Origin of the sequence: Pseudomonas sp. GXZC (assembly GCF_026967615.1) — a bacterium.
GTDB classification, from domain to species: domain Bacteria; phylum Pseudomonadota; class Gammaproteobacteria; order Pseudomonadales; family Pseudomonadaceae; genus Aquipseudomonas; species Aquipseudomonas azotoformans_A.
This window is the reverse complement of sequence record NZ_CP114115.1, coordinates 2,566,956-2,623,397: the sequence shown is the minus strand read 5'-3', so window position 1 is coordinate 2,623,397 and position 56,442 is coordinate 2,566,956. Positions and strand designations below refer to the sequence as shown.

The window sequence follows — 56,442 nt, the reverse complement described above, 5'->3', positions numbered from 1 at the left end:
GCACAGCCGGCACGGGTGTGGGTATGCAGCACGCACTGGGCGTCTTCGCGGGCGCCATGAATTGCGCTGTGAATCACGAAGCCCGCCGGGTTGACCGCATAAGCCGAGGGCTCCACGGCGTGACCGTCCAGGCCGATCTTCACCAGGCTCGATGCAGTGATTTCGTCAAACATCAGCCCGTAGGGATTGATCAGGAAGTGATGCTCGGGCCCCGGGATGCGCACCGAAATATGCGTGAAAATCAGATCGCTCATGCGGTAATGCGCAATCAATCGGTAGCAGGCGGCGAGCTGTTCACGCAGCTGCTGTTCGGTGGAGTGAGTCATTTTTATTCTCCAGGCACGGGGTTGATGAAGGCGACGCTAATCCAGTCGCCAGTAAAAAAACAAGTTGATTTTTTACTGGCGCTCGCCTCCTATAGAAAAATAACAATAACAGCGCCTGGAGTATCTGCACCATGTCGCACCCGACCTTTCCCCATCTGTTCGAACCGCTGGAACTGCGTGGCAAACGCCTGAAAAACCGCATCATGTCCAGCGGGCATGACACCTCTATGCCCACCGATAACCGGGTCAATGCGCAGTTGATCGCCTATCACCGCGCACGTGCCGAGGGCGGCGTGGGGCTGATCGTGCTACAGGTGACCGGGGTGCATGACAGTGCGCGGTATACCTCCCATGTGCTGATGGCGACCGACGACAGCTGCATTGACGGCTACCGCGAACTGGCCGAGACCTGCCATGCCCACGGCACTGTGGTGTTGTCGCAGATCTTCCATCCGGGGCGCGAAATCATGGAGTCTGCCGATGGTCTGCTCGCCGTGGCGTATTCGGCGTCGGGCGTGCCCAATGAACGCTTTCGCGTGATGCCACGAGCGCTGGACAAGGCGATGATCAACGAGATTGTCGCGGGTTATGCATCGGCAGCGAGGCGCTTGAATGAGGCCGGGATCGATGGGGTTGAGGTGGTCGCCAGCCATGGGTATCTGCCGGCGCAGTTTCTTAATCCTCGGGTAAACCGGCGTACCGATGATTACAACGGTTCTCTTGAGCATCGACTGAAGTTCTTGAGGGAAATCATCGAAGCCGTCAGGGCCGCCACCGACGAACAGTTCATCATCGGGCTGCGCATTTCTGCCGACGAACGCGATGCCGAAGGGCTCACTGAAAACGAGTCCCTGGAAGCCGTTCAACACCTGCAAACCCAGCTGGATTACGTGCATATCGTCGCAGGTACATCAGCGTCACTCGGCGGCGCGATCCATATCGTGCCACCCATGGCGATTGCCGCTGCGTACCTCGCCAGCGAGGCGGCGACGTTCAAGGCCAGTCTGTCGATTCCGCTGTTCGTCACCGGGCGTATCAACCAGCCCCAGGAAGCCGAGCTGATATTGGCGCGGGGCCAGGCCGATGTCTGCGGCATGACGCGTGCGTTGATCTGCGATCCACTGATGCCGGCCAAGACCCTTGAGGGCCGTGCCGAAGATGTACGAGCGTGCATCGCCTGCAATCAAGCCTGCATCGGCCATTTTCACAAGGGGCTGCCGATCTCCTGTATCCAGCATCCCGAGACCGGCCGCGAGCTGGTGTTTGGTGAGTTGCAACAGGCATCGAAGCACAAGCGCATCGTGGTGGTGGGCGGTGGCCCGGCGGGCATGAAAGCAGCGGCAGTCGCCGCGCAACGCGGGCATGCGGTAACGTTGTACGAAGCCAGCGGTCAACTCGGCGGGCAAGTGTTGCTGGCCCAACTGCTGCCACGGCGCAGCGAATTCGGCGGGGCCAGTACCAACCTGCAACGTGAAATGGAACTGGCGGGGGTACGCGTGGTGCGCCATACCCGTGTCGACCGTGCGCTGGTGGAACAGGAACAACCCGATCACGTGATTATCGCCACCGGTGCCGAGCCTTATTGGCCGGCCTTCGAACGCGGCGGCGAACTGCAAGTGGTGGACGCATGGCAGGTGCTGCGCGAGCAGGTCACGTTGGGCCGCTCAGTGGTGGTCGTCGACTGGCGTTGCGACTGGATCGGACCCGGCATTGCCGAGCGCCTGGTGCGCGCCGGCCATCAGGTGCAATTGGCGGTCAATGGCACGCACTGTGGGGAAAACCTGCCGCTGTATGTCCGTGATCAAATGGCCGGAGAACTGCATCGGCTGGGCATCCCGATCATCCCTTACGCCCGCCTATACGGCTGCGATGACACCACGGTCTACCTGCAACACACCGCCAGCGGCGAGCCAGTGCTGCTGGAGAATATCGACACCCTGGTGTTGTGCCAGGGCCACCAGCCGGTGGACACTCTGGGCGCGGAGCTGCAAGGCTTGGTGCCCTTTGATTGCATCGGCGACTGCCTGGCCCCGCGCACCGCCGAAGAGGCGATCTACGAAGGACTCAAGGTAGCGTGGAACCTGTGACAGACAATCCCCAGCAACTGTTTCTCGGCACGCGCATTCGTGGGCTGCGCAAGGCCCGTGGCCTGACCCTTACAGCCCTGGCGCAGGCCAGCGAATTGACGGCCGGTTACCTCAGCCAGTTGGAGCGTAACCTGGCGTATCCATCGATTCCGGCACTGTTCAATATTGCCCGAAGCCTGGGCGTGACTATCCAGTGGTTTTTCGCCAGCGAAACCGTAGCCGCTGTCGAGGACGAAGGCTATGTGGTGCGCAAAGGCAACCGCCAAAGCATTCACTACGAAGACGGCATCGTCGACCAATTGCTGACGCCGTTGCCCAACCACCAACTGGAAATGCTGCAATCAAGCTTCCCGCCCGGCACCTATAGCCAGCAGAGCTACAGCCATGAAGGCGAAGAAGCGGGATACGTACTGAGCGGCCGGTTCGAGTTGTGGGTAGGAGAGCGACACTTTCTGCTGGAAGCCGGTGACAGTTTCAGCTTCGCCAGCCATGAGCCCCATCGCTACGGCAACCCTGGCAAGGTGGAAACCCTTGTGATTTGGGTGATTACACCGCCGACGTTTTAGGCCACCCATACAAATGGAGACGTTTCCTACGGGAACTGGCGACAGTGGCAAGGCGGCCATCAATGGTGAGGGGCCCTTTCACTTGCTATAAAAATGGCTACTTCTCTGCGAGGGTGTCGCCATGTCGTTATTGCATTTGTTGTTCGGGAAGCCGACCCAGGATGAGCGGGAGCGTGCGAAAGAAGTCAAGTCCCGCAAAACCTGGAAAGTCGTGTACGGAGGCATCGGCCTGGATGCCGCCGAAGTGCTGGAGTCGCCGGGTTACAAGGACGCCATAGACCAGATACGTAAAATGGAGGCTGATCATTCATGGGTTTGCTGATCATCGTCCCCTTGCTGGTCAGCGGATACATGGTCTGCATCAGGCACCCCTTTTTCTACGTACGCCTGCACCGTTTCCAAGGACAACTGCTCTATTTGCAGGTGGCCAGGATGGGAATGGCTTGCCTGATCGTTTCGACCCTCCTGAGTGCGGCCATTCTGGCAATGTCAAAACAAGCGCTCCCGATTCTGGGTCATGTGGTTGCTACAGACTACAGCAACTACTTGGGCACGCTATTGGTGCAGCTTGATATTGCCAGCGAAAAAAACGGCACGCTGTGGGTTTTCCTGATGCAGGTTGGCCTGACGGCCCTGGTAATTCCTTTCTTCTGGTCAGCGTTCTATGTGGGCGCGAAGAAGAAAATATTGCAACTGGAAACAGACGTCCAGCTCCACTCGCTGCTGGCGCTGGGTGTCCTTGAGGGCACGCCTTTCAGAATCTTGCTGAGAGAGTCCATCGTGCAGTGCAGGCCGTGCATGTTCAGCTTGAACGATCGCAAGGTCTATGTCGGAATCGTACTGTTCGCAGGCACACCGACCGAGTCCGAAGGTGTCGATCATGCCTTCACGCTGATCCCCATACTCAGCGGTTACCGAGACAAGGACACACTGGAGGTCACGCTGAATACTCACTACTCAAATGCAGCCAACCCGCCCCCCATCACACTGATCCAGGAAAATGTCGTCTCCGCCACACAGTTCGACTTCACTCTCTGGAACGCGGTCCATACCCGCAAAACCCGCAAGACGCGACAGGGCCAGTTCCATCAACACCGCCCCGCGCGCCCGGTGCACGCTGAAAGCCTCTGCGCCTGAGGCTCCAACGTCAGTCAAACTTCCAGTTCAACCCAACACGCAGCATCTGCCCATCGTTCTTGAACTTGGAGTCATACCCAGTCCCTGCTCCACCGCTGCCCGGAATCACAGCGACGTATTGAGCCTAAGGGCCCGGAATGAAGCTATTGGCCAAGAAAGCGGTAATCGGCGCTGTAGGGTTCCAGGTGCAATTCACCAACCTGAGCACAACTGCCGCTGAATACGCCGCCCAAGGTATGCAGACGCTCCACCGCAACCACCTGTGCCAGCCCGCCGTCGCCCTGATGGCTCACCACTTCAAGGCGCAGCAGCGAAATATCCTGGGCACTCGACCCAGGTGCCTGGGCAATGACCTTGCCGACCACTGCGCTGCGATCATCCAGTTGCCAGGTGGGCCCGGCAAAGTGTCGGCCAACGGTCTTGCCATTGATCATCAGCGTGGCAAGCGGCTCACGAAACTGCCAGGCAAGTTGACCCTTGTTATCGCGGGCACAGGTGTAGATCTGCACGCCGGCAGCCCGCACGGTCATCAGCACTTGCTTGGCCGGGCCATTGGCCGGTTCCGGCAAGTCCTGTGCCTGTGCCCGCTGCGCGTCGACCGCACAGATCACCAGCACAATCAGGCCGATCACTTGCACGACCAGCAGCGCCAGGCGATTACGGCGGGTGATGGCATCAGGATCGGTGTCACTCATTTTTCGCCTGCCAGAAGAAGGGTCAAGAAACGTCTGCTCAATCATGTTGAAGTCCGTCGGTAGCGGCTGGTTATCAGCGTCTGCAGGATGAACAACCGACCCGAACGGTTTATTCCCGACTATTTTCCAAGCCGGGCAAAAACCTCGCCTACCAGACTTCGATCTCCAACTCCGCGAGCTGACTGGCCGGTGTCGGCACGGCCTTGCCGCTGTGCATCACACCCTGGCGTGGCGGCTCGCGCTTGAGGTTTGGCACCGGTATCCGCCCGCCTCCGCGTACCGTTTGAGCACCGACCATCGCGAACTGGCCATTGGCGAAGTTCAGCCCCACGCCATTCTGGCGCTGGAAGTAGATCCACCAGCGCTCCTCCTCAAATTTCATGAACGCGAACCCGCGTGGATACGCAGCTTCGCCATAGTCGTCAAAGGTCATCGCGGTGGCCAAACCCAGGCCATGACCATCGGCACGACTGAGGTATTCCTTGCTCAAGTAGTCGCTGCCACCCTGTACGTGAAACACCCGATACGTGAGCTCATCAAGCTGGTCGATCAAGATCGAACAACCACTGAAGTCCGGCGTGAACACATAGCCAGTCGCGCCTGGATTGACCGGAATATCACAGTAATCACCCTGAGGAACCCAATGCCCCATCAGCGGCCGTTCGATCTTGCCGAAATCACCCGGTTTATCCAGGGTGGCCAGTCGGTACCCACCGGCTTTATGACTATTGACGTCAAACACGTTGATCCCCTTCACCAGGCTTGGAGGAATGCGTTTGGCGGTCATGAAGTTCTGTTGCAGGAAGGTCTTGGTGGACGACAACGCGGTCATGCACGTGTTGGTCATAGGTGCTCCGGATAGAAGGAAGGTGCAGACGTCTCGCCAGTCCCTGCAAACGCCGTTCGAATCACGGGAAATCATCAGAAGAACACCCTCCCCGGACGCTTTATTCCATGATTTCGTTTAATCGGAATTGGTCTTTTCCATGCAGATAATTGTCTTCTTCCTACGCCCTATCAGCCGGTAGCCTTCGGCCCTGCGATGCCTTGCGCACGCACAAACACCGGCTGTTGCGACAGCATCGGTGCCTGCCCCCAGTGCTCGATAGATGGCGCCCACGTGAAAAAACTTTCGATAGTCCTCTTGCTCGCAGGCTTGCTCCAGTTGCCGCATGCCCTGGCGGCGCCAGCCACTATTGGCGTGATCGCCTATGCGGAAAAACCGCTGAAGCTGATACGCGCTACCAGCCTCTACACCGTGGGCGTCGGCACCCGGCTGCAAGGGGGCGATATCCTGCAGACCGGTGCGGCTGGCGTGCAGATCGAAGGTATTGCGTCGACGACCCTGGCATTGGGTCCCGATACCCGCATCCTGATCGCCACCAGCCGCACCGCCGCCCAAATCAATCTGCTCAATGGATGGCTGAAGCTGCAACCAGTGGCGGGCAACACCCACGCCAACCTGGCGGTGACCACCGGCGCACTGGCGTTCACCGCCACCCAAAGTTCGAGCGTGATTCACGTGAGCCCACGTCAGACCGAGATATTTATCGAGGACGGCAGCCAAGTGGTCAATGAACTCGACACCCACGGCAAAGACGAGCACAGCGTCACCCTGGGCCATGAAGACTTTGCGCAGCGCACCACCGGCAGCGCTCTCAAGATCGTGCCGCGCCCCGAGCAGGCATTTATCGACGCCCTGCCCCGCCAATTCCTCGACCCGCTGGTGCCCTTGGGCAAGAAAATCCCTGCCGCATCCGAGCCGAAAAAGGAACGTGACGTCACCTACGACGACATTGCCCCCTGGGTTGTCAGCCCGCTCAACCTCAGCCAGCAGATGCTCGCCAGCCGCTTTGCGCCGCGCCTTAACGACCCGACGTTCCGCCAGGCGGTGAAGGTCAACCGTGGCGGAGTGCTGGAGTGGGAACTGGAGCTGTTGCGTTTGGAGCGCCGCAAGAATGCGCACTGATCCCCACCACGTCGGTCCCCGAAGGTCTTTATGAAACTGTCGCTTGCGGTCAAATTCAACGTGGTGTTCCTGGCGGTGTTTATCGTCGGTTTTATCGCCACCAGCCTCTCAACCCACTACATGCTGCAACAGAGTGCGCGCCGGGAAACCCTGGAAACCGCACGCATGCTGATGCGCTCGGCCTCTGCCGCCAGCACCTACACGGCCGAGCAGATTGTGCCGCTGCTGGAGAACCGCCTGAAGTTCCAGTTCCTGCCGCAATCGGTGCCGGACTTCGCCGCCATTTCGCACCTGCAAGAACTGCTCAAGTCTTATCCGGACTATGCCTACAAAGAGGCCACGCTCAACCCCACCAACCCGCGCGACCTGGCCAACGACTGGGAAAAAACCCTGATCAGCACCCTGCGCAGCCAGCCGCAGACCGACGAGATGGTGGGTGAGCGCGCCGATGACAAAGGCACATCGCTGTACATCGCGCGACCGATCCAGATCAAGGACGCTGCCTGCCTGGCCTGCCACAGCACGCCAGATGCGGCGCCAAAAACCATGGTCGACATCTACGGAGCGGTAAACGGCTTCGGCTGGAAACTCAATGACACCATCGGCGCGCAACTGGTCTCAGTGCCACTGGACTTGCCGATGCAACGCGCCACGAGCCTGCTGCACAGCTACATGCTGTCAATGCTGGGGATCTTCGCCGTATTGTTCGTGGCCTTGAACGTGGCGGTGCACCTGTTTGTCACCCGGCGCCTGCGGCAGATGTCGGTGCTGGCTGACCGTGTCAGCCTGGGCGAAACCGATGTGCCGCCGATGGACGTCAGCGGCAGCGACGAGTTGGCACGCCTGGGTCAGTCCTTCGGCCGCATGCGTACCAGCTTGGTCAGCGCCATGAAGATGCTTGAGGAATAGGGCCGCGATCATGCTTGAACAACTCGGCAAATACCGCATCGACAGCGTGCTCGGAAAAGGCGCCATGGGCACGGTGTACAAGGCGTTCGACCCGAACATCGCCCGCACCGTGGCGCTCAAGACTATCCGCAAGGAGCTGTTCGGCGATAGCCAGCACGCCGAGCTGGTCAGCCGCTTCAAGAATGAAGCCCAGGCCGCTGGCCGGCTGATGCATCCCAATATCGTCGCGGTCTACGACTACGGCGAGGACGAGGGCTCGGCGTACATCGCCATGGAGTTCGTCGAAGGCACACCGCTCAACACCCTGCTCGCCGCCCAGACACCCCGTGACCTCAGCCACAGCCTCGGCTGGATGCGCCAGTTGCTGTTGGCCCTGGAGTACGCGCACTCCAAGGGTGTGGTGCACCGCGATATCAAGCCGGCCAACCTGCTGATCACCGCCGACAACCACGTCAAGGTCACCGACTTCGGCGTCGCACGCCTGGACTCCTCCACGCTCACCCAGACCGGCTCGATGATCGGCACCCCCAGCTACATGTCGCCGGAACAGTTTTGCGGCGAATTGATCGACGGTCGCTCCGACGTGTTTTCCGCTGGGATCGTGCTGTACCAACTGCTCACTGGCGAGCGACCGTTTTCCGGCTCGGCCACCATGGTTATGCAGCAGATTCTCAACCAGACGCCGGTAGCACCGTCGAGCTTGAACCTGGCCCTCGACCCGGCGTTGGACAGTGTGATCGTCCGCGCCCTGGCCAAGCGCCCGGCCGACCGCTATCCCTCGGCGCACGCCTTTCTGGATGACCTTGAAGCGCTGCTCGGAACCACCACCGGCAGTTGGACCAGCGCCGATATCGACGATGATCGCACCGTGCTGATGCTTCCCAACCAACCCTTGAGCAGCGGCGTGACACCGTTAGCGACCGAAGCCGTGGAAACCCTCACGCCGTGGAAGTTGGCCGTGATGCCTGAGCTGGAGTCGCTGCTGTCCCACCAGATCGGCCCGCTTGCACGCTTCCTGGTGCGCAAGAGCCTCAATGGCGCCGATGACTTCGAGGGTATCTGCGCCGCGTTATTGCCACATATTCCGTCGGAACGCGGCCGTGAGCAGTTCACCAGCGCCAGCCAGTCGCTGTTCCAACGCCTCAACCCGCCGACTGCCGCGCCCGAGGTCGTGACTGAACCCACCGCGATTGTTCCGACCACCGAGGTGATCCATACGCCAGTCGACCCCGACTTCGCACACATGGCCGAACGCCGGCTGGCGGTGCTGATTGGTCCCATCGCCCGCATCGTGGTCAGTCGCGCCTTGCGTGCAACCTCACTGCGCCAACCCTTTTTGCAACGGTTGGCCGAGTCTATCGAGAGCGAGGCCCAGCGCCTGGCGTTCCTCAACAGCTTTGAGCGCCTGCCATGACCGACTCCCCCCTCAGCGCCTGCGGGCCCCATCGCCTGGCCTGCGCGGTCGCCTATGGGGCCAGCGATGTCGGCACGGTGCGCCAGAGCAACGAAGATAACTTTCTGGTGGAGCCCAGCCTCGGGCTGTTTGCCGTGGCCGACGGCATGGGCGGCCATGAAGCCGGCGCCCTGGCCAGTGCCGAAGCCCTGATCAGTTTGCGCCAGGCGCTCAACGCCCACCGTGTCGACCCACTGAACGACGGCAGCGACCCGGACGCCACCTGGTCGGACCCGGACATGCAAGCCGCCAGTCGCCTGCACAACGCCATCGATCAGGTGAACCAGTGCGTCTACCAGCAAAACGTGGCACGCCAGATGAGCGAAGGCAGCGGCATGGGCACGACCCTTACAGGGGTATGGCGCCCGCATGCCGATGGGCCACTCTTGGTGTTTCATGTGGGTGACAGTCGTTTGTACCGCTACCGCGACGGCGAACTGAGCCTGCTGACCCGCGACCAGACCTGGTATCAGCAAGCCCTTGAGGCCGGCAAAGTCGACCGTTTACCGGCACGCAACCTGCTGTTGCAAGCCATCGGTCCGGGGCCGCGGGTAGAACCGCAAGTACGCGTGCAACCCGTGAAGCGCAACGACCTGCTGATGCTCTGCAGTGACGGCCTGCACGGTTGCGTTCCGCACCAGGAAATGGCTCAGGTACTCGCCGCTGCCAGCCGCGACACGCTGGAGACTGCCTGCCAACGGCTGATCCACCTCACCCGCGAATATGCCGGACGCGACAATGTCACGGTGCTGCTCGCCTGGTTCGACGACTGAACCGCCTTAAGGCAACTTGAACGCCTCATCCACCGGCACGCGATAGCCGGTGGCCAGGCGGTTGGTTTCGTTGGCCATGCCGACCACCGCTTGCAACTCGCCGAACATCTCGTCGGTCATCCCCGCCTTGCGCGCTGCTGCCGTGTGGGACGCGATGCAATACGGGCAATTATTGGTCACGCTGACAGCCACATAGAGCAGTTCCTTGGTCAGCGGATCCAATGCCCCCGGCGCCATGATTTCCTTAAGGCTTTCCCAGGTCCGGCGCAGGGTCGGCGGGTGGGCGGCCAGGCACTTCCAGAAGTTGTTGACCTGATCGACCTGGCGCGTGTGCATGATGTCGTCATAGACCGCGCGCACTTCGGGGCTGGCATCGGCGTATTCGGTGAGGTGTTGAGTCATGGGATGTCCAAGGCGGATGGCGAGTGTTCTGGAATACCGCGCCGCCCCCATTGCTGGCAAGTGAAGCCGGTGAATCCTGAATGACGGAGTTGACGAACGGTCATGCGAATGTTCAGATGCCGGCCTGTTTCAGGTGCCCCCTGCCGCCGTGCTTGGGGTGAAACGGGAAACCGGTACGCTCTTTTGAGCCAGTCCGGTGCTGCCCCCGCAACGGTATTCGCGTGACCCCTTCGACACACCACTGTGGCCTGCGCGCCATGGGAAGGTGAAGGGATCCATACGCGAGAGCCCGGAGACCGGCCTGGAATTTCTGTTAGGCAAACTCCTGCGGTGGGCGGGCATGGGCCGGTATCGGCGTGTGCGCGATGCCTTCTCCTGCGTGCTTCTGCGAAGATACTTTCGAGAAGACTATGATTCGACGTTCCCTGATCCCTTTGTTCGGCTCGCTGTTCAGCCCCCTGTTGCTGGCCGACGACAACACCCTGGTGCTCAACCAGCAGATCGTCTCCGCCCCTTCCGTGGAATCCACCACCGTCGCCGCCATGGCCCAGTACGGCAGCAAAGTGGAGATTGTCACCCGCGAACAGATCGAACGCGCCGGCCCCGCCGCCGACGTGACGCGGGTGATGCAGATGTTCATCCCCGGCCTGTATGTGGCGCCGAAAAACGGCCCGTTCGACTACGGCACCTATTCCCTGCTGGGCGGGCGCAACGATGACACGCTGATCCTGCTCGACGGCGTGCGCCTGAACAACCGTCTGTATGGCGGCCTCTACCTCGACACGCTGCCAGCCAACGCCATCGAGCGCATCGAAGTGCTCAAGGGCGGCCAGAGCCTGTTGTTCGGCACCCAGGCGGTGTCGGGGGTCATCAACATCGTCACGCGCAGCCCGCAGACCCGCGAGGCGTCCGGTGAAGTGAACGTGGGGGTCGATACCTTCGGCGGCACCACCGGCGATGCGCGGGTGGAGAAGATCTTCACCAACGGCTGGGGCGACCTCGGCCTGCTGGCGTATGTCAGCCGCAACGCCTCCGAGGGCTACCAGCCGTTTCGCAACAGCGACTACAGCGGCCGCGTCAGCGACAAAAAGCGCTCGTACGAAGTGACCACCTTCGGCACCAAGGCCACCCAGGCGTTTGGCGATGACTCGCGCCTGGAACTGTTCTACCAATATGCCGATGCCAACCTTGATTTCGCACGGCCGGTGAACAACTACAAGACCACCAACGACCGTGTGCAACAGATCGCCACGGCGACTTTCGAACAGGCGATCAACGAGCGCCTGAGTTATTTCATCAAGGGCCATATCAACGACTGGGACACACGCTACACGCGGATCGACAACACCGCCGACGGGGGTCGTAACGTACGTAACAACAACGACTACTGGGGCTTCACTGACTGGGGTGTACAAGCCGAGGGCAAGGCCGAGTTGCCAGGCGGCCATGTGCTGGTGGTGGGCAGCGACAACCAGTGGTTCAAGGGCCAGGACGATGTACTGGTGATCGACGACAACAAGGCCCAGGCCCACGCGCTGTATACGCAACTGCGACCGCAGATCGACGCGCTGCCCAACTGGCACCCCAGCGTGGGCGTGCGGCATGAAGCCATGAGCGGCGGCGACAGTGCCACCGTCGGCATGCTCACCTCGCTCTATGATCTCAACGACCACTGGGCCCTGCGTGGCCAATACGGTACGGCCTACAAACTGCCCAACGCCGAACAGCTGTTCGTCAACGAGCCGGGCGACGAGATCGGCAACCGCAATCTCAAGCCGGAGAAGAGCCGCAACGCCGAACTGGGGATCGACTACAAGGGGCTGCTGGGCGAGCGCGATTTCAGCGCCAGCGTCACGCTGTTCAAACGCAAGATCACTGACTTGATCACGCTTGACGATGTGCAGTGGGTCAACGGCCAGGGCCAGATCCAGATGCGTGGCTTCGAGGCCGACGCCAAGCTTGCGCTCAACGACCAGTGGAGCCTGCAAGCCGACATGACGCGCAACCTCACCGAGTCCCGCGCCGGCGTCACCCTCAACGACATTCCGAGCTTTTTTGCCCGTTCACGGATCGGTTTCGAATCGGAAAACCGCTTGTGGGGCGCAGGTACTGCGATCCGCTATATCCGCGACATCACCAGCTCGAAAAATGTCGAATACGGCCACTACTCCGTGGTGGACGCCGATGCCTATCGCTACCTCGACGCCGCCCACCAGCACCGTCTGAGCCTGCTGGTGGAAAACCTGTTCGACCGCGACTACGTCACCAGCCGCGCCAGCAACGTCGATAACCTCGGCCGCCCATTCACATCCGAGGTGCGTTACACGTATCGCTTCTGATGACTGAGATCACCAAAATCGACGGGGTGGACTTCCATCCCGACTGGTCCCGCATACCGGACCACGCCCGTCATGTATTCCTGTGCACCGGCCCGCGCTGTACGCAGCGCGGCGCCTTGCAATTGTGGAAAACCCTGCGCCGTCGGCTGCTGGAACATGAGCACATCGAAGTGCCGGGTGGCGTGCTGCTGACGCGCACCCATTGCCAGTTCCCGTGCAATCTCGGGCCGGTGCTCACGGTGTATCCCGAGCGTTGCTGGTATGGCGTGCACAACAAGGCCGAAGTGCTGCGTCTGGTGGATGTGCACCTGGTAGGTGGCGATGTGGTGCAAGACCTGCTGATCAAGGACGCCCCATGAAACAGCCATGGCTATGGTTGAGCGCCCTGCTCTGCTGCACACCGGTGCTGGCAGACAGTTATCGCAACTGCGCCCAGGACTGGAGCGTGCCTCTTTCAACACCGTCGCGGATCGTGGCACTCAACCAGCACGCCGCCGATTTGCTGCTGGCGCTGGATGCCGGGCCTTCGCTGGTAGGTGTCGCGTACCTGGACGACAACGGCATTACGCACCGGCACGGCGAGTACTTTGACGTGCCGGTCATCGCGGCGAAATACCCGTCCAGTGAAGTGCTGTATGCACAGCATCCGGACTTGGTAGTCGGCGGCTTTGCCAGTGCGTTCGGTAGCGGGGTCACGTCGCGCACCGGTCTGGCAAACAACGGGGTGGCGTCGTACCTGCTGGAGTCCGCCTGCGCGGTTCACTCCCTGGATTACTTTGGGCATATCCGTCAGGACTTGTTTACCCTCGGCGCCCTGTTGCACAAAACCCAACGCGCTCAAATGCTCAGCGACGCGTTGGATGCTGACCTGGCGCGCGCCCATGGGCTGATGGGTGATGCCCGTCCGCTGTCGGTGTTTTACCTGGACAGTGAAGTGGGCGGGCTCGATAGCGAAGGCCAACGGGGTTTTGTCACCACCCTGCTGATGGCCTCCGGTGCACGCAATGTACTGGCCGATATCCCGTTGTCACGGGTGACCGTCAGCAATGAAACCCTGTTGGCCAAGGACCCGGACGTGATCCTGTTGGCCGATGCGCTGTGGTCACCGGCCAGCCGCAAGCGGCAGTTGCTGACCACCGACCCGGTACTCTCCAAGCTGCGCGCCGTTCGCGAGAACCGCATGATCGACATTCCCTTTACCCATGTGGTGCCCAACATGGGCAGCGGCCAGGTGGTTCTGTCATTGGCACAGCGGTTCAAGGCGCTGGCGATTCGTGACCTGCGGTAAAGAGTCCTTTTCGGATTCGGCGGTTTTTCCGAAGGAACGACGGGCGGATACTCGACTCCATTGTTCGTCCCCCTTCAGGAGTTACTGATGTCTACCCCCACGCAAAATGTCCCGGCCTTCGGCCTTGGCACCTTCCGCCTGCAAGGCCAGGTGGTGATCGATTCGGTCAGTACCGGCCTGGAACTCGGCTACCGCGTCATCGACACCGCGCAGATCTACGAGAACGAAGCCGATGTCGGCCAGGCGATTGCCAACAGTGGCATCCCGCGTGATGAGCTGTTCATCACCAGCAAGATCTGGATCGCCAACTTCGCCGAAGGCCAGCTGATTCCAAGCCTGAAAGAAAGCCTGCGCAAACTGAAGACCGACTACCTGGACTTGACCCTGATCCACTGGCCATCGCCGGAAGACCAGGTGCCTGTCGCCGAATTCATGGGCCAGTTGCTGGAAGCCAAGCGCCTGGGCCTGACCCGCCAGATCGGCATTTCCAACTTCACCATCGACCTGATGAAGCAGGCGATTGCCGCCGTTGGGGCCGAAAACATCGCCACCAACCAGGTCGAACTGCACCCCTACCTGCAAAACCGCCAGGTCGTGGACTTCGCCACCGCCAACGGTATCCAGATCACGTCCTACATGACCCTGGCCTACGGCGAAGTGCTCAAGGACCCGGTGATCCAGCAAATAGCCGAACGCCATCAGGCGACCCCGGCGCAAGTGACACTGGCCTGGGCCATGCAATCGGGTTACGCGGTCATTCCGTCCTCGACCAAACGCGCCAACCTGGAAAGTAACCTCCAGGCCCTGCAACTGACCTTGAGCGCTGCCGACATGGCACAGATTGCCGAACTGGAACGCGGCCATCGCCTGACCAGCCCCAAAGGTATCGCGCCGAAGTGGGACTAAACCCCGGCCACGGGCGCACGGGATAACTCCCGCAGCCACGGCAACACCCGCAGGCCGGCAGCGGCGGCGGGTGGGTCGATGATGTCCATGAAGTGTTCGAGGTTGACGTTGTCAGGCACGCCAGGTAGCCGCACCAGCACTGCCGGCGTTGCGTCGGCACGGGTACTCAGGTCCAGGTGATCGTAGACCAGCACGTGGTGCGCCTGGGGTTGAGGCCCGCAAGCGTGGGCCGTCAGCCCCGCATTGATGATCAGCACATCAAAAGGCCGGGCGGGGATGGCGGTGAGCAACTGGACCTCTTCAAAGGTTTCCACCGGTACGATCCGGAAATATCCCAATCGGTTGAGCATCTTCTCGATGTACAGGCGTTGCAGGTGTTGTTCATCGGCAATCAGGATGGTCAGTGCTTTGTTTGGCATGGCGAACCCCTGGGCAGGCAGCGCTCGTCAGTGAGCGGGGCCCATTTTCCAGACATACCCCGAAGACAAAATCAGGTTTGTTCCTCTTCCATGTAGGAACTCTCCCAAATCCACCGAATGGCCATCCACTTCAGTCACGCCTGCTTGATGCGGGCGCTCAGACTGTGATGCAAGCTATCAATGGCGCGGCCAATGGCTTCAACCGACGCCGTCAGTGCCTCACGATCCCTGCTCTCACACACACCCTCCAGCGTTTCACAACACGCGATCAGCGCCGGCGCCTTGACCATGCGCGCCCCACCTTTAACGCGATGAGCCAAGTCATGCAACTTGCCAAAGTCCGCGTGTTCTTGCAGCGTCGATAGCAGCAAGCGGTCCTTTGCGAGGCTACCGATCAATGGCGCCAGCAACTCATTGAGCCCGGCAGTATCATCGCCTGTCAGTGCGACCAGGGTACTCAAGTCACATACCGGCACGGCCTCCTCCACCACCGGTGCAGCGGTGCGCGATGCCAACGCTGCGCGCAGGTCATCAAGGCCGGTCGGTTTGAAGAGACAACCGTCCATGCCCGCCTGCCGGCAGCGCTCGGTCTCCTCCGGTTGCGCGTTGGCGGTGAACCCCAGAAGCAGACACGGCACCAGGCCACGCTGACGCTCCTGGGCACGGATATCACGGGCCAATGTGTAGCCATCCATGACGGGCATGTTGCTGTCGGTGATGACGCCATCAAACTGCCCGGCCTGCCACAGTGCAAAGCCCTCAGCGCCGTCCTCGGCCGTGACGATGTGATGCCCCAGGAAGCTCAGTTGTCGCGTCAACAGCAAGCGATTGGCCGGGTAATCATCGACCACCAGGAGGTTCAATGCAGGTGTCGCAGGCGCAGGTTGAACAGGTAAGGAAACCGCCGTTGCGGTGGTCAGCGCCAGCGCCAACGTCACGTCCACTCGCGTCCCCTTGCCCTGCACACTGCTCAGATGCAATTGGCCGCCCATCATCTCGCACAGGTTGCGGCTGATCACCAACCCAAGGCCGGAGCCACTGCGCGCCGACTGGTCGTTGTTGCTGCCTTGGATAAACGGGTTAAACAAGCGCTGCTGATCCTCGGCGCTGATGCCAATCCCGGTATCTTCCACAAATAACCGGAGGTTCAAGTGGTCACCGGCCAATGCCGGTGCACTCTGAGCGCCCAGACGTACCTGCCCGGTGGTGGTGAATTTGATGGCATTGCCCAGCAGGTTGGACACTACTTGCTTGAAACGCAGAGGGTCGATCATCACCGTCCGGTCGATCAGCGGATCCAGTTCGACGTGCAGCTGCAACCCCTTGTCCCGCGCGAGCCCCTCGAAAACCCGTGCCACGGAGGCCAACAACTCATGGAGGTTGGCCTGCTCCAGGCTCAAGGACAGGTGACCGGTTTCAATCCGCGCAATGTCCAGAATATCACCGATCAACTCCAGCATGCTCCGGGATGCCATCGACGCCACCTCTAGCGCGTCCTGATCGACACGGCCCTGTTCGGCGTTTTTCTGGGCCAACTCGATCATGCCGATCACCGCATTCATGGGTGTGCGGATCTCATGGCTCATGGTCGCCAGGAACGTAGTCTTGGCCCGGTTGGCGGCGTCGGCTTCCTCCTTGGCTTCCTGCAACTGGCCCAGCAGGCGCTGGCGTTCGCTGACATCCACCCAACCGGCAATCATGCCCACAACGCTGCCGTTGCTGTCACGGTATGGCAGCATCCACTGGTAAATGGTCAGCACACCACCTCCCGGCACCTTGAGCACGCGATCCTGGATCTGCGGCTCACCCCGCTCCATCAGGCTCAAGTAATCGGCATGGAACGACTGGGCCTGCGGCGGGTTGCCCGTGTCGGTTTGCACCACAGTCTTGCCGATCACGTCCTCCAACTTAAAGCCAAACACATCAAGGTATGCGTTGTTGCAAGCCATTAACCGACCTTGGCGATCGCGCACATAGATCGGATGAGGGGTGCCGTCGATCAGCACGCTCATGAACCGCATCTGGTCGCTCAAGGCACGTTCTGCCTGAGCACGCTTGCGTATCAGGTTGCGCAGGTAGAGCCCCCAACCCAGGGTCACCAGCAGCAGCAACGCGGCCAGACCAAACCCTTGGATGATCACGTTGCGATGGCTGCTCCAGTAGCTGTCTTCGATGATGATCTCGCTGCGCCAACGGTTGGTCAGTTCGTCCATTTCTTCCGGTGTGATACTCAACAACGCCTTCTCGAGGATCGAATACAGCTCCAGTTGGCTGCGGTTGACACCGAAGGCAATGCGCGCCGGTTCCGTACCGATCGTGCTGGTGATACGCAGGCGGTCTCGAAAATTGCGCGCAATCATGTAGCGCGCGCTGATCAATGAAACGACGGTCGCATCCACACTGCCTTTGGCGACCAACTCCATGGCCTCTTCAGGGTTCTCGACATCGACGAACTTGATACCTGGGTAGTCCCGGGCAATTTGCGCGGCGAGGCTGTTGCCACCAATAAACGCCAGGCTTTTTCCAGGCATATCTTCCAGGGTGAGCAGCCGGTTATCGTCAGCGCGCGCCACCAACACATAGGGGTTCGACAGATAAGGCCGGGTAAACCGGACCTTTTCGGCACGCTCGACGCTGGGTGTGATGACCGCGAGCATGTCTATTTGCCCGCTGCTGACCTCTTCAATTTGCCGAGGCAAAGAATTGCCATGCACTACCTCGAACTTCAAGCCTGTGCGCAAGCTGATCCGCGACAGCACTTCATCGCTCAACCCCACGAACTGCCCTTTCTCATCTAGAAATGACAACGGCATGAACTTGTCGAGCACCGCGACCTTTACCCGCGAATGCTTCTCTAGCCAACGCTGCTCACTGTCGCTCAAGCGCAGTCGGTCTGCCTCCAGGAAACCGCTGTCTCCAGCACTCCAGCGGCGCAGGATGCTCATTTGCTGGCTGGCGGGGATGACGGCCAGCGCCGCATTGATGATATTCAGCAGACGGATGTTATCCCCGGTGAACGCGAACCCGAACGGGTTGACCTCCAGCCCGGAAAAATCGGCCATGCGCACATTATTGAGATGATTTTTGTTGATCAGATAACGGGTACTGATGACGTCCCCTAGGAACACATCCGCCTGGCCAAACGACACGGAGCCGATGGCTTGGGGGGTAGAGCCATACAACAGCAACTGCGCCTTGGGGTAATAGGCTTGCACCGCGTCGGGCTGCATGTAGTGGTAGAGCATCGCCACGCGTTTGCCAGCCAGGTCGGCGCCCAGTAAATGACTATCCCCCGTGCGGGTTACCAGCACCGGTTGATCATTGGCGTAGGAACGCGACAGTATCAGGTCTTTGTCGGCGGCTTCGTAACCATTGGCCGAGCCCACTAAATCGACCTTGCCCAGCTTGAGGGCCTCGATCACCTCATCGCGGGTGTCGTAACGTCGAACCTCGATAGGGATGCTCAAGATGAGGCTGATCAGCCACGCGTAGTCAGCAGTGATCCCTTCAAAATCATTGTTGTTGCTCAGGTCGAAAGGCGCGTAGTCCGGCGCCGACACCCCCATCACCAACGTGCGTCGCTGGCGTAGCCAGCGCCAGTCGCTTTCATCAAGCTCCAGGCCTGGGTTTTCAAGGGTGGCGTGGCCGAGGAGTCTTAGGGAGTGTGGCTCGTCCAGGGCCATCGCTGCTGAGGGCAACAACCCGATCAGCAGGATGGCCGTGAATCTCAACAGCCGGGAGGTGGTCATTTCAGATCAGATGATTGCGCTGGGCGAACTTGGACAGGTGCACCACCGAAGACATACGCAGCTTTTCCTTGAGTCGCGTCTTGTAGGTACTGATAGTTTTGTGGCTCAACAGCATATCCTCGGCGATTTCCTTGTTGCCCAGGCCCAGGGCCAGTTTTTGCAGCACCGTCAATTCGCGGTCTGACAGCGCGTCGACCAGCTCTTGCTCGGTAGTCTGTATATCGTCACGGCGCACTGAACTGGTGGCCACGCTGGGGAAGCAGCTGTAGCCGGAGCGGATCGCCCGGATCGCCTTTTGCAACTCGTCCAGCTCACCCGTCTTGGCCACAAAGCCCATGGCCCCGGCGCGCATGCAGCGGGTGGAGAAGAACACGGCCAGGTAGGAGGTCAGCACCAGAATCTTGCAAGGCAGTTCCAGCGCCTTGATCCGGCTGATCACCTCCAGCCCGCCGAGTTTGGGCATGGCCAAGTCGAGGATGATGAGGTCCGGGCGCTGCTCACGCGCACACTGCATGGCGTCGGCGCCGTTGCCCGCTTCATAGATTTCGTCAAAGCCTTCTTGCTTCAACAGGTACTTCACGGTGGCACGGATAAAAGGGTGATCATCCACAATTAAAGCTTTGCTCATAAGACTCCCCGAGGGATCAGTACGCTTACATATCACACGGGACCTAACTACCTGTGAAAAGTAACAGTTCCGACAAACGGTGCTGATTACTCCGCATGACACTTCAGGCAGTACAGACCCCTCCTTTTGATAAAGCACGGTCAAAACGTTGAGCTGCGCCCTGGTTCCTGAGGCGCAAGGGCGCAACCTTAACAACGGTGTGGCTTATCAAATGAAGGGTTAATCTCGATTGTTTGTAGGACTTTTCCTGGTAACAGCATAGTCTGCTTCGCGCGGGACAGCGCCTTACAGCCGGGGACTACTCGGTGGTACTTGGACTCCAGAACGCTTGCACCACCAGGGTCGACATCGAGATTCGCGCCACCAGTGCGTCCAGCTCGTCGCCGTCCACGGACGTCACAGCCAGGGTGGCTTCGATCTCCACTTCTTCCGTGCCGAAGGGGCGCACGTCCACATCGCTGGCCGGATAGTTGCAACGTGCCAGCTCCGCTTCCAGCAAGGCCAGTACGGCTTTCTGCTGGGTACGCCGGGCGATCACATAGAGGATGTTGGTGACTTCTGCTGACACCACGTCCAACGGCTGGCGGTTGATGTTATTGACGATCGGTCGCAGCAAGGTGTTGGCCGCCAGCACAAACAGCGTGCCCAACAGCGCCTCAAGCACCAGGTCGGCACCCGCGCAGGCGCCCACCGCCGCCGACGCCCAGAGGGTGGCCGCCGTGTTGAGCCCCCGCACGTTACCCTCTTCACGCATGATCACACCGGCACCGAGAAAACCGATGCCCGAAACCACATAGGCCACCACCCGCACCGCGCCTTCCGCGCCGCCGAGCCGGCTGGCCATGTCGACGAAAATCGCCGCACCCACCGCCACCAGCACGTTGGTACGCAGACCCGCCGTGCGCTGGCGGTACTGACGCTCGAAACCGATCAAACCACCGAGAATAAAGGCCGCAGTGAGGCTGACCAGGGTGTCGACCAGGGATTCGAGGTTGATGTTGTTGATTGCTTGCATAGGAAATCTTCCCTGTTCATTGCCAGCCAAACTTACGGATGTAGTAGCCCTTCACCGCCTGGGTCAGTGCCATGTACGCCAGCAGGATCACCGGCAGGAACACGAAGTACAGCGACGGCAGCGCCTGCAACTTGAAGTAGTGCGCCAGTGGCCCCATCGGCAGGAAAATCCCCACGGCCATGATCACGCCGGTCATCACCATCAACGGCATCGCCGCACGGCTTTGCAGGAACGGGATTTTCGGGGTGCGGATCATGTGCACGATCAGCGTCTGGGTCAGCAGCCCGACCACAAACCAGCCGGATTGGAACAAGGTCTGGTGGTCAGGCGTATTGGCATCGAAGACATACCACATGAGTGCGAACGTGGTGATGTCAAAGATCGAACTGATCGGCCCGAAAAACAGCATGAAACGGCCGACATCTCCCGGTTGCCAGCGTTGCGGTTTGCTCAGCATCTCGTCGTCGACGTTATCGAACGGAATCGCAATCTGCGAAATGTCATACAGCAGGTTCTGCACCAGCAAATGCATCGGCAGCATCGGCAGGAACGGAATAAACGCACTGGCCACCAGCACCGAGAACACATTGCCGAAGTTTGAACTGGCGGTCATCTTGATGTACTTGAGCATGTTGGCGAAGGTGCGCCGGCCTTCCAGCACGCCCTCCTCCAGGATCATCAGGCTCTTTTCCAGCAGGATGATGTCGGCGGCTTCCTTGGCGATATCCACCGCGCTGTCCACCGAAATGCCGATATCAGCTGTTCGCAGTGCTGGCGCGTCGTTGATGCCATCGCCCATGAAGCCGACCACATGCCCGTTGGCCTTGAGCAAACGCACGATGCGCTCCTTGTGGCTCGGGGTGAGCTTGGCGAACACATTGGTGGTTTCCACGGCCTTGGCCAGCTCCGCGTCGGTCATGTCCTCGATGTCGTTGCCCATCAGCAGGCCCTGTTGCTCCAGGCCCACCTCGCGGCAGATTTTGGCGGTGACCAGTTCGTTGTCGCCGGTCAGCACTTTCACTGCCACGCCATGGGCTTTGAGGGCCTTGAGCGCAGGTGCAGTACTTTCCTTGGGTGGGTCGAGGAACGCGACGTAACCGATCAGCGTGAGGTTGTTCTCATCCGCCAGACTGTAGGTATCGCGCCCCGGCGCCATCGGCTGCGCGGCCACGGCGACCACGCGCAGGCCTTCTTCGTTGAACGCAGCGGTGACCTGACGGATACGCGCCAGCAGGTCGTCGGTCAGCGCTTCGTTGACGTCGCCATGGCGCACGTTGTTGCACACCGACAGAATCTCTTCCACGGCGCCCTTGCAGATCAACAGATGCGGCTGGCCCTGCTCGGCGACGACGACGGACATGCGGCGGCGGTTGAAGTCGAACGGAATTTCATCGACCTTCTGGAACGCCGTGCCGACTTTCAGCTCGCGGTGCACCTCCACATGCTCCAGCACCGCCACGTCCAGCAGGTTTTTTAGGCCGGTCTGGTAGTAGCTGTTGAGGTAGGCCATTTCCAGCACGTCATCGGACTCTGCGCCCCACACGTCCACATGGCGGGCGAGGAAGATTTTGTCCTGGGTCAGGGTGCCGGTCTTGTCGGTGCACAGCACGTCCATGGCGCCGAAGTTCTGGATCGCGTCCAGGCGCTTGACGATGACTTTCTTGCGCGACAGAAACACCGCGCCCTTGGCCAGAGTGGACGTGACGATCATTGGCAGCATTTCCGGGGTCAGGCCCACGGCAATCGACAGCGCGAACAACAGTGCTTCGGTCCAGTCACCCTTGGTGAAACCGTTGATGAACAGCACCAGCGGCGCCATCACGAACATGAAGCGGATCAGCAACCAGCTGACCTTGTTGACGCCATGCTGGAACGAGGTAGTGGCGCGGTCCGTCGCGGTGACGCGCTGGGCCAAGGCACCGAAGTAGGTGCTGTTGCCGGTGGTCAGAATCACCGCCGTCGCCGCGCCGGACACCACGTTGGTACCCATGAACAGGATGTTCTCCAGGTCCAGCGGGTTGCGGGTCTTGGCGTCTTGTTGCTGGGCGAACTTCTCCACCGGCATCGATTCGCCGGTCATCGCCGCCTGGCTGACGAACAGGTCCTTGGCGCTGAGTACGCGGCAATCGGCGGGGATCATGTCCCCAGCGGACAGCACGATCAGGTCGCCCGGCACCAACTGTTTGATCGGCAGTTCGATGCGCTTGGCTTCATCGCGGCGCAGTACCGTGGCGGTGTTGCTCACCATGGCTTTCAGCGCATCGGCGGCCTTGTTGGACTTGGCCTCCTGCCAGAAACGCAACAGCGTCGACAGCACCACCATGGAGAAAATCACAGTCGCGGCCTTCATGTCCTCGGTCAGCCAGGAGATCACCGCCAGCAACGTCAGCAACAGGTTGAACGGGTTTTTGTAGCAGTGCCAAAGGTGCACCCACCACGGCAGCGGCTGCTCATGCTCGACTTCGTTGAGCCCGTATTGCACGCGCAGAGCGTCGGCTTCCTGAGTGGTCAAACCCTCGGAATGGCTGCCCAGGGTGCCGAGCAATTGCACGGCACTGCTGTTGGCCGAGACCACCAGGGTTTGCGCCAGGGTCGGCGGCACTTCGCGGCTGACGCTGGCGTCGGTCACGGTTTCGAGCATCGCCAGGCGACGGAAATGCCGAGCGATGTGCCGGGTCCGCAGGAAGCCGGCAAAGAACTCTTTCAACAGAGTCAGGTTCATGGTGTTACTCCTGCGCGAGGAAAAAACCGTCGTGCAGGTACCGCCGTGTGCACCGCGCCTGTTTTACAGGCACAGCCAGCTTGGCCCGCCTGCCGTAAAAGGCAGGCGCGTCCGTAGCATCCCGAGGTGAGCCGGGAGCTGGTCAGCGTCGATGAGAGGGATTCGGGCAGACGCCAGGACTGGCCACTGCCGGGATGCCGCTTCTCGCTTTTAGTGGCGAGACAACGGCATCGTAAAAATGCGCGTTACCTTGCCAAGCCTGTGCCGGTTACCGAAACCGGCCGACTACTGTCACTCGAACAAGTACCCACTGAGGGTCTCCGCTATTGATGAAAACGCGCGAAGCTTACGCCCCGATGATCAAAGAGTAAACCGTAGGAAAGTTTCCGTATGGGGAATAAGAGGATTCTTCAGGATGGGTTCAGGAAGGTGCATCCACTTGATCTCGCGGCACCAACGCCAGGTAATCACCCACCTGCCCACCTGTCAGGGCCTTGACCTGAATCGAAACGCTGTTCACCTGACGCCCCATCGTGATCCCTTCGCGGGTGCGTACCTGCACATAGCCAAGTTTTGGCCAGAAACGTTCGGCCTTGGCATTGCCGATGACTACCGTCAAACGCAACCATTGAGCGCCGTTGCCCGCAGCCCAAGCCTCAAGATCCGCGTGCAGCCGCTGCGCCAACCCAGTGCCATGCAAGCGTGCATCCACCAGCAACAGCCCGATGTGCCAAACACCAACAGCCAGCAAGTCCGCCGCAATGTTCACCACCGACACCAGTTGGTTTTCCAGATCGCGGTAACCCAGCCAATACATCCGGCTGCACGCCCACCCTGCGGGTAACAGCCCCTGCAATTCCTCATGCGCTTCGGTCGCAGTGGCCGGTTCGCCGTTGACCGCTATGAAGTAGTCCGGCGCCCGCTCAAAAAACCGCTGCAACTCGACCTCATCGCGATCACCCAGCTCAACGACCTGAATGCCCACGACGGAACACGCCGGCAACCCGTGTGAATCAACTTCCATGTCCACCGCCCTCAATCGTCCCGCGTCAGCACTTCCAGCAACTCAATCTCAAAACGCAGATTGCTGTTGGGCTTGATATGCGCGCCCATCGACCGCTCGCCATAGGCCAGATGCGCCGGCACGAACAGGGTGCGCACACCGCCCACCTGCATGCCCATCAACCCCTGGTCCCAGCCCTTGATCACGCGCCCGGTGCCGATCACACACTGGAACGGCTTGCCGCGCTCCCAGGAGGAATCGAACACCGTGCCATCTTCCAGGGTGCCGGTGTATTGGGTGGTGATCAGCGCGCCTTTGACCACGGCTTTGCCGGTGCCGGGGCGGATGTCGGTGATTTGGAGTTCTTCGGGGTTCATAGGGCGCTCGTTGACGGTACAAAGGGTGGGGTTTTCCCAGAATTGGGTAGGTTTGGCAAGTGTAGGAAGAGTCGCTGCGATGACATTTCCCTTTATCTCGCAGGACGTTTCCGAGAGAATCCCAACCGCTTGCGCCGCTCAAATCACGTGGCTAGTCTTCGTCGGTCACTGCCAATTCAGTGACCGGGTTTAGCAGCCCGCCGATGTGACTAGGCGCAAAGCGCCACCTTTTGCAGGGCGCTTTTTTTCGGCCCGCGCTTCATGGTGGCCATGCGCAGGGCACCTTCGGGTGCACCGGGTTCCTAGTCACCGGTCTGCTAACCTGCGTGTGGCCGCCACCCTTCCACCGTTTAGCAGCGGTCGTGGCGGCTCCTTATGACTAGAGGAGCTTCAAAATGGAAAACCTTGTCCCCGCGCCACCCGCTTCAGAACTGCAATTCTTCACCACCACCCCAGACCTCAGCTTCGAAGACGCCCTGGCTCACGCCAGCAGCGTGTTGCGTTGTGCCGCCGTTGCGGCGCAGACGGCCGGGGATCAACTGGAAGGGACTTCACGCACGTTGGTGCTGTCGGTCATGCACCTGGTGGACATGGCCAGTGTGATGGTGGATCGGTCGCTGGAGTGTATGCAGCCGATTTGAATGAGTCGCGGCAAGAAGCCTTGCTTCTTGCCGCGACTCAGCGCTTCCGATTGGCAGGCGCCAACTGACAACCTAAACGGAAGCACCTGATTTACGCATTGCCGCCCTATCACCTCTTATGTAGAGCAGTCCCCATAAGAGTCCTCTGCAATGAACCCAGCTATCAGCCCTGTCCGCGTTTCTGTCGTGCAGTTTGATCCCCAGGTAGGAACGCAGCACCGCACCACTAACCTGCAGCACAGCCTTGCGCTCGCAACTGAAGCGGCCAACGGTGGCGCCAAACTGATCGTGCTTCCGGAACTTTCAAATTGCGGTTACTTCTTCGCCAATCGCCAAGATGCCTTTGACCATGCCGAAATTGTTCCGAACGGAAGAAGCGTGCAGGTTTGGATCGAATTTGCTTCCCGGCATCGTGTGTATCTGGCTGCGGGCGTTAGCGAACTAGACGGCATGCAATTGTTCAACACCAGCGTCCTGATAGGCCCGGACGGCTTTATCGGCAAGTACCGCAAAGCACACCTCTGGAACCTGGAAAAACTATGGTTCACCCCTGGGAACACAGGTTTCCCTGTCTTTGATACTCCCATTGGACGTATCGGCATGCTGATCTGCTGGGACATCTGGTTTCCCGAGGTACCGCGCATTCTCAGCCAGCAAGGCGCCGATATCATTTGTAGCCTGAACAACTGGGTATGGACCCCTCCCCCGTTATTTGATGAGGCCGGCAAGTGCATGGCGTCTTATCTGACGATGACCGCAGCGCACGTCAATAACGTGTTTATCGCAGCAGCCAGTCGAATTGGTGAAGAGCGTGATGCCTGTTATCTCGGGTGCTCGTTGATTGCCGGGACCAATGGTTGGCCCATCGGCAAGGTGGCGTCGGCGGACTGCCAGGAGATTCTGTTTGCCGATATCGACCTCAGCAGCGCGCGCAGCGCACCGATCTGGAACAATCTCAATGACCTGCAAAGGGATCGGCGCGCTGATATCTATGATCCGATGCTTGGCTACACCCAGCACCCGGCACTCCCACGCTGAGAGAAGGAGACACATCCAACACTACCACTGTGGTCTTTATAGCCACCGCCAAAACCGACTCCAAAACCCCCGCCCCAAATCATCCTTGCACCGCGCATACTGCGCCGCATACAGCTGTGAACGCGCCTGCACCTTGCTCGCCACCGGCGGCAGCCAGGCCTTGGCGGCGTAGGTGCGTTGGCGGTAGCCGCCCCAGCCTTCGTGGTAGTTCAGGTACTGGCCGTAGGCGTCGTATTTGTAGACGCCGTTGACGGTGTAGGTCTTGTCCATGTACCAACCGACAAAGTCGATGGCGTCGTCGAAGTCCTGGCGGCTGGCGCCGCTGCGGCCGGTGCTCTTGCGGTAGTCGTTCCACACTTCGTCCTTGGCCTGGGCGTAACCGGCGGCGGTGGAGACGCGGCCCCAGGGGATGATCCACAGCAGGTATTTGCGCGGGGCCAGGGCGTCCTGGTGGAAGCCGGACTCCTGATACATGATGGCGAACGGCACCTGGATCGGCACGCCCCAGCGTTTTTGCGTGACTTTGGCGGCGTCGTACCAGTCGTCCTTTTCGCGGAAGATGCCGCAGAGGTCATTGGGCGTGCGTGGCGGCGAGGTGCCGCACGCCGCCAACAGGGAAGTGAGTAGTAACAGTCCGACGGCTTTGCCTGCGCTCAAGGGGCACCTTTGCGAGATACGCGTAAAAAGACCGGCATTTTACGCGTTCATTGAGGTGAGTGCCGATCTGTCATCCCGTCGTTTTGATAACGGCGGTGACCTCCAATTCCAGCATGCCGCCGCTGGGCAAACCCGCCACACCCACCGCCGACCGCGCATGCCGGCCCTGCTCACCGAACACATCGATCAGCACCTGGGAAGCGCCGTCGACCACGTTGGAAAAACTCTGGAAACCCTCGCCGCCATACACAAATCCTCGCACAAACAGAATGCGCTCGACATTCTCCAACCCTACCGCCTGATCCAGCACGCTCAAGGCGCGCAGCGCACAGGTTTGACCAGCTTGTGTCACCCGCGCGGGCGAGGTCTGGTCCGTCACCGGTCCGCTGATCACGCCATCGCCCAGTCGGCACACTTGTCCACTCACATAGGCCACACCCGCATGGATCGTCACCGGCACATAGTCACCCTTGGGGCCTGGCGCCTCGGGCAGTTGCAAGCCCAAGGTGGCGATACGTTCGCGAATACTCATGCGGGCTCCTCGACAAATTCCACATGCCCACCCAACCAGCACCCCTGCACCTGCCCTGCCGCATCATGACGAAAGCGCAGCGAAATCTGCGAAGGCCGGCCCATCGCGCGGCCTTGGCGGATGTACACCGGACGATCGTCATCGGTCACCAAGCCGTTTTCCAACAGACCAAAGGACAACGCTGCCGCCGCAATACCGGTGGCGGCGTCTTCCGGGTAACCCGACGACTTGGGGAACTGCCGCGCATCAAACTGGCGACCTTCAAGGTCCGACGGCGCGTAGGGATACAACCCGGTAGAGCCGATGCGCTCACACAGTTGCTCCATGCGGCGGAAGTCCGGCTTGAGGCTGTCCAGCACCGCCACGCTTTTGAGCGCAACCAGTGTTTTGACGCGGCTGGTGCGAGCGTTCTGGATCGGCAACGGCGCCAGTTCATTGGAGGTAATGCCCAGCACCGATAGAATCTCGGCCTCAACCTGCGGATCGCTCAAGGTTTCAACCTGCCCCTTGGGTTGGCTGATTTCCACTTGGATCTGTGGAGTGCCCGCATTGGCGATATGGGCATCAACCCGCCCGCTCAACGTCCACAACGCCAGGCGCTCCTTGTGCAGCATGCCCAATTGATCCAGCAGCCAAATGGCGCCGACGGTGGCATGGCCGCACATTTCCATCTCATGGTTGGGCACCCAGAAACGCAGGGCAAAATCGAAATCGCTGCCGGCTGGTGCGGCAAACACAAAGCCGCATTCATGCCCGTAATCCCGGGCGACTTGCTGCATATCGGCATCGCTCATGCCGTCGGCCAGCGCCACAGTGGGCGCCGGATTGCCGCCACGCGCAGTGGCTGGAAATACATTGACCAGATGAACCTCGGGCGTCATTTCGCCTCTCCCTTGAGGGTGGAAACAGTCGGCGCCACGGCGTCGACGATGGTGTTGGTGTAGACCTGCTGCGGGTCGAGTGTCACCGGATCATTCTCGACGGCGTTCATGAAGCTGATGTTCTTCTCGACGCCGTCTTTTTCGATCCGTGGCGTGGCCGGGTAGGACGGCAACGAGGCGGTCCAGGCGGCATCAAAAATCGCCGCATCGGTGTGGGCGAAGTACGGGCGCACCGACTCGCGGGCCTTGTCCGGTTCGCTGGCGATCAGGTGTTCGGCTTTCCAGATAGCGCGCACCAGTTTCTCGGCGGTGGCCTTGTTGCTGCTCAACCAGTCCTCGCGGGCGATCATCGCGGTGAACAGGAAGCCGTCCAAGGGTTTGTATTCGCCCTTGGCCAGGTCCATCAGCACAAACCCGCCCTGTTGCGCCGCCGTGGTGACGGTGGGCGGTGACAGCGAGAAGCCGTTGATGCTGCCCTGGGAAAACGCTGCCAGCATGTTCGGCGCGCCGCCGATGGGCATGATGGTGAAATCCTTGTCCGGGTTCAGGCCGGCGTCCTTGGCCAGGTAGCGCACCAGCATATCGGTGGTGCTGCCGGGGCCGGTCACGCCGATCTTCAAGCCCTTGAGGGCCTGGGCACGTGCCGAAATGGGCGACGCGGCCGACACCCCAGCCTTGCGCGCCGACTCGCCATCAATCACCACGGTACTGCCGAACTGGGTCTGCACGGCAGCAAACGCCTGCACGTTCTGGCCCTTGGACCGCGCGCGCACTGCCACTGCAGGCAGGCCGACATAGGCATCCGCGTCGCGGCCGAGCACGGCCGTCAACGCCGCCGAGCCGCCTTTTTGAAATACGATCACTTCCACATTCAGGCCTTCGTCGGCGAAGTAGCCCTGTTTCTGCGCGACGTAGATCGGCACATACAGGAAGCCTTCGCTGGGGAACGCCAGGGTGACCTTGGTGAGGTCCTGGGCCTGGGCGGCGGGCAGGAAGGCAGCGCACAACAGACCGGCAATCACAAGACGCTTAAGCATGATCAAGCTCCAAACCAGAGGGGGTTAAACCGCGACTTCACGTTCCGCTTCATTGGCTTTCCAGGGCATCAGCTTGCTTTCAGCCAGCTTCACCGCCGTGTTCAGGATCAGCGCCAGGGCAATGATCCCCACCAGCGCGGCAAACACGCCGGCGGTGTCGAACTGCGAGGCCGCATCCGACAGCAGATAACCCAGGCCACGGTTGGCCGCGATGATCTCGCCCACCAGCGCGCCGATCAGCGCATAGGGCACCGACAACCGCAGGCCGGTGAACACCCAGGTGAAGGCCGAGGGGATCACCACCATGGTCAGCAGGTCGCGCTCCTTGGCGCCCATCAGGCGCAGGATGGTCAGTTGCTCGCGGGACACATTGCGCACGCCGCTGTAGGTGTTGAGGAACACCAGGAAGAACACCACCGCGGCGGTGAGGATGACTTTCATCGGCAGACCGATACCGAACCAGAGGATGAACAGCGGCGCCAGCGCCACTTTCGGCAGGCTGTAGAACGCGGTCAAAAACGGATCGAGGATTTCAGCCAACAACTTGGCACGGCCCAATACAAGGCCTGCGATCAAACCCGCGAAGGAGCCGAAGAAAAAGCCCAGCACCGCCTCCAGGGTGGTGATGCCGGCATGGTAGAAAAACACGCCATTGAGCAGGATTTTCCACAGGCTCTGGGCCACGGCCGAAGGGCGGCTGATGAAGAATTCCACGCCAAACCAGCGTGACACGCCTTCCCACAACAGCATCAGGAACACCAGGAACAGCAAGCGATAGACCTGGATCATACGACCTCCAGCGAGTGAGCCAATGAAGAAGGGGCAGCGGCGCCGGCAACGTCGGGCGCCAGGCGTTTCCACAGTTCGGCGCAGAGTTCCAGGTAGCGTGGATCGGAGCGCAGTTGCACCAAGTTGCGTTCACCGGTCAGCGGGATGTCGAGCACATGGTCGATGGTGCCGGGGCGGCCAGCGAACACCACGCAGCGGTCGGCCAGGGCAATGGCCTCGTCGACGTCATGGGTGACGAACAGCACAGTCTTGTTGAGTTTGCGGCACAGGCGCAGCAGTTCGGTCTGCAAGGTCAGGCGCATCTGCGCGTCGAGGGCGCCGAAGGGTTCGTCCATCAGCAGGGTTTCCGGGTCACTGGCCATCAAGCGCGCCATGGCGGCGCGTTTGCGCATGCCGCCGGAAAGTTGGTTGGGGTAGCTCTCGCCGAAACCGGTGAGGCCGACCAGCGCCATCAGTTCGTCAACCCGCGCCTCGATCTCGGCCTTGGGCACGCGGCGAATCTGCAGCGGCACCGCAATGTTGCCCGCCACCGTGCGCCAAGGCAGCAGGTGATCGGCCTGGGTCATGTAGCCGACCCGGGTGTTGACGCCGTTGACCTCGGCACCGTCGTAATGCACCACGCCCTCGGTAGGGCCGAACAGCCCGGCTGTCATGTTGAGCAAGGTAGACTTGCCACAGCCCGAAGGGCCGACCAGGGTGATGATTTCGCCGCGCTGGACCTCCAGCGATACATTGCGTACGGCCACAAACTGGCGGCCCTCGACTTTGAAGCTTTTTTGCACGCCTGAAAAACGGATAAAGGGTTTTGCGCTCACCGCCCCTCCTCGTCCGGTACGCCGGACTTGTTTGTTGTTGGTGAGCAGAGGATGAACGGATGACAGATTTGTGGCGCACGGGATCGGGCCGGATCATGCGCGGGATTGGGACAAGGGGAATAGGAGGCCTGAGGTTAACCGCGCCGCCACTCATCCGGCGACACGCCCAGCACCCGCCGAAACACATGGGCCAGGTGCGACGGCGATTCATAACCGACGTTATTGGCAATCTCCAGTACCGACATGCGTGTGTGCCTCAGCAGGGTCTGCGCCCGCTCCAGGCGCAGCCGTTGCACGTAAGCCAGCACCGTCTCGCCGGTGTGCAGCGCAAACAGCCGGGTCAGGTGCCGACGCGACATATGGAACACCGCCGCAATCTCATCCAGCCCCGGCGCGTGCTCAAGGTTGCCTTCCACATAGGCCTTCACGTCGCGCACCAGCATCGCGCCGTGGCGCTCGGTAGACGAGCGCTGCAGGCTCGGCTGGCTGAGGGAAACCGCCAGGCATTCGAGCAGCAGCAGGTGATCGGCCTGGGCCAGTTGGCGACGGCGATCGACATAGGGGTCGGGTTGACTGAAGGCCTTTTTCGCCAGCAGCAAATGGTGCAGCGGCGCCGAGGTTTGCCAGATGCCCAGGGTGGGCACGCGCAGCAAGCGGTTGGCATCGCCGGACAGGTCACGCAGGGCGTAGCGCATGTAGTCGGGGTCGACATAGAACGCCAGGTGGCCCTGGCTGGCCGTGAGTGACGATGAGGAATGGCTGCACTGCGGCGGCACCAGCACGAACTGGCGTTCGATTACCGAAGTGGTGCGCCCGCTGTCTTCGTCCTTGAAGCGCAGCAAGCCGTGCTCGGGCACCATCAGCATGAACTCGTCATGGGCATGGGCCCCGGTTTCATAGGCGCCGTTGGAGTTGAAGACGCTGTAGATATCACGCATCGCCAGGCACTGCCGGTGGGTGTTGGAGTGCTGACACTAGCATGTTTGATGCCAGCGAAAAGCAGCGTCCTTGCTGCAAACCCCGTTAAGCCAACGGCACTCGACGCGTGGTCAGGGCCATGCGCCCCACCAGGAAGCTCAACGCTGCGCCCAGCAGCAACATCGCCAAGGTGCCCCACGCCGCGCGGGAGAGCTGTTTGGCGGCCACTTCGCCGGCTTCACGGGCTTTCTGCTCGGCCTGCTGTTTCAGTTCATCGACCTTTTGCATGGCTTGTTGGTAAGCCTGGGCGTAGTTGTCGACGATCTGCGTCGCTTCTTCTTTGCTCTTGCCCGTACGCGCAGCAACGATGTTGACCAGCGCGTCTTTATCCGCAGCATTCAACGCAGGTTCACCGGACGCCTTGACGCGTTCGAACCACTGCTTCAACTGATCGCCCGCCTGGGACGGATTTGTCGCCGCATCGGTGGCGGTCTGTTTGCCATCGGCGGCGGCCTGATCGGTTTTCTGTTCGACGTTGGCCGGGTCCAGCTCAGGCTTGCTGCTTTGCTTGAGCAAGGTGTCGAGCTCGCCTTGCAGGCTGTTCCAATCCAGCTGGATGCCCTGCTCGTTCAGTTGCTGCTTGACGCTGTCGCCAATACCCGGCGCTGCCGCCGCGATGCCGCTACCGGCAGCCGACAGGCCCTTGCCCACCACATTCCCGGCTGTGCCGACCACACTGGCGGCCAGCCCGGCCAATAGCCAGGTGGTGAGCAAGGTGGTCAGCGTCCAGGTGAGTACGCCGTGCAGGCCGCCACGATCCGGCGCGGTCCGTCCCGCCACAAAGGCCCCCACGCCGATTGCCACCAACGTCGAGACAAACAGCCAGATCCCGGCGCCCGTACCGAAACCGCTGAGCGGGTTGCCGGCTTGCATCGGGTCGACAGCGCTGGCACCGATGGCCGTTCCCAGCACACTCAGCACCAGATAGGTCACCAGGGCAATTGCACTACCGGCCAGCACGGAACTCCAGGACACGCGAAACAGCGAACGGTTGGTTTCATAGACAGTGGTCATGTTCGATCCTTTGACAGTGATTGACCGTTTCAGTCTGGCGAGACGGCTGCTTGCCGTCCCCGCTCAAATGCACCAGGCCATCTGGTGCATTCGCACCCCGTATCGCGGATTGCCTCTGCACTATCCTGAGGTGCGGGTGTCGTACTTCCCATGCGCCCAAAACCCCGGAGAACCTATGACCCAGGACGTTCTAGCCAAAGAAACCAATCGTCGCCAACTGCAGCAGATCATCTCCGGGCTGTCCGACGGTGTGATTCTGGCCGAGATCGATCAAACCATTCTCTGGGCCAACGAAGCGGCCCTCACCATGCATGGCGTGGGCGACGTGATGGGGCTAGGCGCCGATGGCCAGGAATATGCCAAGCGTTTCGCCTTGCGCTACCGCAACAACCACCCCGTGCAGCTGGAAAACTACCCCCTGGCCCGAGCCGCCGCGGGCGATGAATTCAGCGACGTGGTGGTGGAAGTCACGCCCACCGCCGATGAAGAGAAAACCTGGGTCCATCGCCTGCGCAGCCTGGTGATCACCGACTCCCGGGGTGAACCGGAGTTGCTGGTACTGATCCTCAGCGACGCCACCGAATGGGCCAGCGCCGAACAGCGCTTCGAAAAAACCTTCAACGCCAACCCGGCGCCGGCGGTGATCTGTCGCCTGAGTGACTTGCGCTACATCAAGGTCAACCAGGGTTTCCTGGAGATGACCGGCTACAACCGCGACCAGGTCATCGGTAAATCCGTGTATGAGCTGGACGTGCTGGAACAGGCCGAGCGCAAGGACCTGGCCATCCAGCGCCTGGGTGAAGGCGCGACCATCCCGCAGATGCAGGCCGAACTGCGCCTGCCTGAGGGCGGCAGCAAACTGGTGATCGTTGCCGGCCAACCCTTGGACATGAACGAAGAGGATTGCATGCTGTTTTCGTTCATGGACCTGGAGCCGCGACGCAAGGCAGAAATCGCCCTGCGCCAGAGTGAGGAGCGCTTCGCCAAATCCTTCCGCCTCACGCCCGTGCCGACCCTGGTGTGCAGCGCCGGCAACCGCCAGGTGGTAGACATCAACGAAGCCTTCATGAGCATTACCGGCTATATCAGTGAAGAACTGATCGGCAAGTCCATCGAAGACATCGACTTTATCGACAGCCCCCAGGCGGGCGCGCAGTTGTTTGCCACCCTGGAAAAAGCCGGCAACCTCGACGGCCAGGACCTCAAGGTGCGCAAGAAAGGCAACGAAGTGATCGACTGTGTGGTGTCCGCCGACACTGTGATCATTGAGGACGTGCCGTGTTACCTGCTGGTGATGATGAACATCACCGAACGCAAACGCTCCGAACTGGAGTTGGTGGCGGCCATCGAGGAAGTGATGCAGGACGCTTCCTGGTTCAGCCAGACACTGATCGAAAAACTCGCCAACGCCAAGAGCGTAAACAGCCCCAACCAGCCGAATATCGCCTTTACCGACCTCACGGCCCGTGAACGCGATGTCCTGGGTTTGATCTGTGAAGGCCTGGCCGACAAAGAGATCGCCTCGCGCCTGAAACTGGCGCCCAATACCGTGCGTAACCATGTGGCTACGGTGTACTCGAAATTGGGGGTGCACAGCCGCAGTGCAGCGATCGTTTGGGCCCGTGAACGCGGGCTGTTCGCCGGGGAATTGCGCCTTAAAAAATAGGCTTAAAAAGTGCAAATGCACTAGTGCCTCTAGTGCGAATTCGCCTTATTGCAGCGCAAAGCACGCCATAACCTTTAAGCATCGAACTTATGCCTGAAGGAACCCGCATGTTTACCCTCTCTCAACTGCGAAATTGCATCGAAGAAGGCCTGTCGCCGCTGACGTGCGAGTTCACCCTGTGCCGGGACGCATCCCTGACACTCAAGGTCTACGACGCCGAAACCGGTCGAGTGGATCTGGTGGTGACCGGGATCAGCACCAACCGCCTGCAGACCCCGCAAGAAGTGGAAAAGATGGTGGAAGAACTGCGCTACGAACTGCAGAGCAACACCATGGGCAAGCTCACGCTGGATGACTTGCCCTCAACGACGCCCCAATGAAATAAAACACCCCGCCGCCCACGATGAACGCCCCCAGCATGTAGAACATGTAGTGGGCCGGCAGGCTGGCCAATACCAGCCCACACAACACCGGCCCCAACGCGGCGCCCAGGTTGGACAGGTTCTGCGCCCCGTAATACATGCCGCGCAGATGGTCCGGGGCGATCCGGTCGATGAACATGTACTCGGCCGGAAACACGATGATCTCCCCCACCGTGAACACCGCCATCGCCAGCACCCACCACAACACGCTGGTGGACAGCGCGAACCCAACGACTCCGAGCATGAACATGCCCAGCCCCGCGATCAGCCACTGACCCAGGTAGCGGTGCGAAATGCGCCGGCCAATCACATACTGCAAGGCAATCACCAGCACCGCGTTGGTGGTCAGCACGGCGCTGACCACGGTGTAGGTGTATTCAGCGCTGGTGGTGGTCACCAGGTATTGCGACAGCCACGCGGTGAACTGGCCGAATACCACGGCACTGAGCACACCACCGAGGGTAAAGCACACCAGGCGATGATCGCTTAAAAGCACTCGGCCGACGGCCAGGAATGGCACCGGTTTTTGCGTGGCATCCACGGTGGTGAGGGAACGGTCGCCCCAGCGCCAATACAGCAGGAAAAACCCCACCCCCAACAGCGCCGACAGAATAAACGGCAGGCTGATATCCCATTTGGCAATCATCGCCCCGAAAAAAGGCCCTACGGCATAGCCGATATTGGTCAGGGTGTACTTGATGGAAAACACTTCGCTACGTGCATCTTCGGGCAACAGGCTGGCAAAGCCAGCTTTGACGGCGATATCGATCACCGCGTAAGCCAGGTTGATCAGGATCAGGCAGCTGTAAAACGCCCAGATATTCTGCGCCAGCACCGTGCCGATAAAACCCAGCACAAACAGCACGCTTAAGGCCAGCAATAGCCGGTAGCTGTTGACGCGGTCTACGAGGAAACCGCCGTACACACTGAGCAACGAACCGACGATCAGCGAACTGCCGATCACCAGGCCGACCTGAGTGATATCAAGAGCGAAGTGGCGGGTGAGGTAAATCACCAGGTACGGAAACGTAATGGCCTTGGCCAGCGTGAGCAGCAACGTGGCGGACAGCAGCAGGTTAACGATGCGGGGGTAGTTTCTTATTGTGGCAAGCATCCTGCTCTCTTTCCTAGAAGGTAACGCGGCCTTTTAAGCCGGCTACCTTAACTCAGGAACAGGGCAGGAATACAAGGTCATTTCTTGACGGGAGTGATCTCAAGAATGGTGCCGTTGGTGGTCTTGAGCAACACAAACCTATCGCCCACCCGCGCCCACTGGCTGTCTTCTTCAGGCTGCTTGAGGCCGCGTTTCTTCCAGTCACTGACGGCCGACTCCTTGCGCATCAAGATATCGGGCGCGCGGTCGCCTTCTTTCAAGTCACGGGTGTTGATGTTCGAAGGTTGCACGGTTTCCTGAGGGGTATCACCGGCTTGCACGACAAAGCTGGCGGTGCACAGGCTGGTAGCGACCAGCAGCGAGGCGATCAAGGACTTGGACTTCATGGGTGCTCCTTCAATGAATGATGCTTACCCAAGTTCGGACCGCCGCCGCGCATGATCATTCAATTCACCTGTGGCTAGGGAGCTTGCTACCTTGCCACAGATGGATTGGCCTTCATAACCAGGCAGCGTCCCAGAGTGGGTAGTCGCCTATGCGCTCCACCAAACCCGCTCGCAAGGGGTTACCGATGATGTAGCGTGCGATGGGAATAAGGTCTTCCTCGGCACGTGCTGCACGGTCATGGTATCCGCTCTGCCACAAAGCGCCCTGTGTACCACAGGCTCGATTGATCGCCAGCGTACTCCTCGATTTCACCCTCTGCATAACCTGGGGCAACGATGCATCCCGTAACTCAAACAGCCAATGGAAATGGTCCGGCATGATGACCCATGCGAGGGATTCAACCCTGCCGAGGTCATGGGCCTGTTTGAGTTCTGCCACCAGTAACCGACCCAGATAAAAGTCGGCAAATACTGGCCGGCGTTGGTAAACCACAGCGGTCACCAAATAGGCACGACCTGTTTCTGAATAGCGACCACGACGCAACAGATGAGAGTTGGGCTTCTGAAGCAACTCACTGCTCCTGTGAATGGATAAGAGATCAATTCAAGCTAGCAGTCACCGCCCATCTTTCTGCTCAGTTCAATTTCCTCATATTTCACACCCCCATTGTGGCGAGGGAGCTTGCTCCCGCTGGGGTGCGCAGCAGCCCCAAAAAACGTCAGCGCGATCTGTCTGAACGAACGCGGTGTTTGAGTTGGGGCCGCTTCGCGCCCCAGCGGGAGCAAGCTCCCTCGCCACAGGGGATTCAGCTGCGGCAGATGCCCCATTGCCTCCGTGAAATAAATCCTGTAATTTTTCATGAAATTTATCGAAATAAATTTCATGACACCTCAAGAAGAACTTGCCACCCTCGCCGCGCTGATCCACGACCTGCGCAAGCACAAGAAGCTCACCCTGGCCCAGCTCGCTAAAGAAATCGAGCGATCCGTGGGTTTTCTGTCCCAGGTCGAGCGCGGCCTGTCGCGCCCGACCGTGGCGGACCTCACTGCCATCAGCCACGCCCTCGATGTACCCACCACCTATTTCTACAGCCAGCCCAAACCCAAGGCCGTGGACTGGATTACCCGCCCCAACGAACGGCGCACGGTGTATTACGCCAATGGCATCACCGACATCCTTGTCTCACCGAGCATGAATGGCGCCTTTTCGATGCTCGACAGCCTGTTGGCGCCGGGTGCCAACAGCGGTGAACAAACCATGAGCGACCGTGCCGAACAGGCCGGTTTTGTGCTGGAAGGCGAGTTGACCTTGTGGGTTGAAGGTGAGGTCGATTCGGTCACCCTCGGCCCTGGCGACAGTTTCCACTTGGCCAGCTTTGCCCATTGCCGCTACGCCAACCTGACTGACCTGCCCGCCCGCGTGCTGTGGGTTTACAACTAGGAGCTGCACCCGTGAAAAGCCATCCTGCCTCCCTACTGGCCGAAGTCCGGACCTTTCGCCAGAACCACCCCGACGTGCGTTACGTCGACCTGATCGCCCTGGACATTCCCGGGCATTTTTACGGCAAGCGCTACCCCATCGAGATGCTGGAAAAAGTCGCCGCCGGCAGCCCGTTGAAACTGCCGCAAAACGCAGTGTTGCTGGGGGCCCAGGGTGGCCTGTTCAAGATCAGTGACTACTGTTTCAACGACGGCGATCCGGATGCCAACCGCCGTCTGGTGCCAGGCACGCTCAAGCCAGTGAGCTGGGAGTCGCAACCCCTGGGCCAGATGCTGATCACCTCGGACGGCACCGAAGCGCCCATCGAATTCGAACCCCGCGAAGTGCTGGCCAAGGTGCTGGAGCGCCTGCACCACAAGGGCATCCACCCGGTGGTGGCTTTCGAATTGGAGTTCTACCTGTTCGACAAAAAGCTCGACAACGGCCTGCCGCAATTCGCCCGCGACCCACTGAGCGATGACGCCGACGACCAGCCCAACCTGCATATCGAACGGCTGTCACGCTTCAGCGAAGTGCTGGATGACATGGCGCAAACTGCCAAGGACCAAGGCATCGATATCACGGTGATCACTGCCGAGATCGGCCCAGGCCAGTTCGAGATCAACTTCGGCCACCTCGATGACGGCCTGCGCGCCGCCGACTGGGCCGCCCTGTTCTGCCGCAGCACCCGTGGCGTGGCGCTCAAGCACGGTTACCGCGCCAGCTTCATGGCCAAGCCGTACCTGCAATACCCTGGTAGCGGCATGCATGTGCATGTCAGCCTGTATGACGGCGCGGGCAATAACCTGCTGGCAGCGCACCAACAGCAACCGTTGCGCCACGCCGTGGCCGGTTGCCTGGAGTTGCTGCCCCACTGCATGCCGATTTTCTCGCCCAATCACAACGCCTTCCGCCGCCTGGGCGGTACGGTCAACGCCGCCACCCGCGCCAGCTGGGGCTTTGAAGACCGTGATGCGTGCGTGCGCATTCCCGAATCCGACCCGCGCAACCTGCGTATCGAACACCGCCTGGCCAGTGCCGACGCCAACCCGTACCTGGTGCTGGCGGCGATCCTCATCGGCATGGAGCACGGCCTGGAAGCCAAGTACGAACCCATCGCCCCGCTGAACGAAGACCGCAGCAGCGGCACCGACTTCCCGCTGGACATGCTCGACGCCGTGCGTGCCATGCAGCATCAAGCGGTATTGCGCGATAAGCTGGGCGCCGAATTTGTCGACGTGTACTGCGAAAACAAACGCCAGGATCACCTGGCCTTCCAACAAGAGATCAACGCGCGGGAATACCGCTGGTTTCTCTAAACGCCACTGGAATCACCGATGACCGACCAAAGCGCCCCGGCCCTCAAGGAAATCTTCAACGTCGAACGCCTGCAACACATCGCCAATGAGATGACGGCGGTGTACCCGGCGTTCGACGCCAAGGGCTTCCTCAAGCACGCCAAGGCCGGGTTGGCCGAGTTGTCGGTGATGCAGCGCATGGCACGGGTCAGCGAGAGCCTGCATGCGGTGATCCCGCTGGATTATCCGCAAACGCTCAAGTTGCTCCACGCCCTGGCGCCGCGCCTGAACAGCGCGTTTGTCAGCCTGTTCCTGCCGCACTTCGTGGCGAGTTACGGGCTGGATGACTTCAAGCGCTCCATGGCCGCGCTCAAGTACTTCACCACCTTTGGCTCCGCCGAATTCGCCATCCGCCACTTTTTGCAGCACGACTTCCAGCGCACGTTGGAGGTCATGCAGGAATGGTCGCTGGATGACAACGAACACGTGCGCCGGCTGGCCAGCGAAGGTTCGCGTCCGCGCCTGCCTTGGTCATTCCGACTGGCACAGGTGCAGGCCAATCCCGAGCTGTGCGCGTCGATCCTCGACAACCTCAAGGCCGACAGCAGCCTTTATGTGCGCAAGTCGGTGGCCAACCACCTCAATGACATCACCAAGGACCACCCGGACTGGGTGCTCAACCTGATCGAGGGCTGGAACCTGGATAACCCGCACACTGCGTGGATCGCCCGCCATGCCTTGCGCAGCCTGATCAAGCAAGGCAACACCCGTGCGCTGACGATCATGGGCGCCGGCGCTAAGGCCGAGGTGAAGATCCACCACCTGAAGGTCACACCGGCGGTGATCAACCTGGGCGAACGCATCAACCTGTCCTTCAGCCTGGAGTCCACCTCCACTACCCCACAGAAACTGGTGGTGGACTACGCCATCGACTACGTGAAAAGCGCCGGCCACAGTGCCGCGAAAGTGTTCAAGCTCAAGGCGTTTACCCTCGGCGCGGGTGAGCATCACAGCATTCGGCGTGAGCAGCATATCCGCGAGTTGACCACGCGTAAGCACTATCCCGGACGGCATGTGGTGCACGTGTTGGTGAATGGGGATCGGCTAGGCAGCGCGGAGTTCGAATTGCGCGCCTGACTCGATTGAGTAAACTCCCACAGTTTTGATCCGGTTACGGTCAGTCAGATCTCGCCGAGCAACAACCTCTGCTCGCGCGCGCACAACTCCACCACGTAATCCCACAACACCCGCAGCCGCACCGACTTGTGCAACTCCCGGCGCGAGCTGATCCAGTAGCTGCGCTGGATCCCCTCACCTGGCAGCAACGGCACCAAGTCCGGATCGCCCGACGCCATAAAGCACGGCAACACCGCAATCCCCAACCCGGAGCGCGCCGCCTGGTGCTGGGCGATCACGCTGGTGCTGTGGAACACCACCTTGGGGTTGCGGCAAAAGCTGCTGAGGAACTTGAGTTCCTGGCTGAACAGCAAGTCGTCCACGTAATCGATCCATGCATGCGCGGCGAGGTCTTCGCGTTTTTCGATCGGCGGGTTGCGCTCCAGGTAGGCACGGCTGGCGTAGAGGGCCAGGCGGTAGTCGGTGAGTTTGCGCGTGACCAGTTGATCGACGCTGGGGCGTTCGAGGTGGATGCTGATCTCCGCTTCGCGGTTGAGAATGCTGACAAAGCGCGGCACCGCCACCAATTCCACTTCCAGTCCGGGGTAGCGATCAAATAGCCCGCCCATGCGACTGGCCAGGAACATCACGCCCAATCCCTCGGCCACGCCGAGGCGGATCTTGCCCAGGGGCGCGGCGGAGTGGGTCAGTTCGTCTTCAGCCAGCAGCGCGACGTTTTCCATGGCTTCGGCGTGCTTGAGCAAGGCCTCGCCGGCCGGCGTCAACTCGTAGCCCTGGGCATGCTGCACGAACAGCGCGGTGCCGAGGCTTTTCTCGATCGCCTCGATGTGCCGCGCGACGGTGGCGTGGGTGGTTTTCAGGCGTTGCGCGGCGGTGAGCAGGCGGCCGCTGCGCTGCAGCTCCAGAAAGTACCGCAGGTCGTTCCAGTCGAACATGATGCCTCCCTCCGATGGACATAAATACTGACTAAAGCCGTGCCCGGTACCTGTGGAGAGCGAGCTTGCTCGCGCTGGGCTGCGCAGCAGCCCCAAAACCGGAAGCCTCGTTGCATCTGAAAAACCGTGTTTGTAGGCAAGGGGGCCGCTTCGCGCCCCAGCGCGAGCAAGCTCGCTCACCACATAGAGCAAAGTCAAAGGGTCTCGCTGTTTAAAAACGCACAGCAGCTGGGTAAAAACTAACATTTTTAAGACGAAAACTAACAACTAGGATGGAGCCAATAAGAAAAACAAGCGAGGCCTCAGATGCCCATTGCAACTGCTGAATACGATTACATCGTCGTAGGTGCCGGCCCCGCGGGCTGCCTGCTGGCCAATCGACTGTCCGCCAACCCCGCTCACCGCGTGCTGCTGCTTGAAGCCGGCGGCCGCGATAACTACCCCTGGATCCACATTCCCGTCGGCTACCTGTTCTGCATCGGCAACCCACGCACCGACTGGTGTTTCAAGACCGAAGCCCAGGAAGGCCTGCAAGGCCGTGCGTTGAGTTACCCTCGGGGCAAGGTGCTGGGCGGCTGCTCGTCCATCAACGGCATGATCTACATGCGCGGCCAGACCCAGGATTACGACGGCTGGGCGGCAGAAGGCAACGCAGGCTGGGCCTGGAAAGACGTGCTGCCCCTGTTCAAGCAAAGCGAAAACCATTTTGCCGGCGGCTCGGAGTTCCACAGCGACGGTGGCGAATGGCGCGTCGAACAGCAGCGCCTGCACTGGCCGATCCTTGATGCATTCCGTGATGCGGCGGCGCAGAGCGGCATTGCCACCCTCAACGACTTCAACACGGGCGACAACGAAGGCTGCGGCTACTTCCAGGTCAACCAGAAGGCCGGCGTGCGCTGGAATGCAGCCAAGGCGTTTCTCAAGCCGGTCCGCCAGCGCCCCAACCTCACGGTGATGACCGAGGTGGAAGTCGACCGTGTACTGCTGGAGAACGGCCGCGCCTCCCACGTAATCGGCCGCCAGCAGGGCCAGCAGCTGAGTTGGAAGGCACGCAAGGAAATCGTGCTGTGCGCTGGCTCCGTAGGTTCACCGGGTATTTTGCAGCGTTCGGGAATCGGTCCGTCCAGTGTGCTCAAACCCTTGGGCATCGACGTACTGCATGAACTGCCGGGCGTTGGTGGCAACTTGCAGGACCACCTGCAACTGCGGCTGATCTACAAACTGGAAAACGCGCGCACCCTCAACCAGATCGCCGGCACGCTATGGGGCAAGATGGGCATGGGCCTGCGTTACCTGTATGACCGCAGCGGCCCATTGTCGATGGCGCCCAGCCAGCTCGGCGCATTTGCCCGCTCGGGTCCGGAACAGACCTCGGCCAACCTCGAATACCACGTTCAGCCGCTGTCACTGGAGCGCTTTGGCGAACCGCTGCACGCATTCCCGGCGTTTACCGCATCGGTCTGCGACTTGCGTCCGCAAAGTCGCGGGCGCATCGACATTCGCTCGGCCAACCCTGCGGATGCACCGCTGATCCGTCCCAATTACCTGAGCCACCCAGAAGATTTGCGCGTAGCCGCCGACGCGATCCGCCTGACACGCCGCATTGTTGCCGCACCCGCCCTGAGCCAATTCAAACCGGTGGAATATCTGCCGGGGGATTCCTTGCAAACCGAAGACGAGTTGCACGAAGCCGCCGCGCGCATCGGTACGACCATCTTCCATCCGGTCGGCACCTGCCGCATGGGCAGCGATAAAGACGCGGTGGTCGATGCGCAACTGCGGGTGCATGGCGTGCCGGGCTTGCGCATTGCCGATGCGTCGATCATGCCGCGTATCACGTCCGGCAATACCTGTTCACCGACGCTGATGATCGCGGAAAAGGCCGCGCAGCTGATCCTTTCGCCGAATACAAGGAGTCTCGCCCCGGAGAAAGAACTGGTTCATGCAATCTGAATAGCGGCGCCAGACCTGGCGCCGACAGTGGAACAACAATAAATAATCACTGTGAGGGCTACCCGATGTCAGAACATGCTCAACCCCTGGGCTCGGCGGTCAACAGCGCCGTTACCCGCAACGACTCAAAGAAGGTCATCTTCGCCTCGTCCCTGGGGACGGTGTTCGAGTGGTATGACTTTTTCCTCTATGGCGCCCTCGCGGCGGTGATTAGCAAGCAGTTCTTTGCCGGGGTCAACGACACCACGGCGTTCATCTTTGCCTTGATGGCCTTTGCCGCCGGCTTTGTGGTGCGGCCGTTCGGCGCGCTGGTGTTTGGCCGCCTGGGCGACATGATCGGGCGCAAATACACCTTCCTCGTCACCATCATCTTGATGGGCGTGGCGACCTTCTGTGTCGGGCTGTTGCCGACTTACGCGAGCATCGGCATTGCGGCGCCGATCATCCTGATCGTGCTGCGCATGCTGCAAGGTCTCGCGCTGGGCGGTGAATACGGCGGCGCGGCGACCTACGTGGCGGAACATGCGCCTGCCGGCAAACGTGGCTTCCACACCAGTTGGATTCAATCCACTGCGACCCTCGGCCTGCTGCTGTCACTGCTGGTGGTGTTGGCCTGCCGTTACTTCACCGGTGACCAGTTCGAAGTGTGGGGCTGGCGTATTCCGTTCCTGTTCTCCATTGTGCTGCTGGGTATTTCCACGTGGATTCGCATGAGCCTGCATGAGTCGCCAGCGTTCCTGAAAATGAAAGAGGAAGGCAAGGCCAGCAAGTCGCCGATCCGCGATTCATTCGGCAAATGGGAAAACCTCAAGATCGTGCTGATCGCCCTGTTCAGCATCAACGGCGGCCAGGCGGTGACCTTCTACGCGGCGCAGTTCTATGTGCTGTTCTTCCTCACCCAGTTCCTGAAGATGGACCCGGCCCTGGCCAACATGCTGCTGATCATCAGCGTGGTGATCGGCGCGCCGTTCTTCATCTTCTTCGGCTGGCTGTCCGACAAAGTGGGCCGCAAGCCGGTGCTGATGCTCGGCCTGCTGCTGGCCACCGCGCTGTACTTCCCGATCTTCAAGAGCCTGGCGCACTACACCAACCCGGCGATGGACCAGGCCAGCAACCAGGCCCCGATCACCGTGCTGGCCGACCCGGCCACCTGCACCTTCCAGTTCGACCCGGTGGGCAAGGCCAAATTCGACAGCCCGTGCGACAAGGTCAAGACCTTCCTGGTCAAGCAGGGCCTGCCCTACAGCAGCGCCGCCGCACCAGCGGGCAGCCCGGTGCAGGTAAGCGTGGGCGACGTGCGGATCGACGGGTTTGACGAAAAAGCCCTGCGCGGCGCCGTGACCCTGGCCGGCTATCCGTCTTCGGCGGACGTGGCCCAGGTCAACAAGACCATGGTGGTGGTGCTGATCGTGGCGCTGATCCTGATCGCCGCCATGTGCTACGGCCCACTGGCCGCGTTGATGGTGGAATTGTTCCCGACCCGCATCCGGTACACCTCGATGTCCCTGCCCTACCACATCGGCAACGGCTGGTTTGGCGGGTTCCTGCCGACCGTGTCGTTCGCCCTGGTGGTGTACACCGGCGATATCTTCTACGGCCTGTGGTACCCGGTGGTGGTGACCGGGGTGAGCCTGATCGTGGGGCTGTTCTGCCTCAAAGAAACGCGGCATGTGGATATTGATAACAACTGACTGAAGGCGCCCCCTTCCCTTACGGGACGGGGGGTGCACAAAAATTGCTGTATATCCATCCAGATAATGGTTGATCAAATCCCTTCTTTTGCCCATCCTGCTCTCCATTCGACGGTGTAACGAACGGGCTGAGCATGCGGCTGTACCTCTGTGAAAAACCTTCCCAGGCCAAGGATATTGCGGCCGTACTCGGTGCCAGTCGCCGGGGCGATGGCTGCTGGCTGGGCAATGGCGTCACGGTCACCTGGTGCATCGGCCACCTGCTGGAAACCGCCCCGCCCGACGCCTACGACGAGAAGTACAAGCGCTGGGTGTTGGCCGACCTGCCCATCGTCCCGGAAAAATGGAAGATGCGCGTCAAGCCCAAGACCGCCAGCCAGTTCAAGGCGGTCAAGCGTTTGCTGGGGGAAGCCCAGGAACTGGTGATCGCCACCGACGCCGACCGCGAAGGCGAGATGATCGCGCGTGAGCTGGTGGAGCATTGCCGCTATCGTGGGCCGATCCAACGGCTGTGGCTGTCGGCGCTGGACGACGCCTCCATCCGCAAGGCCCTGGCCGCCCTCAAGCCAGGCGCCGAGACCTTCAGCCTGTATCACTCGGCCTTGGGCCGTTCCCGCGCCGACTGGCTGATCGGCATGAACATGAGTCGCCTGTTTACCTTGCTGGGGCGCCAATCCGGTTATCAGGGCGTATTGCCTGTGGGTCGGGTGCAAACGCCGACCTTGCGCCTGGTGGTGGACCGCGACCGCAGCATTGCCGATTTTGTACCGGTGGCGTACTGGGCCATCGATGTCGACCTGCGCCACAACGCCATGACCTTCACCGCCCAGTGGCGCGCGGCCGAGGATGCCTGTGATGACCAGGGCCGCTGCCTCAACCCGCAACTGGCGCGAGACGCCGCCGACGCCATGCACAACGCCGCCACCGCGCGGCTGGTCAAGCTGCGTACCGAACGCATGCGCGAAGTGGCGCCCCTGCCGTTCGACCTCGGCACCCTGCAGGAAATCTGCTCCAAGAAGCTCGGCCTCGGCGCCCAGGAAACCCTGGATATCGCCCAGTCGCTGTATGAAACCCACAAAGTCATCACCTACCCGCGCAGCGATTGCGGCTACCTGCCGATGAGCCAACACAGCGACGCGCCGAAGATTCTCGCTGCGTTGGGGCGTGCTGATACGGCGGTGAATGAACTGATGCCTTATATCGACCCGCAGCGTCGCTCGCGGGCGTGGAATGACGCCAAGGTCAGCGCCCACCACGGCATCATCCCGACCGGCGCCGGCAAAGATGTAGGGCAACTCACCGGCAAGCACCGTGCGGTGTACACCCTGATTCGTGCACGCTACCTGGCGCAGTTCCTGCCCAACCACGAATACGATCGCACCCAGGCGGACTTCGAGTGCGCAGGCCAAGCGTTGCGCGCAGTGGGCAAAGTGGTCATCGAACCGGGCTGGAAACGTGCCCTGCCCGAAGCCCTCGCGCCAGCAAAAGGCCGCGAAGCGCCGGCTCCGCAAGCGTTGCCGGCATTGGTGCAGGGCCAGGATTATGCCGTGGCCAAGGTCAACCTCAAGGACCTGTGGACCCAACCGCCCAAGCCCTTTACCGAAGGCGACCTGATCAAGGCAATGAAAAACGTCGCCAAGCTGGTGGAAGACCCGCTGCTCAAGCAAAAGCTCAAGGACACCACTGGCATCGGCACCGAAGCCACCCGTGCCGGCATCATCCAGGGCCTGCTGGACCGTGGCTACCTAGTGAAGAACGGCAAGGCGCTGTCGGCCACCCCGGCAGCGTTCAGCCTGATCGACGCCGTGCCCCGCGCCATCGCGGACCCTGGCACCACGGCGATCTGGGAGCAGGCGCTGGACATGGTGCAAAGCGGCGAAATGAGCCTGGAAGAATTCGTCGCCAAACAAGCGGCCTGGATGAGCAAGCAGGTGGCGCGTTGCAATGGCCTGCGCATGACCATCAGCGGCCCCGCCAGCCCGGCAGGACGCGGCGCCGCGCCATGGAAAAAGAAGCGCAAGAGCGCGCCACGCAAGACCACAGCCGCCCCCAAGCGGGCGAAAAAGCCGACAAATGCCGGGTAAAGCCCAAAAAAATCCGTCGAATGACGTTTTTCGACGGGTTTAGCGCCGCTTTGGACCTTGCCGTGGCGCGGGCCGTCTAGGATTCTGTAAGGGGAGCCTGACTAACTAACAAAAACCGGAGTGGCCACCATGAAAACCGTTGCACAAGTGCTCAAAGCCAAGGACCAGAAAAACCAGGAAGTCCATGTCATCAAACACGACCACACCGTGTTTGAAGCACTGGTCCGGATGTCGGAGAAAAACGTCGGGGCCTTGCCGGTCGTCCAGGATGGCGTGGTGGTAGGTATCATCAGCGAACGTGACTACGCCCGCAAAATCATGCTCAAGGGGCTTTCGTCGGTCACCACAAAGGTGCATGAGGTGATGAGTTCTCCGGTGATCACCGTCGACACCCATAAAAAGGTCGATGAGTGCATGAACATCATGACCGACAGTCACCTGCGCCACCTGCCGGTGGTGGAAGACGGCAAACTGCTGGGCCTGCTCTCCATCGGTGACTTGGTGAAAGAAGCCATTGCCGACCAGGCTGACCTGATCAAACAGCTGGAGCAGTACATCCGCGGCGAATAGGGGAACCCATGCTCGACACGCTGGAACATCAAGAGGACCACCTCGACACCCTGCACCGGGCCATGGCCGACCGGCGTTTTCTGGTGTTGACCGGTGCCGGGATCAGCACCTCGTCGGGCATTCCCGATTACCGCGACAGCGAAGGCGTGCGGCGGGGCAAAGCGCCAATGATGTACCAGGAATTCCTCGCCACCCCGCAGGCGCGGCGCCGTTACTGGGCGCGAGCGATGCTAGGGTGGCCGAGGGTCCGCATTGCGCAACCTAACAAGGCGCACCAGGCGCTGGCGACACTGCAACAACGCGAGCGCATCAGCGGGTTGATCACCCAGAACGTCGATACCCTACACGATCAAGCCGGCAGCCACGACGTCATTGAACTGCACGGCAGCCTACATCGAGTGCTGTGCCTGGATTGCCAGTTGCGCAGTCAACGTGACGCGATCCAGCGGCAGATGGAAATCGACAACCCCTATCTGTCGCAAGTCCACGCGGTGCAGGCGCCCGATGGCGACACCCTGCTTGATCCCGTCTTTGAACAACACTTCCAGGTCCCGCGCTGCCCCCACTGCAATGGCGAGCGCTTGAAACCGGATGTCGTGTTTTTTGGCGAGAACGTAGCGCCGGCAACAGCGGCCAGGGCAATGGCTGCGGTAGAGCATGCCGAGGGGTTGCTAGTGGTGGGGTCGTCGCTGATGGCCTATTCGGCGTTTCGCCTGTGCAAGGCCATGGTCGAACAGGGCAAACCCGTCATTGCAATCAACTTGGGCAAGACCCGAGGGGATGAGCTGTTACAGGTGAAGATCGAAGCCGAGTGTGAGCGATTGTTGCCCTTGCTGACAGAGCGATTGGCCTGATATCTGCCTGACCTGCACCTCCAGAAAATGACGCCCAAGTCACGTTTTCCCGCATTCTCCCGTCCTCACGGCGATTTATGTAGTGATCAAAAATAATCACTACATAACCGTTGACGTAACCTTTTTGTCCTTGCATTATCGAGACGTCTCCCGGATCGGGAGCGTTGGCAACAAGCGTTTTGAACAAGCTCGTCTGACCGCCGAGCTGTTTTTTCCGGATGTGCACTGCCCACAAGGCGGATTGATGAAGCTGACCGGCCCGAAGGGCTCGGTACAAGGCGCTCAAACGCGGCTTGTCTTCGTTATGAAAGCATTGCGTAGCAGTTCATCAGCAAGACTACATGCATCAGGTTCAAGACCCTGCCCGTATTCGGCAGACAGTCGCTGACGCCCGGTTTTCGCAACCGGAGACAACTAAAGATGTTTTAACGAACCAACTGATAGATCGCCAACTGGTCAAGGGGCTTACACATGAATCTGAACAACCAACCAACTATCGATGAATTGGCTGAGATGTTCGCAGCGCAGAAAGACACACTCGACGACCATATCCTGTGGATTGGCAAATCGGGCGAAGTGCAACTTGACTGCCTGGAGCCCAATACCGAAGAGGCTGAGTTCGACCGCAATCACCGTGAGCTGGCGGCACGCCTGAGGGTTTACCGTCGGGGCCAGGGTTATGTCGGCAAGAAAGCCGCCGCCGATCGCAACTTTATCGAGCAGGTTTTCCACACACTTAATACCGAATGGCAGAACCTCAAAGGCCAATCGCACGTTAAAGTGATTGATAGATACTGCTGATAACAACGCATTAAACATTTAAGCCCGCTTGTTCATTCAAGCGGGCTTTTTAGTGCCTGAGTTTTACAACAATGCCGGAAACCGCCCCTTTGTCGCTTCATCGCGGAAAATATCAAACAACACCTGCGCCGCTGCCGAGAGTTCATGCCCTGGCTTGGTCAGCACACCAATCGGCCGTTCGATCACCGGATCGTTCAAGGTGATGCAGTGCGCGCCCGCCTCTTCCATCTGCCTTGCGCACAACGCAGGTACCGCGCTGACGCCCAAGCCACTCGCCACCATCTTGCCCACCGTCGCCAACTGATGGCTTTCCAGGGCTACCGGCAGCTTCATCTGCAGCGCGCCCAAGTGCTCTTCCAACATCACGCGTACCGTAGACGGCCTTTGCAAGGTGATGAACGGTTGCTCCAGCAAGCTTTTCCAATCGATCTCGGCACAGTGTGCCAACGGCGAATCACCCGGCACCACGGCGATGAAGCGGTCGAGGTACAACGGCGTAAACGCCAGTGATGAACCTTCCGCAGGCTCAAACGCCACGCCCAACTCCACCTGCCGGTCGCGCACCATCTCCAGCACCTGTTCATTGATCAAGTCATGCACAGTCACATTCACCTGCGGGTAACGCGCGCGGAATATCTTCAGGATCGGTGGCAGCAGGTTGCCCGCAAAAGACGGCATCGCCGCCACAGTGACTCGCCCGCGCTGCAAGGTGAAACGCTGGCGCAGTTCGTCTTCGGCATTGTCCCAGTCGGCAATCAGCCGGCGCGCCAGGGGCAGCAAGGACTCGCCTTCGGGCGTCAGGGCAACGTTGCGGGTATTGCGGCTGAACAGGCGCCCGCCCAGGCCTTCTTCCAGCCCCTTGATGGTCAGGCTCAGCGCCGATTGAGAGAGGTGCAGGCGCTCGCAGGCGGCGGCAAAACTCAGGGTCTGGGCCACGGCGAGAAACGCGCGCATCTGTTTAACGGTCATGACGCTACTCCAAACGGTCGAGCGACTATGCTGTTTTTTAAATCAATCAACCTTAAAAAACAACTTAACAAATCAATCAGCCGGAGCAACACTCGGTTCATTGGCTGGCCCACAAACAATAAAAGAGGTGCATATGGCAGGTTTCGATAAACGCGTGGCGTCCTACGAGGAAGCACTGGCAGGCCTGGAAGACGGCATGACCGTACTCTCCGGTGGTTTTGGCCTGTGCGGTATTCCGGAAAACCTCATCGCCGAGATCAAGCGCAAAGGCACCCGCGACCTCACCGTGGTTTCCAACAACTGTGGCGTCGACGGTTTCGGCCTGGGCGTGTTGCTGGAAGAAAAACAGATCAGCAAGGTGATCGCTTCCTACGTCGGTGAAAACGCCCTGTTCGAGAAGCAATTGCTCAGCGGCGAAATCGAAGTGGTGCTGACGCCCCAAGGCACCCTGGCCGAGAAAATGCGCGCTGGCGGCGCCGGCATTCCGGCCTTCTTCACCGCGACCGGCGTCGGCACCCCGGTGGCCGAAGGCAAGGAAACCCGCGAGTTCAACGGTCGTCCGTACCTGATGGAAGAATCCATCACCGGCGACTTCGCCATCGTCAAAGGCTGGAAAGCCGACCATTTCGGCAACGTCATCTATCGCCACACCGCCCAGAACTTCAACCCGTTGGCCGCCACCGCCGGCAAGATCACCGTGGTCGAAGTCGAAGAAATCGTCGAACCGGGCGAGCTGGACCCGGCGCAGATCCACACCCCTGGCATCTACGTCGACCGGATCATCTGCGGCACGTTCGAGAAGCGCATCGAACAGCGCACCGTACGCAAATAATCCGCCCCCAGCCCGAACAATAAGGACACCTAAAATGGCTCTTACCCGCGAACAAATGGCTCAACGCGTCGCCCGCGAAATGCAGGACGGCTTCTATGTCAACCTCGGCATCGGCATTCCGACCCTGGTGGCCAACTACATCCCCGAAGGCATGGAAGTGATGCTGCAATCGGAAAACGGCCTGCTGGGCATGGGACCGTTTCCCACCGAAGACACCATTGATGCCGACATGATCAACGCCGGCAAACAGACCGTTACCGCACGTATCGGCGCGTCGATCTTTTCCTCCGCCGAATCCTTCGCGATGATCCGTGGCGGCCACGTTGACCTCACTGTGCTTGGCGCGTTTGAGGTGGACGTACAAGGCAATATCGCCTCGTGGATGATCCCCGGCAAGCTGGTCAAAGGCATGGGCGGCGCTATGGACCTGGTAGCCGGTGCGGAAAACATCATCGTGATCATGACCCACGCTTCCAAGGACGGTGAGTCCAAGTTGCTCAGCCAGTGCAGCCTGCCGCTGACCGGTGCCAACTGCATCAAGCGTGTATTGACCGACCTGGCCTACCTGGAAATCGAAAATGGCGCTTTTGTCCTCAAGGAACGCGCACCTGGCGTCAGCGTTGAAGAGATTGTGAGCAAGACCGCCGGTAAACTGATCGTCCCGGACCACGTTCCAGAAATGCACTTCCAGTGAGGACAGATCTCATGCAAGACGTCGTGATTGTTGCTGCCACCCGCACCGCCGTGGGCAGCTTCCAGGGTTCGCTGGCGAACATTCCAGCCCCGGAACTGGGCGCTGCCGTGATCCGCCGCCTTTTGGAACAGACCGGCCTGGACCCGGCCCAAGTGGATGAAGTGATCCTCGGCCAGGTGCTCACCGCAGGCTCAGGCCAGAACCCGGCGCGTCAGGCTTCGATCCTTGCCGGCCTGCCCCACGCCGTGCCGAGCCTGACCCTCAACAAAGTCTGCGGCTCCGGCCTCAAGGCCCTGCACCTTGGCGCCCAGGCCATCCGTTGCGGCGACGCCGAGGTGATCATCGCCGGCGGCATGGAGAACATGAGCCTGGCTCCGTACGTACTCCCCGCTGCGCGCACCGGTTTGCGCATGGGCCACGCCAAGATGATCGACAGCATGATCACCGACGGTTTGTGGGATGCGTTCAACGACTACCACATGGGCATCACCGCCGAGAACCTGGTGGACAAGTACGGCATCAGCCGTGAAGCCCAGGACGCGTTCGCTGCGGCGTCTCAGCAAAAAGCCGCTGCTGCTATTGAAGCAGGCCGCTTTGTCGACGAGATCACCCCGATCCTGATTCCCCAACGCAAAGGCGACCCGGTGGCCTTCGCCGTGGATGAACAGCCTCGCGCCGGCACCACTGCCGAGTCCCTGGCCAAACTGAAACCGGCGTTCAAGAAAGACGGCAGCGTCACCGCCGGCAACGCCTCCAGCCTCAACGACGGCGCCGCTGCGGTACTGCTGATGAGCGCCGACAAAGCCAAGGCCCTCGGCCTGCCGGTGCTGGCGCGTATCGCCAGTTACGCCAACGCGGGCGTCGACCCAGCCATCATGGGCATTGGCCCGGTCTCAGCCACCCGTCGCTGCCTGGACAAAGCCGGCTGGAGCCTGGGCGACCTGGACCTGATCGAAGCCAACGAAGCCTTCGCCGCGCAATCTCTGGCGGTGGGCAAAGAACTGGAGTGGGATGCAGAGAAGGTCAACGTCAACGGTGGCGCCATCGCCATCGGCCACCCGATCGGCGCCTCAGGCTGCCGCGTGCTGGTGACCCTGCTGCATGAAATGATCAAGCGTGATGCCAAGAAAGGCCTGGCAACGCTGTGCATCGGTGGCGGCCAGGGCGTCGCGCTGGCACTCGAACGCAACTGATTCAACGCGCAACATGGAAAAGGCTTGGTTCCACGAAAACCAGGCCTTTTCTTTACCCTCAATCCCGCCCCTGCGGCACCGCAAACACCGCACTCGCCCGCGCCACGACCTTCTCCCCCACCTGCAAGCTCACCGTGGCAAACGCCATCTGCCGCCCACGCTTGTGATGCTCCAAGCGCACCACAATCCACTCCCCCACCTGCACCGCCCCTAGATAATCCAAGGTCATGCTCGCCGTAATCAACGGCAGCGGCGGCTCACTGGAAAACGCCATCGCGTACCCCATGCCGATATCCGCCAGGGTCGCCAACACCCCGCCATGCACGGTGCCGCGTCCATTGGCGTGGCGATTGTCGGCGCGCAGGCCGATCTCCAGTTGCAGGCCCTCCCCTCGGCAATAGGCCGGGCCGAGCAGATCCAGCAGCGGGCTGCTGCGGGGCAGCGAAACAAAACCTTCAGGCACGGCGTGAGCAATCATGGCGGATTCTTCCCTGGAGTGAAGATTGAGATGTACGCCTCGCCGCAAGCGGCAGCCATGACCATCCACCGCGCAAATCCCGCGCGATGCTTTGCGTTAATCCACTAGACCCGCTTTAACCTGGTGGACGGGACTGCCGATGGCCTGTGGCGCGCAGCCTATGTGCTGCCGTTTCTAGTGCTGTGGTTGTGGCGAGTCTGCTCACCACAACAATCCCGCTCACCACAAAGCTGATCAGCGCTTCATGCACCGCTGATAACGTTCATCCACCCGCTTGGCGAACCAGGCGGTGGTGAGGTTGCGGGTGATCTTGGGGCTCTTGAGCACGATGCCCGGCAGGATCGCCCGTGGCATCGGCTTGCCCGCCGCCTTGTCGGCCAGGGCAAACACGCGTTTGTAGAGCGTGGTGTCCTCGAAATCCCGTTGCTCGCCCTGCTCCAGTTGGCTGCGGATGCTGGGGTTGCGCATGTCCAGCTTCGCGCCCAATGAACGCACCGCCAGCTCGGTAGTGCCCGGCAGCAGTGAACCGTAACGAATCAAATCCCCATCCAGCGCCAGTTCGGTGCCCGAGGCACGGCTGACGGCAGCCTGGAACGCGGCATTGCGGCTGGCGTACCAGCCGGCATTGAAGTCGGCAAAGCGGTACAACGGCTGGTCATAATTCACCGGGTAACCGAGCAAATGCGCGATGCCGAAATACATGCCGCCCCGGCGGGTGAAGACTTCGCGACGAATGGTGCCGTCCACTGTGTAGGGATAACCGCGCGCCTGCTTCTGCGCAAAGTCGATACTGACCTGCATCGGCCCTGCGGTATGCACCGGGTTGAAACCACCAAATAGCGTGTTGCCCAGGGGCACCATGCTGATGAAGTCATCGAAGATCCCGCTCAGGTCCTTTTCCGTGCGCGCGGCACTCAGGCGGTCGGCGTAGGTCTTGCCCGTGGGCGAGCTCAATTGCAGCGCGCTGCGCACGACGAACGCCGGCACGTGGACTTTTCCGGCACGCCGCAGGATTTCATCCTGGGCGATCTTGCCCATATTCGGCACGGGTGGGTCCACTTGGTAAGTGGACTCCTGCTCGGTGACCGCCAGCACCGCGCAGATGTTTTCCGTGCTGGGGTAGATTTTCTGGGTGTCGAAGGCGGCGTAGATGTCCTGGGCCCACCCCTTGCGGTCGGGCAGTTGGGCGGGGAGCAGCCGCACGATCTGCGCTTTCACCTCGGCTTCGCTGCGCTCCGGCTGTTGCGGGTTGCGTGTGGTGGAGCAACCGGCCAGCACCAGCAAAGTGGCAAGGCAGAGGATCAGGCGACTTGAATACATGGGACTTCCTTGAGCGACGATCAACTATCGACGCCCAAGGATAGCGGCAGTTCCGCAGCAGAGTGTGTCAGATCCCGGCCAACGCCAGGTCCATCGCAAAGTAGGTGAAGATCAAGTCCGCACCCGCGCGCTTGATCGATCCCAACGTCTCGCGCACTACCCGATCCTCATCAATCGCACCCGCCTGGGCGCCGAACTTGATCATCGCGTACTCACCGCTCACCTGATACGCCGCCACCGGCAGGCGTGAGGCTTCGCGGATGTCGCGGATGATGTCGAGGTAGGCACCGGCGGGCTTGACCATCAGCGCGTCCGCGCCTTCCTGCTCGTCCAGCAACGATTCGCGCACGGCTTCGCGGCGGTTCATCGGGTTCATCTGGTAGCTTTTGCGGTCGCCCTTGAGCGCGCTCCCGCCGGCTTCGCGGAACGGGCCGTAGAGGGCCGAGGCGAATTTGGTGGAGTACGCCATGATCGGGATATGGGTGAAGCCTGCGTCATCCAGGGCGCGGCGGATCGCCTGGACCTGGCCGTCCATTGCCGCCGAAGGCGCAATCACGTCAGCACCGGCACGGGCGGCGGCCACGGCTTGCTTGCCAAGGTTGACCAGGGTCGCGTCGTTGTCGACATGGGCACCGTGCATCACGCCGCAATGACCATGATTGGTGTACTCGCAGAAGCAGGTGTCGGACATCACGATCATCTCCGGCACGGCGTCCTTGATGATCGAGGACATGCGCGAGACCAGGCCGCGTTCCTTCCAGGTGTCGCTGCCGCTGGCGTCCAGATGATGGGACACGCCAAAGGTCATCACCGATTTGATGCCGGCGCGGGCATAGCGCTCGATCTCGCCGGCCAGTTTCTTCTCAGGGATGCGCAGCACGCCAGGCATGCTGGTGATGGGCACGAAGTCGTCGATTTCTTCTTCGACGAAGATCGGCAGCACCAGGTCGTTCAGGGTGAATTCGCTTTCCTGGAACAAACCACGCAGCTCCGGGGAGCGGCGCAGGCGGCGTGGGCGGGCTTGGGGGAACTGGCTGGTCATGGCTTTCCTATCACAAGGCAGAAATCTTTGGGGCGAAAGCTTATGCCCCTTGGCCCCGGCAGCACAAACGCCGAGGGGCCAACAGTGTATTGCGCCGCCCGTAACAATTCATTGATCTAGAGCTGCAATCGCCCTTCGATACACACCGCCACAGCGCCGCCCACCCAGATTTCATCGCCCTGGCGCTCGACGCGTATCCGCCCCGCCCGCCCGATGGCCGTGCCCTGGCTGACCACATAGCGCTCAGGCGCCAGGCCTTCGGCCAGCAGCCATTGGGCGACACCCGCGTTCAGGCTGCCGGTGGCCGGGTCTTCTTGGGCGCCGTCACCCGCGATGAAGGCACGGACTTCAAACTGTGCGTCCACATCGTCCCGCGTG

The 56,442-nt window shown here is 60.7% G+C and carries 57 protein-coding genes and 1 riboswitch (2 of these 58 running past the window's edge); of the genes, 28 read left to right on the top strand and 29 right to left on the bottom strand.

The annotated features are described in order from the left end of the window. Positions 1–326, bottom strand: the start of a protein-coding gene (locus tag OZ428_RS12575; protein WP_269133545.1) for a class II aldolase/adducin family protein. 433 nt of this gene lie to the left of the window's left edge; the window shows 326 of its 759 coding nt (coding positions 1–326); it begins with the start codon at positions 324–326; the stop codon falls past the left edge of the window. 131 nt (positions 327–457) lie between these two features. On the opposite strand from OZ428_RS12575, the gene OZ428_RS12570 reads away from it, so the two are divergent. The 4 genes from OZ428_RS12570 to OZ428_RS12555 all read left to right on the top strand — a co-directional run bounded on the left by OZ428_RS12570 (position 458) and on the right by OZ428_RS12555 (position 4,116). Beyond that, on the top strand, positions 458–2,413 hold the full coding sequence (locus tag OZ428_RS12570; protein WP_269133544.1) for an oxidoreductase: 1,956 nt from the start codon (positions 458–460) through the stop codon (positions 2,411–2,413). Continuing rightward, positions 2,401–2,979, top strand: a complete 579-nt coding sequence (locus OZ428_RS12565) for a helix-turn-helix domain-containing protein (protein ID WP_033902105.1) — start codon at positions 2,401–2,403, stop codon at positions 2,977–2,979. The genes OZ428_RS12570 and OZ428_RS12565 overlap by 13 nt, the downstream gene beginning before the upstream one ends. A gap of 121 nt (positions 2,980–3,100) precedes the next feature. Beyond that, entirely contained in the window at positions 3,101–3,301 is a 201-nt protein-coding gene (locus OZ428_RS12560; protein ID WP_269133543.1) for a hypothetical protein, read from the top strand. Continuing rightward, positions 3,289–4,116: a hypothetical protein gene (locus tag OZ428_RS12555; protein ID WP_269133542.1), complete on the top strand. Its 828-nt coding sequence runs from the start codon at positions 3,289–3,291 to the stop codon at positions 4,114–4,116. Before OZ428_RS12560 ends, OZ428_RS12555 begins: the two co-directional genes overlap by 13 nt. A gap of 143 nt (positions 4,117–4,259) precedes the next feature. Here the strand turns inward: OZ428_RS12555 and OZ428_RS12550 are convergent, their stop codons facing one another. After that, positions 4,260–4,811: a DUF3455 domain-containing protein gene (locus OZ428_RS12550; protein ID WP_269133541.1), complete on the bottom strand. Its 552-nt coding sequence runs from the start codon at positions 4,809–4,811 to the stop codon at positions 4,260–4,262. A gap of 148 nt (positions 4,812–4,959) precedes the next feature. Continuing rightward, positions 4,960–5,658: a hypothetical protein gene (locus OZ428_RS12545; RefSeq protein ID WP_269133540.1), complete on the bottom strand. Its 699-nt coding sequence runs from the start codon at positions 5,656–5,658 to the stop codon at positions 4,960–4,962. Between the two features lie 273 nt (positions 5,659–5,931). On the opposite strand from OZ428_RS12545, the gene OZ428_RS12540 reads away from it, so the two are divergent. Genes OZ428_RS12540 through OZ428_RS12525 form a run of 4 tightly spaced genes read left to right on the top strand, consistent with a single transcriptional unit; the run spans position 5,932 to position 9,915 of the window. Beyond that, a complete protein-coding gene (locus tag OZ428_RS12540; RefSeq protein ID WP_269133539.1) occupies positions 5,932–6,780 on the top strand; it encodes a hypothetical protein in 849 nt (282 codons plus the stop codon). Positions 6,781–6,810: 30 nt separating this feature from the next. Continuing rightward, complete coding sequence (locus tag OZ428_RS12535) at positions 6,811–7,689, top strand: c-type heme family protein (RefSeq protein WP_177111473.1); 879 nt, start codon at positions 6,811–6,813, stop codon at positions 7,687–7,689. Positions 7,690–7,699: 10 nt separating this feature from the next. Continuing rightward, complete coding sequence (locus tag OZ428_RS12530; RefSeq protein WP_269133538.1) at positions 7,700–9,103, top strand: serine/threonine-protein kinase; 1,404 nt, start codon at positions 7,700–7,702, stop codon at positions 9,101–9,103. Further along, positions 9,100–9,915: a PP2C family protein-serine/threonine phosphatase gene (locus OZ428_RS12525; RefSeq protein ID WP_269133537.1), complete on the top strand. Its 816-nt coding sequence runs from the start codon at positions 9,100–9,102 to the stop codon at positions 9,913–9,915. The genes OZ428_RS12530 and OZ428_RS12525 overlap by 4 nt, the downstream gene beginning before the upstream one ends. A 6-nt stretch (positions 9,916–9,921) precedes the next feature. Here the strand turns inward: OZ428_RS12525 and OZ428_RS12520 are convergent, their stop codons facing one another. Further along, a complete protein-coding gene (locus OZ428_RS12520; protein ID WP_095015513.1) occupies positions 9,922–10,317 on the bottom strand; it encodes a carboxymuconolactone decarboxylase family protein in 396 nt (131 codons plus the stop codon). Positions 10,318–10,431: 114 nt separating this feature from the next. Continuing rightward, positions 10,432–10,636, top strand: a riboswitch (cobalamin riboswitch). A gap of 91 nt (positions 10,637–10,727) precedes the next feature. Between OZ428_RS12520 and OZ428_RS12515 the strand changes: the two genes are divergently transcribed. The 4 genes from OZ428_RS12515 (at position 10,728) to dkgB (ending at position 14,850) form a co-directional block, all read left to right on the top strand. After that, positions 10,728–12,656, top strand: a complete 1,929-nt coding sequence (locus OZ428_RS12515; RefSeq protein ID WP_269133536.1) for a TonB-dependent receptor plug domain-containing protein — start codon at positions 10,728–10,730, stop codon at positions 12,654–12,656. Beyond that, positions 12,656–13,015, top strand: coding sequence for a (2Fe-2S) ferredoxin domain-containing protein (locus tag OZ428_RS12510; RefSeq protein ID WP_033902092.1), 360 nt, complete (start codon positions 12,656–12,658; stop codon positions 13,013–13,015). The genes OZ428_RS12515 and OZ428_RS12510 overlap by 1 nt, the downstream gene beginning before the upstream one ends. Then, the gene (locus OZ428_RS12505) at positions 13,012–13,944 is read left to right on the top strand and encodes an ABC transporter substrate-binding protein (RefSeq protein ID WP_269133535.1); all 933 of its coding nucleotides are present in this window, start codon (positions 13,012–13,014) and stop codon (positions 13,942–13,944) included. The genes OZ428_RS12510 and OZ428_RS12505 overlap by 4 nt, the downstream gene beginning before the upstream one ends. An 87-nt stretch (positions 13,945–14,031) precedes the next feature. Next, a complete protein-coding gene (dkgB, locus tag OZ428_RS12500; protein ID WP_269133534.1) occupies positions 14,032–14,850 on the top strand; it encodes a 2,5-didehydrogluconate reductase DkgB in 819 nt (272 codons plus the stop codon). Here the strand turns inward: dkgB and OZ428_RS12495 are convergent. From OZ428_RS12495 to OZ428_RS12465, 7 genes are all read right to left on the bottom strand, one after another. Further along, on the bottom strand, positions 14,847–15,269 hold the full coding sequence (locus tag OZ428_RS12495; RefSeq protein WP_269133533.1) for a chemotaxis protein CheY: 423 nt from the start codon (positions 15,267–15,269) through the stop codon (positions 14,847–14,849). The genes dkgB and OZ428_RS12495 overlap by 4 nt on opposite strands. Positions 15,270–15,403: 134 nt before the next feature. After that, positions 15,404–19,018, bottom strand: coding sequence for a transporter substrate-binding domain-containing protein (locus OZ428_RS12490; RefSeq protein WP_269133532.1), 3,615 nt, complete (start codon positions 19,016–19,018; stop codon positions 15,404–15,406). 1 nt (position 19,019) lies between these two features. Further along, complete coding sequence (locus OZ428_RS12485) at positions 19,020–19,646, bottom strand: response regulator transcription factor (protein WP_033902088.1); 627 nt, start codon at positions 19,644–19,646, stop codon at positions 19,020–19,022. A 298-nt stretch (positions 19,647–19,944) separates the two neighbouring features. Then, positions 19,945–20,661, bottom strand: coding sequence for an MgtC/SapB family protein (locus OZ428_RS12480; protein ID WP_033902087.1), 717 nt, complete (start codon positions 20,659–20,661; stop codon positions 19,945–19,947). Positions 20,662–20,677: 16 nt separating this feature from the next. After that, positions 20,678–23,383 carry a magnesium-translocating P-type ATPase gene (gene mgtA, locus OZ428_RS12475; RefSeq protein ID WP_269133531.1) on the bottom strand — a complete coding sequence of 902 codons (2,706 nt, stop codon included), beginning with the start codon at positions 23,381–23,383 and terminating at the stop codon, positions 20,678–20,680. 421 nt (positions 23,384–23,804) lie between these two features. After that, positions 23,805–24,407: a GNAT family N-acetyltransferase gene (locus tag OZ428_RS12470; protein WP_269133530.1), complete on the bottom strand. Its 603-nt coding sequence runs from the start codon at positions 24,405–24,407 to the stop codon at positions 23,805–23,807. 11 nt (positions 24,408–24,418) lie between these two features. Next, positions 24,419–24,763: an FKBP-type peptidyl-prolyl cis-trans isomerase gene (locus OZ428_RS12465; RefSeq protein WP_033902084.1), complete on the bottom strand. Its 345-nt coding sequence runs from the start codon at positions 24,761–24,763 to the stop codon at positions 24,419–24,421. A 395-nt stretch (positions 24,764–25,158) separates the two neighbouring features. Here OZ428_RS12465 and OZ428_RS12460 point away from each other — a divergent pair, with 395 nt between their 5' ends. After that, complete coding sequence (locus OZ428_RS12460) at positions 25,159–25,404, top strand: DUF6124 family protein (protein WP_177114648.1); 246 nt, start codon at positions 25,159–25,161, stop codon at positions 25,402–25,404. A 150-nt stretch (positions 25,405–25,554) separates the two neighbouring features. Further along, on the top strand, positions 25,555–26,442 hold the full coding sequence (locus OZ428_RS12455; protein WP_033902082.1) for a nitrilase family protein: 888 nt from the start codon (positions 25,555–25,557) through the stop codon (positions 26,440–26,442). 36 nt (positions 26,443–26,478) lie between these two features. On the opposite strand, the gene OZ428_RS12450 is transcribed toward OZ428_RS12455, so the two are convergent. The 8 genes from OZ428_RS12450 to OZ428_RS12415 form a co-directional block, all read right to left on the bottom strand. Continuing rightward, a complete protein-coding gene (locus OZ428_RS12450; RefSeq protein ID WP_033902081.1) occupies positions 26,479–27,099 on the bottom strand; it encodes a transglycosylase SLT domain-containing protein in 621 nt (206 codons plus the stop codon). Between the two features lie 70 nt (positions 27,100–27,169). After that, a complete protein-coding gene (locus OZ428_RS12445) occupies positions 27,170–27,631 on the bottom strand; it encodes a RidA family protein (protein ID WP_269133529.1) in 462 nt (153 codons plus the stop codon). Continuing rightward, positions 27,628–28,512: a PhzF family phenazine biosynthesis protein gene (locus OZ428_RS12440; RefSeq protein WP_269133528.1), complete on the bottom strand. Its 885-nt coding sequence runs from the start codon at positions 28,510–28,512 to the stop codon at positions 27,628–27,630. Before OZ428_RS12440 ends, OZ428_RS12445 begins: the two co-directional genes overlap by 4 nt. Continuing rightward, positions 28,509–29,549, bottom strand: a complete 1,041-nt coding sequence (locus tag OZ428_RS12435) for an ABC transporter substrate-binding protein (protein WP_269133526.1) — start codon at positions 29,547–29,549, stop codon at positions 28,509–28,511. Before OZ428_RS12435 ends, OZ428_RS12440 begins: the two co-directional genes overlap by 4 nt. A gap of 24 nt (positions 29,550–29,573) precedes the next feature. Beyond that, positions 29,574–30,338, bottom strand: a complete 765-nt coding sequence (locus OZ428_RS12430; protein WP_269133525.1) for an ABC transporter permease — start codon at positions 30,336–30,338, stop codon at positions 29,574–29,576. Further along, entirely contained in the window at positions 30,335–31,153 is an 819-nt protein-coding gene (locus tag OZ428_RS12425) for an ABC transporter ATP-binding protein (protein ID WP_269133524.1), read from the bottom strand. The genes OZ428_RS12430 and OZ428_RS12425 overlap by 4 nt, the downstream gene beginning before the upstream one ends. 134 nt (positions 31,154–31,287) lie before the next feature. Continuing rightward, the gene (locus OZ428_RS12420; RefSeq protein WP_033902075.1) at positions 31,288–32,091 is read right to left on the bottom strand and encodes an AraC family transcriptional regulator; all 804 of its coding nucleotides are present in this window, start codon (positions 32,089–32,091) and stop codon (positions 31,288–31,290) included. Between the two features lie 85 nt (positions 32,092–32,176). Beyond that, a complete protein-coding gene (locus tag OZ428_RS12415; protein WP_269133523.1) occupies positions 32,177–33,145 on the bottom strand; it encodes a hypothetical protein in 969 nt (322 codons plus the stop codon). Between the two features lie 175 nt (positions 33,146–33,320). Between OZ428_RS12415 and OZ428_RS12410 the strand changes: the two genes are divergently transcribed. Both OZ428_RS12410 and OZ428_RS12405 read left to right on the top strand, forming a co-directional pair. Further along, a complete protein-coding gene (locus OZ428_RS12410) occupies positions 33,321–34,811 on the top strand; it encodes a helix-turn-helix transcriptional regulator (protein ID WP_269133522.1) in 1,491 nt (496 codons plus the stop codon). Positions 34,812–34,918: 107 nt separating this feature from the next. Further along, positions 34,919–35,191 (top strand): DUF1652 domain-containing protein, encoded by a 273-nt coding sequence (locus OZ428_RS12405; RefSeq protein WP_071489650.1) that lies wholly within the window; start codon positions 34,919–34,921, stop codon positions 35,189–35,191. On the opposite strand, the gene OZ428_RS12400 is transcribed toward OZ428_RS12405, so the two are convergent. The 4 genes from OZ428_RS12400 to OZ428_RS12385 all read right to left on the bottom strand — a co-directional run bounded on the left by OZ428_RS12400 (position 35,154) and on the right by OZ428_RS12385 (position 37,618). Beyond that, on the bottom strand, positions 35,154–36,347 hold the full coding sequence (locus OZ428_RS12400) for an MFS transporter (protein WP_269133521.1): 1,194 nt from the start codon (positions 36,345–36,347) through the stop codon (positions 35,154–35,156). The genes OZ428_RS12405 and OZ428_RS12400 overlap by 38 nt on opposite strands. A gap of 77 nt (positions 36,348–36,424) precedes the next feature. Beyond that, complete coding sequence (locus OZ428_RS12395; protein WP_269133520.1) at positions 36,425–36,733, bottom strand: RcnB family protein; 309 nt, start codon at positions 36,731–36,733, stop codon at positions 36,425–36,427. Positions 36,734–36,845: 112 nt separating this feature from the next. Next, positions 36,846–37,304 carry an REP-associated tyrosine transposase gene (locus OZ428_RS12390; protein WP_269133519.1) on the bottom strand — a complete coding sequence of 153 codons (459 nt, stop codon included), beginning with the start codon at positions 37,302–37,304 and terminating at the stop codon, positions 36,846–36,848. Between the two features lie 38 nt (positions 37,305–37,342). Further along, on the bottom strand, positions 37,343–37,618 hold the full coding sequence (locus OZ428_RS12385; protein ID WP_269133518.1) for a hypothetical protein: 276 nt from the start codon (positions 37,616–37,618) through the stop codon (positions 37,343–37,345). On the opposite strand from OZ428_RS12385, the gene OZ428_RS12380 reads away from it, so the two are divergent. Genes OZ428_RS12380 through OZ428_RS12370 form a run of 3 tightly spaced genes read left to right on the top strand, consistent with a single transcriptional unit; the run spans position 37,617 to position 40,648 of the window. Then, on the top strand, positions 37,617–38,174 hold the full coding sequence (locus OZ428_RS12380; RefSeq protein ID WP_269133517.1) for a helix-turn-helix domain-containing protein: 558 nt from the start codon (positions 37,617–37,619) through the stop codon (positions 38,172–38,174). The two genes, OZ428_RS12385 and OZ428_RS12380, sit on opposite strands and share 2 nt — an antisense overlap. A gap of 11 nt (positions 38,175–38,185) precedes the next feature. Next, complete coding sequence (locus tag OZ428_RS12375) at positions 38,186–39,532, top strand: glutamine synthetase family protein (protein ID WP_269133516.1); 1,347 nt, start codon at positions 38,186–38,188, stop codon at positions 39,530–39,532. Positions 39,533–39,550: 18 nt separating this feature from the next. Next, positions 39,551–40,648: a DNA alkylation repair protein gene (locus OZ428_RS12370; RefSeq protein WP_269133515.1), complete on the top strand. Its 1,098-nt coding sequence runs from the start codon at positions 39,551–39,553 to the stop codon at positions 40,646–40,648. A gap of 44 nt (positions 40,649–40,692) precedes the next feature. On the opposite strand, the gene OZ428_RS12365 is transcribed toward OZ428_RS12370, so the two are convergent. Continuing rightward, positions 40,693–41,583 (bottom strand): LysR family transcriptional regulator, encoded by an 891-nt coding sequence (locus OZ428_RS12365; protein ID WP_038851312.1) that lies wholly within the window; start codon positions 41,581–41,583, stop codon positions 40,693–40,695. Positions 41,584–41,889: 306 nt separating this feature from the next. On the opposite strand from OZ428_RS12365, the gene OZ428_RS12360 reads away from it, so the two are divergent. The 6 genes from OZ428_RS12360 to OZ428_RS12335 all read left to right on the top strand — a co-directional run bounded on the left by OZ428_RS12360 (position 41,890) and on the right by OZ428_RS12335 (position 49,536). Beyond that, entirely contained in the window at positions 41,890–43,536 is a 1,647-nt protein-coding gene (locus OZ428_RS12360; protein WP_269133514.1) for a GMC family oxidoreductase, read from the top strand. A 65-nt stretch (positions 43,537–43,601) separates the two neighbouring features. Beyond that, the gene (locus tag OZ428_RS12355; RefSeq protein WP_033902058.1) at positions 43,602–45,227 is read left to right on the top strand and encodes an MFS transporter; all 1,626 of its coding nucleotides are present in this window, start codon (positions 43,602–43,604) and stop codon (positions 45,225–45,227) included. A gap of 134 nt (positions 45,228–45,361) precedes the next feature. After that, positions 45,362–47,311, top strand: coding sequence for a DNA topoisomerase III (locus OZ428_RS12350; RefSeq protein ID WP_269133513.1), 1,950 nt, complete (start codon positions 45,362–45,364; stop codon positions 47,309–47,311). A 129-nt stretch (positions 47,312–47,440) separates the two neighbouring features. Then, the gene (locus tag OZ428_RS12345) at positions 47,441–47,881 is read left to right on the top strand and encodes a CBS domain-containing protein (protein WP_016977364.1); all 441 of its coding nucleotides are present in this window, start codon (positions 47,441–47,443) and stop codon (positions 47,879–47,881) included. 8 nt (positions 47,882–47,889) lie between these two features. After that, entirely contained in the window at positions 47,890–48,735 is an 846-nt protein-coding gene (locus tag OZ428_RS12340) for an NAD-dependent protein deacetylase (protein ID WP_269133512.1), read from the top strand. A 471-nt stretch (positions 48,736–49,206) separates the two neighbouring features. Continuing rightward, positions 49,207–49,536 (top strand): hypothetical protein, encoded by a 330-nt coding sequence (locus OZ428_RS12335; RefSeq protein ID WP_033902055.1) that lies wholly within the window; start codon positions 49,207–49,209, stop codon positions 49,534–49,536. 63 nt (positions 49,537–49,599) lie between these two features. On the opposite strand, the gene OZ428_RS12330 is transcribed toward OZ428_RS12335, so the two are convergent. Beyond that, positions 49,600–50,505: a LysR family transcriptional regulator gene (locus tag OZ428_RS12330; RefSeq protein ID WP_269133511.1), complete on the bottom strand. Its 906-nt coding sequence runs from the start codon at positions 50,503–50,505 to the stop codon at positions 49,600–49,602. Positions 50,506–50,638: 133 nt separating this feature from the next. On the opposite strand from OZ428_RS12330, the gene OZ428_RS12325 reads away from it, so the two are divergent. The 3 genes from OZ428_RS12325 to OZ428_RS12315 are packed head-to-tail and all read left to right on the top strand — an operon-like array spanning position 50,639 to position 53,224. Beyond that, complete coding sequence (locus OZ428_RS12325) at positions 50,639–51,337, top strand: CoA transferase subunit A (RefSeq protein WP_010211319.1); 699 nt, start codon at positions 50,639–50,641, stop codon at positions 51,335–51,337. Positions 51,338–51,371: 34 nt separating this feature from the next. After that, positions 51,372–52,031 carry a CoA transferase subunit B gene (locus OZ428_RS12320; RefSeq protein WP_065872325.1) on the top strand — a complete coding sequence of 220 codons (660 nt, stop codon included), beginning with the start codon at positions 51,372–51,374 and terminating at the stop codon, positions 52,029–52,031. Between the two features lie 11 nt (positions 52,032–52,042). Beyond that, on the top strand, positions 52,043–53,224 hold the full coding sequence (locus OZ428_RS12315; protein ID WP_068931771.1) for an acetyl-CoA C-acetyltransferase: 1,182 nt from the start codon (positions 52,043–52,045) through the stop codon (positions 53,222–53,224). 58 nt (positions 53,225–53,282) lie between these two features. Here OZ428_RS12315 and OZ428_RS12310 read toward each other — a convergent pair whose 3' ends face one another. The 4 genes from OZ428_RS12310 to OZ428_RS12295 form a co-directional block, all read right to left on the bottom strand. After that, positions 53,283–53,702, bottom strand: coding sequence for a PaaI family thioesterase (locus OZ428_RS12310; RefSeq protein ID WP_269133510.1), 420 nt, complete (start codon positions 53,700–53,702; stop codon positions 53,283–53,285). A 234-nt stretch (positions 53,703–53,936) separates the two neighbouring features. Next, the gene (locus OZ428_RS12305; protein ID WP_269133509.1) at positions 53,937–55,022 is read right to left on the bottom strand and encodes a DUF1615 domain-containing protein; all 1,086 of its coding nucleotides are present in this window, start codon (positions 55,020–55,022) and stop codon (positions 53,937–53,939) included. Between the two features lie 67 nt (positions 55,023–55,089). Further along, positions 55,090–56,064, bottom strand: a complete 975-nt coding sequence (hemB, locus tag OZ428_RS12300; RefSeq protein ID WP_269133508.1) for a porphobilinogen synthase — start codon at positions 56,062–56,064, stop codon at positions 55,090–55,092. A gap of 116 nt (positions 56,065–56,180) precedes the next feature. Next, positions 56,181–56,442: the end of a PhzF family phenazine biosynthesis protein gene (locus OZ428_RS12295; RefSeq protein ID WP_269133507.1), read on the bottom strand. It continues 581 nt past the right edge of the window; only the last 262 of its 843 coding nucleotides appear in the window; its start codon lies beyond the right edge, outside the window — the gene reads right to left on this strand; it ends in the stop codon at positions 56,181–56,183.

Coding starts and splice junctions, on each gene's coding strand:
- OZ428_RS12420 (WP_033902075.1), bottom strand. CDS start 32,091: ATGCGTGATATCTACAGCGTCTTCAACTCCAACGGCGCCTATGAAACC.
- OZ428_RS12555 (WP_269133542.1), top strand. CDS start 3,289: ATGGGTTTGCTGATCATCGTCCCCTTGCTGGTCAGCGGATACATGGTC.
- OZ428_RS12470 (WP_269133530.1), bottom strand. CDS start 24,407: ATGGAAGTTGATTCACACGGGTTGCCGGCGTGTTCCGTCGTGGGCATT.
- OZ428_RS12415 (WP_269133523.1), bottom strand. CDS start 33,145: ATGACCACTGTCTATGAAACCAACCGTTCGCTGTTTCGCGTGTCCTGG.
- OZ428_RS12505 (WP_269133535.1), top strand. CDS start 13,012: ATGAAACAGCCATGGCTATGGTTGAGCGCCCTGCTCTGCTGCACACCG.
- OZ428_RS12330 (WP_269133511.1), bottom strand. CDS start 50,505: ATGACCGTTAAACAGATGCGCGCGTTTCTCGCCGTGGCCCAGACCCTG.
- OZ428_RS12445 (WP_269133529.1), bottom strand. CDS start 27,631: ATGAGTATTCGCGAACGTATCGCCACCTTGGGCTTGCAACTGCCCGAG.
- OZ428_RS12305 (WP_269133509.1), bottom strand. CDS start 55,022: ATGTATTCAAGTCGCCTGATCCTCTGCCTTGCCACTTTGCTGGTGCTG.
- OZ428_RS12385 (WP_269133518.1), bottom strand. CDS start 37,618: ATGAAATTTATTTCGATAAATTTCATGAAAAATTACAGGATTTATTTC.
- OZ428_RS12520 (WP_095015513.1), bottom strand. CDS start 10,317: ATGACTCAACACCTCACCGAATACGCCGATGCCAGCCCCGAAGTGCGC.
- mgtA (WP_269133531.1), bottom strand. CDS start 23,383: ATGAACCTGACTCTGTTGAAAGAGTTCTTTGCCGGCTTCCTGCGGACC.
- OZ428_RS12430 (WP_269133525.1), bottom strand. CDS start 30,338: ATGATCCAGGTCTATCGCTTGCTGTTCCTGGTGTTCCTGATGCTGTTG.
- OZ428_RS12360 (WP_269133514.1), top strand. CDS start 41,890: ATGCCCATTGCAACTGCTGAATACGATTACATCGTCGTAGGTGCCGGC.
- OZ428_RS12480 (WP_033902087.1), bottom strand. CDS start 20,661: ATGCAAGCAATCAACAACATCAACCTCGAATCCCTGGTCGACACCCTG.
- OZ428_RS12545 (WP_269133540.1), bottom strand. CDS start 5,658: ATGACCAACACGTGCATGACCGCGTTGTCGTCCACCAAGACCTTCCTG.
- OZ428_RS12495 (WP_269133533.1), bottom strand. CDS start 15,269: ATGCCAAACAAAGCACTGACCATCCTGATTGCCGATGAACAACACCTG.
- OZ428_RS12355 (WP_033902058.1), top strand. CDS start 43,602: ATGTCAGAACATGCTCAACCCCTGGGCTCGGCGGTCAACAGCGCCGTT.
- OZ428_RS12400 (WP_269133521.1), bottom strand. CDS start 36,347: ATGCTTGCCACAATAAGAAACTACCCCCGCATCGTTAACCTGCTGCTG.
- OZ428_RS12395 (WP_269133520.1), bottom strand. CDS start 36,733: ATGAAGTCCAAGTCCTTGATCGCCTCGCTGCTGGTCGCTACCAGCCTG.
- OZ428_RS12315 (WP_068931771.1), top strand. CDS start 52,043: ATGCAAGACGTCGTGATTGTTGCTGCCACCCGCACCGCCGTGGGCAGC.
- OZ428_RS12345 (WP_016977364.1), top strand. CDS start 47,441: ATGAAAACCGTTGCACAAGTGCTCAAAGCCAAGGACCAGAAAAACCAG.
- OZ428_RS12440 (WP_269133528.1), bottom strand. CDS start 28,512: ATGACGCCCGAGGTTCATCTGGTCAATGTATTTCCAGCCACTGCGCGT.
- OZ428_RS12310 (WP_269133510.1), bottom strand. CDS start 53,702: ATGATTGCTCACGCCGTGCCTGAAGGTTTTGTTTCGCTGCCCCGCAGC.
- OZ428_RS12320 (WP_065872325.1), top strand. CDS start 51,372: ATGGCTCTTACCCGCGAACAAATGGCTCAACGCGTCGCCCGCGAAATG.
- hemB (WP_269133508.1), bottom strand. CDS start 56,064: ATGACCAGCCAGTTCCCCCAAGCCCGCCCACGCCGCCTGCGCCGCTCC.
- OZ428_RS12350 (WP_269133513.1), top strand. CDS start 45,362: ATGCGGCTGTACCTCTGTGAAAAACCTTCCCAGGCCAAGGATATTGCG.
- OZ428_RS12515 (WP_269133536.1), top strand. CDS start 10,728: ATGATTCGACGTTCCCTGATCCCTTTGTTCGGCTCGCTGTTCAGCCCC.
- OZ428_RS12570 (WP_269133544.1), top strand. CDS start 458: ATGTCGCACCCGACCTTTCCCCATCTGTTCGAACCGCTGGAACTGCGT.
- OZ428_RS12380 (WP_269133517.1), top strand. CDS start 37,617: ATGACACCTCAAGAAGAACTTGCCACCCTCGCCGCGCTGATCCACGAC.
- OZ428_RS12460 (WP_177114648.1), top strand. CDS start 25,159: ATGGAAAACCTTGTCCCCGCGCCACCCGCTTCAGAACTGCAATTCTTC.
- OZ428_RS12530 (WP_269133538.1), top strand. CDS start 7,700: ATGCTTGAACAACTCGGCAAATACCGCATCGACAGCGTGCTCGGAAAA.
- OZ428_RS12465 (WP_033902084.1), bottom strand. CDS start 24,763: ATGAACCCCGAAGAACTCCAAATCACCGACATCCGCCCCGGCACCGGC.
- OZ428_RS12455 (WP_033902082.1), top strand. CDS start 25,555: ATGAACCCAGCTATCAGCCCTGTCCGCGTTTCTGTCGTGCAGTTTGAT.
- OZ428_RS12365 (WP_038851312.1), bottom strand. CDS start 41,583: ATGTTCGACTGGAACGACCTGCGGTACTTTCTGGAGCTGCAGCGCAGC.
- OZ428_RS12410 (WP_269133522.1), top strand. CDS start 33,321: ATGACCCAGGACGTTCTAGCCAAAGAAACCAATCGTCGCCAACTGCAG.
- OZ428_RS12485 (WP_033902088.1), bottom strand. CDS start 19,646: ATGAGCAAAGCTTTAATTGTGGATGATCACCCTTTTATCCGTGCCACC.
- OZ428_RS12510 (WP_033902092.1), top strand. CDS start 12,656: ATGACTGAGATCACCAAAATCGACGGGGTGGACTTCCATCCCGACTGG.
- OZ428_RS12535 (WP_177111473.1), top strand. CDS start 6,811: ATGAAACTGTCGCTTGCGGTCAAATTCAACGTGGTGTTCCTGGCGGTG.
- OZ428_RS12560 (WP_269133543.1), top strand. CDS start 3,101: ATGTCGTTATTGCATTTGTTGTTCGGGAAGCCGACCCAGGATGAGCGG.
- OZ428_RS12490 (WP_269133532.1), bottom strand. CDS start 19,018: ATGACCACCTCCCGGCTGTTGAGATTCACGGCCATCCTGCTGATCGGG.
- OZ428_RS12550 (WP_269133541.1), bottom strand. CDS start 4,811: ATGAGTGACACCGATCCTGATGCCATCACCCGCCGTAATCGCCTGGCG.
- OZ428_RS12340 (WP_269133512.1), top strand. CDS start 47,890: ATGCTCGACACGCTGGAACATCAAGAGGACCACCTCGACACCCTGCAC.
- OZ428_RS12325 (WP_010211319.1), top strand. CDS start 50,639: ATGGCAGGTTTCGATAAACGCGTGGCGTCCTACGAGGAAGCACTGGCA.
- OZ428_RS12335 (WP_033902055.1), top strand. CDS start 49,207: ATGAATCTGAACAACCAACCAACTATCGATGAATTGGCTGAGATGTTC.
- OZ428_RS12435 (WP_269133526.1), bottom strand. CDS start 29,549: ATGCTTAAGCGTCTTGTGATTGCCGGTCTGTTGTGCGCTGCCTTCCTG.
- OZ428_RS12525 (WP_269133537.1), top strand. CDS start 9,100: ATGACCGACTCCCCCCTCAGCGCCTGCGGGCCCCATCGCCTGGCCTGC.
- OZ428_RS12370 (WP_269133515.1), top strand. CDS start 39,551: ATGACCGACCAAAGCGCCCCGGCCCTCAAGGAAATCTTCAACGTCGAA.
- OZ428_RS12405 (WP_071489650.1), top strand. CDS start 34,919: ATGTTTACCCTCTCTCAACTGCGAAATTGCATCGAAGAAGGCCTGTCG.
- dkgB (WP_269133534.1), top strand. CDS start 14,032: ATGTCTACCCCCACGCAAAATGTCCCGGCCTTCGGCCTTGGCACCTTC.